The 56270-nt window shown below is 64.6% G+C and carries 50 protein-coding genes (2 of these 50 running past the window's edge); 24 read left to right on the top strand and 26 right to left on the bottom strand.

The window, feature by feature from the left end; genetic code table 11:
• Positions 1–565 carry the 3' portion of a methionine synthase gene (locus tag O3300_RS17445; RefSeq protein WP_305053656.1) on the top strand. Its footprint begins 464 nt before the window's first position, so the window shows 565 of its 1029 coding nt (coding positions 465–1029); its start codon lies off the left edge, out of view; its stop codon occupies positions 563–565.
• A gap of 112 nt (positions 566–677) precedes the next feature.
• Here the strand turns inward: O3300_RS17445 and O3300_RS17440 are convergent, their stop codons facing one another.
• Positions 678–2357, bottom strand: a complete 1680-nt coding sequence (locus tag O3300_RS17440; RefSeq protein ID WP_305053655.1) for a methyl-accepting chemotaxis protein — start codon at positions 2355–2357, stop codon at positions 678–680.
• Between the two features lie 268 nt (positions 2358–2625).
• Here O3300_RS17440 and O3300_RS17435 point away from each other — a divergent pair, with 268 nt between their 5' ends.
• Positions 2626–5055: a DUF3772 domain-containing protein gene (locus O3300_RS17435; protein ID WP_305053654.1), complete on the top strand. Its 2430-nt coding sequence runs from the start codon at positions 2626–2628 to the stop codon at positions 5053–5055.
• On the opposite strand, the gene O3300_RS17430 is transcribed toward O3300_RS17435, so the two are convergent.
• Positions 5052–5540, bottom strand: a complete 489-nt coding sequence (locus tag O3300_RS17430; protein WP_305053653.1) for a DUF2938 domain-containing protein — start codon at positions 5538–5540, stop codon at positions 5052–5054. The two genes, O3300_RS17435 and O3300_RS17430, sit on opposite strands and share 4 nt — an antisense overlap.
• Before the next feature lie 59 nt (positions 5541–5599).
• On the opposite strand from O3300_RS17430, the gene O3300_RS17425 reads away from it, so the two are divergent.
• The 4 genes from O3300_RS17425 to O3300_RS17410 all read left to right on the top strand — a co-directional run bounded on the left by O3300_RS17425 (position 5600) and on the right by O3300_RS17410 (position 9619).
• On the top strand, positions 5600–6244 hold the full coding sequence (locus O3300_RS17425) for a metalloregulator ArsR/SmtB family transcription factor (protein ID WP_305053652.1): 645 nt from the start codon (positions 5600–5602) through the stop codon (positions 6242–6244).
• Positions 6244–6756 (top strand): ClbS/DfsB family four-helix bundle protein, encoded by a 513-nt coding sequence (locus O3300_RS17420; protein WP_099665974.1) that lies wholly within the window; start codon positions 6244–6246, stop codon positions 6754–6756. Before O3300_RS17425 ends, O3300_RS17420 begins: the two co-directional genes overlap by 1 nt.
• Before the next feature lie 95 nt (positions 6757–6851).
• Positions 6852–8567, top strand: coding sequence for an NAD+ synthase (locus tag O3300_RS17415; RefSeq protein WP_305053651.1), 1716 nt, complete (start codon positions 6852–6854; stop codon positions 8565–8567).
• Positions 8564–9619: a bifunctional nicotinamide-nucleotide adenylyltransferase/Nudix hydroxylase gene (locus tag O3300_RS17410; protein WP_251349618.1), complete on the top strand. Its 1056-nt coding sequence runs from the start codon at positions 8564–8566 to the stop codon at positions 9617–9619. Before O3300_RS17415 ends, O3300_RS17410 begins: the two co-directional genes overlap by 4 nt.
• A 23-nt stretch (positions 9620–9642) precedes the next feature.
• Here the strand turns inward: O3300_RS17410 and O3300_RS17405 are convergent, their stop codons facing one another.
• Positions 9643–10452: a hypothetical protein gene (locus tag O3300_RS17405; RefSeq protein ID WP_305053650.1), complete on the bottom strand. Its 810-nt coding sequence runs from the start codon at positions 10450–10452 to the stop codon at positions 9643–9645.
• A 139-nt stretch (positions 10453–10591) separates the two neighbouring features.
• Positions 10592–11494 (bottom strand): LysR family transcriptional regulator, encoded by a 903-nt coding sequence (locus tag O3300_RS17400; RefSeq protein ID WP_289906027.1) that lies wholly within the window; start codon positions 11492–11494, stop codon positions 10592–10594.
• Positions 11495–11621: 127 nt separating this feature from the next.
• On the opposite strand from O3300_RS17400, the gene O3300_RS17395 reads away from it, so the two are divergent.
• The gene (locus O3300_RS17395) at positions 11622–13043 is read left to right on the top strand and encodes an MFS transporter (protein WP_305053649.1); all 1422 of its coding nucleotides are present in this window, start codon (positions 11622–11624) and stop codon (positions 13041–13043) included.
• Positions 13040–13438: a DUF4440 domain-containing protein gene (locus O3300_RS17390; RefSeq protein WP_305053648.1), complete on the top strand. Its 399-nt coding sequence runs from the start codon at positions 13040–13042 to the stop codon at positions 13436–13438. The genes O3300_RS17395 and O3300_RS17390 overlap by 4 nt, the downstream gene beginning before the upstream one ends.
• Position 13439: 1 nt before the next feature.
• Here the strand turns inward: O3300_RS17390 and O3300_RS17385 are convergent, their stop codons facing one another.
• Genes O3300_RS17385 through O3300_RS17365 form a run of 5 tightly spaced genes read right to left on the bottom strand, consistent with a single transcriptional unit; the run spans position 13440 to position 20181 of the window.
• Entirely contained in the window at positions 13440–14015 is a 576-nt protein-coding gene (locus tag O3300_RS17385; RefSeq protein WP_251349627.1) for a DUF1349 domain-containing protein, read from the bottom strand.
• A 25-nt stretch (positions 14016–14040) separates the two neighbouring features.
• The gene (locus tag O3300_RS17380) at positions 14041–15429 is read right to left on the bottom strand and encodes an efflux transporter outer membrane subunit (protein WP_305053647.1); all 1389 of its coding nucleotides are present in this window, start codon (positions 15427–15429) and stop codon (positions 14041–14043) included.
• A complete protein-coding gene (locus tag O3300_RS17375; protein ID WP_305053646.1) occupies positions 15426–18524 on the bottom strand; it encodes a MexW/MexI family multidrug efflux RND transporter permease subunit in 3099 nt (1032 codons plus the stop codon). The genes O3300_RS17380 and O3300_RS17375 overlap by 4 nt, the downstream gene beginning before the upstream one ends.
• A gap of 15 nt (positions 18525–18539) precedes the next feature.
• Positions 18540–19640 (bottom strand): efflux RND transporter periplasmic adaptor subunit, encoded by a 1101-nt coding sequence (locus O3300_RS17370; protein ID WP_305053645.1) that lies wholly within the window; start codon positions 19638–19640, stop codon positions 18540–18542.
• 58 nt (positions 19641–19698) lie between these two features.
• Complete coding sequence (locus O3300_RS17365; protein WP_305053644.1) at positions 19699–20181, bottom strand: DUF2165 family protein; 483 nt, start codon at positions 20179–20181, stop codon at positions 19699–19701.
• A gap of 125 nt (positions 20182–20306) precedes the next feature.
• On the opposite strand from O3300_RS17365, the gene O3300_RS17360 reads away from it, so the two are divergent.
• Positions 20307–20975, top strand: coding sequence for a metalloregulator ArsR/SmtB family transcription factor (locus O3300_RS17360; RefSeq protein WP_305053643.1), 669 nt, complete (start codon positions 20307–20309; stop codon positions 20973–20975).
• Here the strand turns inward: O3300_RS17360 and O3300_RS17355 are convergent.
• The gene (locus O3300_RS17355; RefSeq protein WP_305053642.1) at positions 20972–22249 is read right to left on the bottom strand and encodes an MFS transporter; all 1278 of its coding nucleotides are present in this window, start codon (positions 22247–22249) and stop codon (positions 20972–20974) included. The genes O3300_RS17360 and O3300_RS17355 overlap by 4 nt on opposite strands.
• Positions 22250–22361: 112 nt before the next feature.
• On the opposite strand from O3300_RS17355, the gene O3300_RS17350 reads away from it, so the two are divergent.
• Entirely contained in the window at positions 22362–23261 is a 900-nt protein-coding gene (locus O3300_RS17350; RefSeq protein ID WP_305053641.1) for a LysR substrate-binding domain-containing protein, read from the top strand.
• A gap of 87 nt (positions 23262–23348) precedes the next feature.
• On the opposite strand, the gene O3300_RS17345 is transcribed toward O3300_RS17350, so the two are convergent.
• Positions 23349–23648, bottom strand: coding sequence for a hypothetical protein (locus O3300_RS17345; protein WP_289906039.1), 300 nt, complete (start codon positions 23646–23648; stop codon positions 23349–23351).
• A 166-nt stretch (positions 23649–23814) separates the two neighbouring features.
• Positions 23815–24855 (bottom strand): class I SAM-dependent methyltransferase, encoded by a 1041-nt coding sequence (locus O3300_RS17340; protein ID WP_305053640.1) that lies wholly within the window; start codon positions 24853–24855, stop codon positions 23815–23817.
• A gap of 130 nt (positions 24856–24985) precedes the next feature.
• Here O3300_RS17340 and O3300_RS17335 point away from each other — a divergent pair, with 130 nt between their 5' ends.
• Both O3300_RS17335 and O3300_RS17330 read left to right on the top strand, forming a co-directional pair.
• Positions 24986–25882, top strand: coding sequence for an AraC family transcriptional regulator (locus tag O3300_RS17335; protein ID WP_305053639.1), 897 nt, complete (start codon positions 24986–24988; stop codon positions 25880–25882).
• 55 nt (positions 25883–25937) lie between these two features.
• Complete coding sequence (locus O3300_RS17330; RefSeq protein ID WP_099668299.1) at positions 25938–26348, top strand: VOC family protein; 411 nt, start codon at positions 25938–25940, stop codon at positions 26346–26348.
• Between the two features lie 148 nt (positions 26349–26496).
• Here O3300_RS17330 and O3300_RS17325 read toward each other — a convergent pair whose 3' ends face one another.
• Complete coding sequence (locus O3300_RS17325) at positions 26497–29367, bottom strand: insulinase family protein (protein ID WP_305053638.1); 2871 nt, start codon at positions 29365–29367, stop codon at positions 26497–26499.
• Positions 29368–29650: 283 nt separating this feature from the next.
• Between O3300_RS17325 and O3300_RS17320 the strand changes: the two genes are divergently transcribed.
• The 5 genes from O3300_RS17320 (at position 29651) to O3300_RS17300 (ending at position 34814) form a co-directional block, all read left to right on the top strand.
• A complete protein-coding gene (locus O3300_RS17320) occupies positions 29651–31063 on the top strand; it encodes an ATP-binding protein (protein ID WP_251349647.1) in 1413 nt (470 codons plus the stop codon).
• Positions 31060–31602 (top strand): hypothetical protein, encoded by a 543-nt coding sequence (locus O3300_RS17315; protein ID WP_305053637.1) that lies wholly within the window; start codon positions 31060–31062, stop codon positions 31600–31602. Before O3300_RS17320 ends, O3300_RS17315 begins: the two co-directional genes overlap by 4 nt.
• Positions 31599–32966 carry a sigma 54-interacting transcriptional regulator gene (locus tag O3300_RS17310; RefSeq protein WP_099665994.1) on the top strand — a complete coding sequence of 456 codons (1368 nt, stop codon included), beginning with the start codon at positions 31599–31601 and terminating at the stop codon, positions 32964–32966. The genes O3300_RS17315 and O3300_RS17310 overlap by 4 nt, the downstream gene beginning before the upstream one ends.
• Before the next feature lie 267 nt (positions 32967–33233).
• Entirely contained in the window at positions 33234–33596 is a 363-nt protein-coding gene (locus tag O3300_RS17305) for a BON domain-containing protein (RefSeq protein WP_034752546.1), read from the top strand.
• Between the two features lie 213 nt (positions 33597–33809).
• Positions 33810–34814, top strand: coding sequence for a bile acid:sodium symporter family protein (locus tag O3300_RS17300; RefSeq protein WP_099665995.1), 1005 nt, complete (start codon positions 33810–33812; stop codon positions 34812–34814).
• Here the strand turns inward: O3300_RS17300 and O3300_RS17295 are convergent.
• Complete coding sequence (locus tag O3300_RS17295; protein ID WP_289899731.1) at positions 34811–35593, bottom strand: sterol desaturase family protein; 783 nt, start codon at positions 35591–35593, stop codon at positions 34811–34813. The genes O3300_RS17300 and O3300_RS17295 overlap by 4 nt on opposite strands.
• Positions 35594–35759: 166 nt before the next feature.
• On the opposite strand from O3300_RS17295, the gene modA reads away from it, so the two are divergent.
• From modA to O3300_RS17275, 4 genes are read left to right on the top strand one after another with little or no spacing between them, the layout of a single operon-like run.
• Positions 35760–36518 carry a molybdate ABC transporter substrate-binding protein gene (gene modA, locus O3300_RS17290; RefSeq protein ID WP_099665997.1) on the top strand — a complete coding sequence of 253 codons (759 nt, stop codon included), beginning with the start codon at positions 35760–35762 and terminating at the stop codon, positions 36516–36518.
• A 15-nt stretch (positions 36519–36533) separates the two neighbouring features.
• Positions 36534–37205, top strand: coding sequence for a molybdate ABC transporter permease subunit (modB, locus tag O3300_RS17285; protein ID WP_099665998.1), 672 nt, complete (start codon positions 36534–36536; stop codon positions 37203–37205).
• Positions 37206–37213: 8 nt separating this feature from the next.
• Positions 37214–37924, top strand: a complete 711-nt coding sequence (locus tag O3300_RS17280) for a sulfate/molybdate ABC transporter ATP-binding protein (RefSeq protein WP_289918865.1) — start codon at positions 37214–37216, stop codon at positions 37922–37924.
• 40 nt (positions 37925–37964) lie between these two features.
• Positions 37965–38732 (top strand): TOBE domain-containing protein, encoded by a 768-nt coding sequence (locus O3300_RS17275; protein WP_099665999.1) that lies wholly within the window; start codon positions 37965–37967, stop codon positions 38730–38732.
• A 1-nt stretch (position 38733) separates the two neighbouring features.
• On the opposite strand, the gene O3300_RS17270 is transcribed toward O3300_RS17275, so the two are convergent.
• Complete coding sequence (locus O3300_RS17270; protein WP_305053636.1) at positions 38734–41808, bottom strand: response regulator; 3075 nt, start codon at positions 41806–41808, stop codon at positions 38734–38736.
• Positions 41809–42057: 249 nt separating this feature from the next.
• On the opposite strand from O3300_RS17270, the gene fnr reads away from it, so the two are divergent.
• Positions 42058–42816: a fumarate/nitrate reduction transcriptional regulator Fnr gene (gene fnr / locus O3300_RS17265; RefSeq protein ID WP_034782711.1), complete on the top strand. Its 759-nt coding sequence runs from the start codon at positions 42058–42060 to the stop codon at positions 42814–42816.
• A gap of 124 nt (positions 42817–42940) precedes the next feature.
• Here the strand turns inward: fnr and O3300_RS17260 are convergent, their stop codons facing one another.
• From O3300_RS17260 to O3300_RS17230, 7 genes are all read right to left on the bottom strand, one after another.
• The gene (locus O3300_RS17260; RefSeq protein ID WP_251349655.1) at positions 42941–43465 is read right to left on the bottom strand and encodes a FixH family protein; all 525 of its coding nucleotides are present in this window, start codon (positions 43463–43465) and stop codon (positions 42941–42943) included.
• 102 nt (positions 43466–43567) lie between these two features.
• Entirely contained in the window at positions 43568–44950 is a 1383-nt protein-coding gene (gene ccoG / locus O3300_RS17255) for a cytochrome c oxidase accessory protein CcoG (RefSeq protein ID WP_099666002.1), read from the bottom strand.
• A gap of 2 nt (positions 44951–44952) precedes the next feature.
• Complete coding sequence (gene ccoP, locus O3300_RS17250) at positions 44953–45873, bottom strand: cytochrome-c oxidase, cbb3-type subunit III (RefSeq protein WP_251349656.1); 921 nt, start codon at positions 45871–45873, stop codon at positions 44953–44955.
• Positions 45866–46069, bottom strand: a complete 204-nt coding sequence (locus tag O3300_RS17245) for a cbb3-type cytochrome c oxidase subunit 3 (RefSeq protein WP_251349657.1) — start codon at positions 46067–46069, stop codon at positions 45866–45868. Before O3300_RS17245 ends, ccoP begins: the two co-directional genes overlap by 8 nt.
• 1 nt (position 46070) lies before the next feature.
• The gene (ccoO, locus tag O3300_RS17240) at positions 46071–46685 is read right to left on the bottom strand and encodes a cytochrome-c oxidase, cbb3-type subunit II (protein WP_251349658.1); all 615 of its coding nucleotides are present in this window, start codon (positions 46683–46685) and stop codon (positions 46071–46073) included.
• A 15-nt stretch (positions 46686–46700) separates the two neighbouring features.
• Positions 46701–48128 (bottom strand): cytochrome-c oxidase, cbb3-type subunit I, encoded by a 1428-nt coding sequence (gene ccoN, locus O3300_RS17235; RefSeq protein WP_034782722.1) that lies wholly within the window; start codon positions 48126–48128, stop codon positions 46701–46703.
• A gap of 210 nt (positions 48129–48338) precedes the next feature.
• Positions 48339–48731 (bottom strand): hypothetical protein, encoded by a 393-nt coding sequence (locus O3300_RS17230; RefSeq protein ID WP_305053635.1) that lies wholly within the window; start codon positions 48729–48731, stop codon positions 48339–48341.
• Between the two features lie 248 nt (positions 48732–48979).
• On the opposite strand from O3300_RS17230, the gene O3300_RS17225 reads away from it, so the two are divergent.
• Both O3300_RS17225 and O3300_RS17220 read left to right on the top strand, forming a co-directional pair.
• Positions 48980–50509: a DUF3274 domain-containing protein gene (locus O3300_RS17225; protein ID WP_305053634.1), complete on the top strand. Its 1530-nt coding sequence runs from the start codon at positions 48980–48982 to the stop codon at positions 50507–50509.
• Positions 50509–51981, top strand: a complete 1473-nt coding sequence (locus O3300_RS17220) for a virulence factor (protein WP_305053633.1) — start codon at positions 50509–50511, stop codon at positions 51979–51981. Before O3300_RS17225 ends, O3300_RS17220 begins: the two co-directional genes overlap by 1 nt.
• Here the strand turns inward: O3300_RS17220 and ccoS are convergent.
• The 4 genes in view from ccoS to hemN are tightly spaced (at most 22 nt apart) and all read right to left on the bottom strand, a layout consistent with a single transcriptional unit that may run on beyond the window.
• Positions 51969–52151 (bottom strand): cbb3-type cytochrome oxidase assembly protein CcoS, encoded by a 183-nt coding sequence (gene ccoS, locus O3300_RS17215; RefSeq protein WP_099666004.1) that lies wholly within the window; start codon positions 52149–52151, stop codon positions 51969–51971. The two genes, O3300_RS17220 and ccoS, sit on opposite strands and share 13 nt — an antisense overlap.
• On the bottom strand, positions 52151–54589 hold the full coding sequence (locus O3300_RS17210; protein ID WP_305053632.1) for a heavy metal translocating P-type ATPase: 2439 nt from the start codon (positions 54587–54589) through the stop codon (positions 52151–52153). Before O3300_RS17210 ends, ccoS begins: the two co-directional genes overlap by 1 nt.
• Positions 54590–54611: 22 nt before the next feature.
• On the bottom strand, positions 54612–55376 hold the full coding sequence (locus O3300_RS17205; RefSeq protein WP_305053631.1) for a sulfite exporter TauE/SafE family protein: 765 nt from the start codon (positions 55374–55376) through the stop codon (positions 54612–54614).
• Positions 55377–55385: 9 nt separating this feature from the next.
• On the bottom strand, positions 55386–56270 hold the 3' portion of the coding sequence (gene hemN, locus O3300_RS17200; RefSeq protein ID WP_099666007.1) for an oxygen-independent coproporphyrinogen III oxidase. 564 nt of this gene lie beyond the right edge of the window; the window shows 885 of its 1449 coding nt (coding positions 565–1449); the start codon falls outside the window, past its right edge; it ends in the stop codon at positions 55386–55388.

Raw genomic sequence — 56270 nt, 5'->3', positions numbered from 1 at the left:
ATTCGCCAAGATCCTCAATCAGGAAGCCAGGGAATTGGAGGCGGCCGGCGTCGACATCATCCAGTTTGACGAACCGGCATTCAATGTTTTCTTTGATGAGGTCAATGACTGGGGGATTGCCACCCTGGAGCGGGCGATCGAAGGGCTCAAATGCGAAACGGCCGTGCATATTTGCTATGGCTACGGCATCAAGGCCAATACAGACTGGAAAAATACGCTGGGCTCCGAATGGCGTCAATATGAGGAATCGTTCCCCAAGCTGCAGCAATCGAATATCGACATCATCTCGCTGGAATGCCACAACTCGCGTGTGCCCATCGATCTGATTGAACTCATACGCGGCAAAAAAGTGATGGTCGGGGCCATCGACGTGGCAAACAATGCCATTGAAACGCCGGAGGAAGTGGCCGACACCCTGCGCAAGGCGCTGCGGTTTGTCGATGCCGACAAACTCTACCCGAGCACCAACTGCGGCATGGCGCCCTTGTCGCGCCGCGTAGCCAGAGGCAAGCTCAATGCGCTCAGTGCCGGCGCGGAGATCATCCGCAGAGAACTCTCGGCCTAGCCGCACCGTGTCAAACTGGATTGTTGATTGACATGGATCAGGTCACGTAACAGGAAGCAGCCCATGCTGCATGACGCCACAGGCGCCGAGAGGCACCTGTGGCGTTGCTGTCTTAGAACTCTTCCCAGTCGGATGACGCCGTTGCTGCCGGTGCAGCTTTTTTGGCGGCCGGCACGCGCAGGGCGACGGCTTGCTGGCGCGGTACGGTTGTCGCGGCGATTGCCGGCTTGCTTGCCGGTGCGCCGGCTTCCAGCTTGAAGGCGCTCACCACCTGCGCCAGGGTAGCCGCCTGCTCCTGCATGGCAGCGGCGGCGGCCGCCGATTCTTCCACCAGGGCCGCGTTTTGCTGGGTGACGTTGTCCATTTCGCTGATGGCCTGGTTGATTTGCTCGATGCCGGCCGTCTGCTCCGCGCTGGCCGAGGTGATTTCTTCCATGATGTCGGTGACGCGGCGCACGCTGTCGACCAGGTCGCTCATGGTGTCGCCCGCTTGGTGCACGAGCTCGCTGCCGGCCGCCACGGTCTGGGTCGAGTCGTCGATCAGGGTCTTGATTTCCTTGGCCGCGGCGGCCGAGCGGTGCGCCAGGCTGCGCACTTCCGTCGCCACGACGGCAAAGCCGCGGCCCTGTTCGCCCGCGCGCGCCGCTTCCACGGCCGCGTTCAAGGCCAGAATGTTGGTCTGGAAGGCGATGCCATCGATGACGCCGATGATGTCGGCAATCTTGCTTGACGAAGCGTCGATTTGCCGCATGGTCGCCACCACTTGCGCGATGACGGCGCCGCCGCGCTGCGCCACGCCGGAGGCCGTATCGGCCAGCACATGCGCCTGGCGCGCATTGTCGGCATTCTGCTTGACGGTCGAGGTCAGTTCTTCCATGGAAGAGGCGGTCTCTTCCAGCGAGCTGGCTTGCTGCTCCGTGCGCGCAGACAGGTCCAGGCTGCCCGCTGCCACTTCGGACGAGGCCGAGGCGATCGTTTCCGTGCCGGCGCGCACCGTGCCCACCGTTTGCGCCAGGTTGTCGTTCATGCGCTTGAGCGCCTGCAACAGTTGCCCCATTTCATCGCTCGATTGCACGGTGATCTGGCTGCGCAAATCGCCTGCGGCCACCGTGTTGGCCACCTGCAGCGCCGTGGTGACGGGGCCGGTGATCGAGCGCGTGATGCCATACGCCAACGCCGCCGCGATGGCCAGCGCCGCCAGCGACATGCCGATCAGCAAGGTACGCGTGTTGGCATAGGTGGCATTCGCGTTGTCGTCCGCCGTGTTGGCCAGGGTATTTTGCAAGCTGATCTGTTCAGCAATCAATTGTTTGTAGACGAGCAATACGGGGCGAAGCTGGCCGTACAGGTAGGCGCTGCTGTCGTCCGGCGTGCCGCTACGGATCAGTTCAAGCAAGGCTTCCTGCCCCTGCGCATAGCGCGTGTTGGCGTCGTTCATCTTGGCCAGCAAGGCGCGTTCGCGGTCGGAATCGAGCATGCGGGCGAGCTTGCCGAGATTGCTGGCCGCCGCCTGGCGCGCGGCCAGGATGGCGTCCGTTTGCTTGCGCTGGTCGGCCGGATCGGCGCTGAGCATCATATTGCGCAGCGCGATGGCGATGTCGTTGATGTTGGCCGACACGCTGTTGGCGAGCTCGATCTTCGGCATGCTGTCATGCACGATATGGCCGGTGCCCTGGTTGATCTTGCCCAGCATGGCGATGCCCAGGCAAGAGATGATGATCAGCATGGCGCCGATGGCGCCAAAGCCTGTGGCGAGGCGTGTGCCGATGGTCAGGTTGGATAAAAACTTCATGGCTGTCTCAATACGGAGGGAATGGTGAAAAGGTCGGCGGCGTGCAGATGGGTGCCGCGCCGCCAAGCGGACGACGATCCTAGACCTTTTTGAATGATATTTCCATAGGGCAATATGCCTAGTCGCGCCTGGAGGCACACGCCAGTTCCGCTGATCCTGCGGCTTGCCGGTGTTTTCAGCTATATTGGCAGGCACCCGCCGGGCGGCACGCCATGACCGGCGCTGCTGCCAATCCGGCAGTTTTTCTCATTTTCAGGCATAGGTCCGCATGACTTCTTTCCGTCTCCGTTTCTTCCCTTTCCTGCTGGCATTGTTGCTGGCGTGCTCGCTATCCGTGCCGCCCGCCTGGTCGCAGCCCGTCGATGACGCCGCCACTGCCGACCAGCGCCTCGACGGCTTGCGCAAGCAGATTACCGGCATCCAGAAGGCGCTCGATGGCGAGGCCGATCTGGATGACGCGACCCTGTCGCAGATGCGCGCCGATGCGCTGGCGGCCAGCACCGAAGCGGACAAGGTGGCCGACGCGCTCGCGCCGACATTGTCGAGCGTGCAGGCGCGGCTGGCCGAGCTGGGCAAGCCGGCGGCGGGGGTAAAAGATGCGCCCGACGTGGCGGCGCAGCGCAGCCAGCTGGACCGCACCAGCAGCGCGCTCGATGCGCAGGTGAAACTGGCGCGCTTGCTGGCCGTGGAAGCGGCGCAGGCGTCGGAGCAAGTGTCGACGGTGCGCCGCGCGCAGTTGCAGGCGCGCCTGGGCGAGCGCACGGCGTCGATTTTGGCTGGTTCTTTCTGGAAACAGCTGCATGCGGAATTGCCGCAGAACTTGCAGCGCCTGCGGGCGCTGGAGCTGGAGTTGGCGAACGCGGCCAGCGCCACGCCGTGGTCGGCCTGGGGCGGCTTGCTGGCCGCCATCGTGGCCGTGATCGGCGCCAGCGTCTGGGCTTCGCGCTACTTGCTGGTGGTGACGGCCACGCGCGTGCCGCATGGCCGCCTGCGCCGCTCCTTGCATGCGCTGGCCGTGCTGGTGCTGGCGCTGGCCACGCCGGGACTGGTGGCGGAATTGCTGGCCATGGGCTTGCGCTGGGAAGGCGGCCTGTCGGACAAAACCTCGACTTTTCTCAGCAGCTTGATCGGCATCATCTGTTTTGCCGGTTTTACGGCGGGACTGGGCCACGCGCTGCTGTCGCCACGGCGCGTGTCGTGGCGTTTGCTGCCCCTGCCCGACGCGCTGGCGCACCGCATGCGCAATTTTCCATCGATGTTTTCCTTCATCGTCGTGCTCGTGTGGGCGACGGAACGGGTCACCATCGTCATCAATGCGGGCCTGTCGACGGCCGTGGCCGTCAACTGCATCGTCGCCCTGGTGATGAGCACGACCATCGCCTACGGCTTGATGCGCGCCGAGCGCTGCTGGCGCCAGTTGCGCGAGGCCGATCCCGCCACCCTGGTCACGCCGCTGTGGCTGCGCTGCGTCACGGTGCTGTTGTGGTTGGCGCTGGCGTCCAGCGTCATCAGCTTGCTGGTCGGCTATGTGGCGTTCGGCAGCTTTGTCGCCAAGCAAATCGCCTGGGTCATCGTGGTGCTGTGCAGCACCTATCTGCTGACGGTGCTGGTCGACGATATCTGCATGCTGCTGGCTTCCACCCCGCCGCCGCCGGATGTGGCCAACCCTGTGCTGGCCACGCCCAAGGCGCGCGACCAGGCGGCCGTGTTGCTGTCGGGCATAGGCCGTGCCATCGTCGTGCTGCTGGCCCTGATGCTGCTGCTGGCGCCGTTCGGCGAAGGGCCGGGCGAGCTGTTCCAGCGGGTCGGCAAGCTGCAGGATGGCCTGGCCATCGGCGAGGTGGCGATCCGCCCTGCCGCGCTGATCCAGGCCCTGCTGGTGCTGCTCGCCGGTTTTGTTGCGCTGGGCTTGTTCAAGCGCTGGCTGCAAAACAGTTATTTGCCGACCACCAACCTTGATTCCGGCATGCAAGTGTCGTTCATCACGCTGTTTGGCTACATCGGCGGCGTGCTGGCCGTGGCGCTGGCCCTGTCGGCCGCCGGCATCGGCCTGGAACGCATCGCGTGGGTGGCGTCGGCCTTGTCGGTGGGTATCGGTTTTGGCTTGCAGGCGGTGGTGCAGAACTTCGTCTCCGGCCTGATTTTATTGGCCGAACGTCCGGTGAAAGTGGGCGACTGGGTGTCACTCGGCGGTGTGGAGGGCGACATTCGCCGCATCAACGTGCGCGCCACGGAAATTCAACTGAGCGACCGCTCGACGGTGATCGTGCCGAACTCGGAATTCATCACCAAGACGGTGCGCAACGTCACCCTGGCCAATCCGCTGGGCCTGGTGCAAGTCAAGCTGCCGTTGCCGCTGGGCACGGATGCGCAAGCGGCGCGCGCGCTGATCCTGTCCACCTTTGTCGACAATCCCGACGTGCTCGACACGCCGGCGCCCAGCGTACAGCTCGACGGCATCGACAATGGCTTGTTGCTGTTCAACGCCACCGGCTATGCCTCGTCGCCGCGTTTGACCTCGGGCATCCGCAGCGCGCTGCTGTTTGAACTGCTCAAGCGCCTGGACGCGGCGCATATCGCGATCGCCAAGCCCAGCACGATGGTGCTGAGCACGGTGCCGGCCCAGCCCGAGGCACCGGCCATGTCGGCGGTGGCAGCCGCGCCGGCGCCCGCGCCCGTGCCGCCGCTGACGTCCTAGCGGACCGTCGACCACAGCAGCGCCGCCAGGTACAGGCCGATGCCGAACGCCGTGTGGGCCATCAGGCTGCGCAGGCGGGTGGCCGTCGGATGCGGCGTCTTGCTGGCGGCCAGGCCGGCGCCCATGCCCGGCTGCAAGATGCAAAACGGCGCGGCCACGCTCACGAGGCCCGCCAGCAGGGCCGGCGCGAACGTCGGCCCTTGCACCCACTTGTCACCCACCAGCGCCAGCAGCACGGCCGCAAACAGCACGCCGATCGCATAGTGAGCCGTCCAGCCCAGGATGGCTTCATCGCGCACGGGCGCCGCCTGGGCGATGTTGGCGTGGGTGAAGGTGCCGCGCGGCAGATGGCCCAGCCAGCGCCCCACCATCGCAAAGTTCAGCGAGGGAATGCACCAGAAGCGCTTTAACGCCACTGCCCACACATCCATCACCGCCGTCGCGCCCGCGCCGATCGCCAGCGCATCGAGCCAGAGTATTTGCATTGCTGTTCCTAACATTCAATTTATTGCTTGAATGTTATAAGGGTGCTAGCATCGTGTCAATGAAAAATGCCGATATCGAACTTCTCACCGGTTCCGCCGGGTTTGCCCATATTTTAGGCAGCGCGCCGCGCCTGCGCCTGCTCGAGCAGATCGTGCAGGGCGAGTATGCGGTGGAGCAATTGGTGGAGTTGACGGGCCTGTCCGTGGCGAATACCTCCCAGCATTTGCAGCAGTTGCGGCGCGCCGGTTTCGTGCTGGCGCGGCGCGACGGCAAGCGCGTGCTGTACCGGCTGGGCAGCGGCCCCATCGTGCAACTGCTGGCCGCGCTGGACGTGTATGCGCAGCACCAGCGCAGCGAATTGCAGGCGCTGGGCCGGGGCGACCACGTGGAAGCGATCACGGGCGACGAGTTGCTGGAACGCATGCGCGAAGCCAGCATCACCGTGCTCGACGTGCGGCCGGCGCAGGAATTCGCCGCCGGCCACTTGCCCGGCGCGGTCAATATTCCCTTTGATGACTTGCAGCGCCGCCTGGGCGAATTACCCGAGAATGCAGAAATCGCCGCGTATTGCCGCGGCCCGTATTGCGTGCTGTCCGTGCAGGCCGTGGCGGCCCTGCGCCAGCACGGCTTGCATGCGCGCCGTCTCGGCAGCGGCTACGACGATTGGCAGGCGGCCGGCTTGCCGGTCGTGAAGGCGGCCTGATGGCGATCCCCGACAGCAAGCAGGCACTGATAGCCGCCATCGACAGCACGTATGCGAAGTTGATGCAGGAGCTGGCGCGCGTGCCGTCCACGCTGGCGCGGGAACCCGTGCTGGAAGGCCAAGTGGCGGGCACGCGCATGAGCGTGTGCGACTTGCTCGCCTACCTGGTCGGCTGGAACGAGCTGGTCTTGCACTGGCACGCGCAGCTGCGCGACGGCAAACGCATCGAGGACATCGCCTTTCCCGCCGAAGGTTTCACGTGGAACGCTCTGGGAAAACTGGCGCAGCGCTTCTATGCCGACTATGCTGACTTGAATATGGACGACTTGCTGCAGCGCCTGGCGCAGGCGAAAGATCAGTTGCTGGCGCTGATTGAAAGCCATGACGATGCGCAATTGTATGGCCAGCCCTGGTACACGCATTACACGATGGGACGCATGATCCAGTTCAATACGGCGTCGCCGTATGCGAATGCGCGCACGCGCCTGCGGGCCTGGCTCAAGACCTTGTAGCACCCTGATCGGCAGGCTTGCACGATTGCATCAGTACGCTCAGAAAATTTTTCAGGCAGGATAGGGTTTTCAAGCGTAACCAATGAAGGATCGCCATGCTGACCATCGCCCTCGCCCAGATGAATCCCACCGTGGGCGACTTCGACGCCAATTGTGCCGCCATCATCGCGCGCATGGGCCGCGCCAGCAGCGATGGCGCCGACTTGCTCGTGTGTCCCGAGTTGTCGCTGTGCGCGTATTACCCGGGCGACCTGTTCGAGGACGCCGCCTTCCTGCGCGACATGCAGCAGGCGCTGGATCAGCTGCTGCAAGCGTCCACGCGCTGGCCTGCGCTGGTCACCGTCATCGGCACGGCGCGGCCGAATCCCGGCGTCGGCAAGCCCCTGTACAACGCCCTGCTGGCGATGCGCGACGGACGCATCGTGGCCGAATACTACAAGCAGCTGCTGCCGACCTACGGCATCTTCGACGAGGGCCGCCATTTTGAGCCGGGTCCGCCCGGCGCCTGCACCCTCGACATCGCCGGCTGCAAGGTCGGTTTCATGATTTGCGAGGATGGCTGGAACGACGATGGCCGCGCCTACGCCGTCAACCCGTTCGACGCCCTGCACGCGGCGCGGCCCGACCTGGTCGTCAGCATCAACGCCAGCCCGTCCGACATCGGCAAGCGCGCGCAGCGCCATGCCGTGTTCGGCGCCGCCTGCGCGCGCGTGAACTTGCCTTTGCTCTTCGTCAACCAGGTGGGTGGCCAGGATCAACTCGTGTTCGACGGCGCCTCGTTCGCCATGTCCCCCACCCTCGGCGTGCAATTCGAGGCGGCCCGCTTCGTCGAAGATGATGCATTGCTGCGCTTTGCCGACGGCGGTTTTACGCGCACGGACGGCGCGGCGTTTCCCGTGCCCGACCCGGACGGCATCCCGGCCGTGGAATTTGCGCGCCGCCAGATCGTGCTGGGTTTGCGCGACTATGCGCGCCGCTGCCGCTTTACGAAAGTCGTCGTCGGCTGCTCGGGCGGCATCGATTCGGCGCTGACCCTGGCCCTGGCCGTGGAAGCCCTGGGCGCGAACAACGTGGTGGGTATCACGATGCCGTCCGTGTTTTCCAGCGCCGGCTCCGTCACCGATTCCGTCGCCCTGTGCGCCAACCTGGGCATCGTCCTGCACACGCATGCCATCCGCGACATCGTGGCGCAATACGAAGCGGGCTATGCCCAAGCCTTCGATGGCAAGCTGCAGGGGCTGCCGCTGGAAAACCTGCAGGCGCGGGTGCGCGGCACCATCCTGATGGAATACTCGAACGCCTTTGGCGCCCTGCTGCTCACCACCGGCAACAAGAGCGAAATCTCGGTGGGCTACTGCACCCTGTATGGCGACACGAACGGGGGACTGGGATTGATCGGCGACCTGTATAAAACGGAGGTGTTCGCCCTGTCGCGCCACCTCAACGCCAGCGCCGGACGCGAACTGATCCCCGCCGCCGTGCTCGACAAACCCCCGTCGGCGGAACTGGCGCCGGGCCAGCGCGACACCGACAGTTTGCCGCCCTATCCCGTGCTCGATGAAATCTTGAAATGGCATATCGAGGGACGCCGCCTGCCGGCGCAAGAAAGCGCGCAAGCCTTGACCCTGGTCGACCAGCTGCGCGAGACGGACGAGGGGCGCGCACTGGTGACGCGCATCCTCGGCATGGTCGCCCGCAATGAATACAAACGGCGCCAGGCGGCGCCCATCATCCGCGTGCGTTCGCGCGCCTTTGGCAGCGGGCGTCAATTGCCGATCGCCGCCCATTACCCCACCGGAGACGACGCATGAGCTCATCCTATCCTGCCGACGCGGCCATCCTGATCGGCCGCTTCCAGCCTTTTCACAATGGCCATGCGGGCTTGCTGCAAAAGGCGCTGGCCACCGCCGCCAGCGTCGTGGTGGTGCTCGGTTCCGCCTTCCATGCGCGCAGCCCGAAGAACCCGTTTACGTGGCAGGAGCGGGCCGCCATGATCGCCGCCACCCTGCCCGAGGCGCAGCGCGCGCGCGTGCATTACGTGGCCGTGCGCGATTACTACGACGATGGCCTGTGGGCCGATGCCGTGCGGCGCGCCGTGGCGGGCGCCGTGCCCGCGGTGCAGCGCGTCACCCTGGTGGCCTGTTTCAAGGACGCCACGAGTTACTACCTGCACCACTTCCCGCACTGGCAGTTGCTCAACCTGGAGATCGATCCCGGTGCGCCCATCGGCGCGACGGCGATCCGCAACGTGCTGTTCGAGGCGGAGGACGTGGACGTGTCGCTGAGCGCCGTGGCGCAGCTGCTGCCGGCGGCCATCGGCCAGTATCTGAAGGCGTGGACCTTGTTGCCGTGGTACGCGCCGCTGGTGCAGGAATACCGCGCCATCGAAGCGTACAAGGCGCGCTGGCGCACGGCGCCGTATGCGCCCATCTTTTGCACCGTGGATGCGCTGGTGCAGACGGGCGGCCACGTCTTGCTGGTGCGCCGCGGCGGCTATCCGGGCAAGGGCTTGTGGGCGCTGCCGGGCGGCTTCCTAGAGCCGCGCGAACGCCTGCTGCAGGGCGCCCTGCGCGAACTGGCGGAAGAAACCCAGCTGGGCGTGCTGGCGCCCACCCTGGTCGAGGCGCTGGTCGGCGTGGCCGTGTTCGACCATCCGGACCGCAGCCAGCGGGGGCGCACCATCACGCATGCGCATTACTTCGACTTGAAGACGCGCCAGCTGCCGGCCGTGACGGCGGCCGACGATGCGGCGCTGGCGCAGTGGGTGCCGGTGAGCGCCCTGCCGGCCATGGAAGAGCAGTTCTTCGAAGACCACTTCCACATCCTGAACCACTTCCTCAAGCTCACGCACGAGGGGCGCTGACAGAGCCATCCCCTCGCCGCGCGTCAGGACGTGATGCGCTCCCAGCCATGTCTGATGGCCGCCTTGAAGTTGTCCCACGCCGATTGCGGATACGTGTGCTCCCACGTGGAACGCAGCTCCGCTTCCACCTCATCCCACGGGCGGCCCCGGTAGCTGTCGCTGTTCGCCATCGAATGGCCATAGCGGTAGGCGGGATCGTAGTCCTCGAAGCGCGCGCCGGTGGCGACATAGGTGGCGCTCCAGTGGTTGCGGTAGTACTGTTCGTCGTCGTAGCTGGTGCCAGGCAGGTTGTCGGCGCTGGGGTAGCGGCGCGCGTTGGCGCCCGTGCCGGATGACGGCGGCGCCATGCCGCCCGCAAATTGCTGCGATGCCGCCGTCTCGTTCAGGTTGCCGGCCGACGCGCCCTGCTGCATGCTGGCGCCCTGGCGCCGCGCGCCGTCGTCTTGCGGCGCGCCCTGCCAGCCGCCGGTGCGCCAGTGCTCGGCGTGTGCATCGATGTCGAGCGGCGCGTAGCGCTCGACGAGGTCGGTGGCGCGCTGGATATCGGCGTCGCTGGCCCCTTCCAGTGTCAGCACGACATGTCCGCGCCGCACGGCTTCCGCATAGATGTGGCGGTCGGCGTGGCTGCCGAACAGGTCCGTGAAGAAATGTTTGACGCTGTCGAGCAGGCTGTCGCTGTCGTCGCGGCGGATGTTTTCCGTGGCGGAAAAGTCGTCACTGCCCGCATCGTGCAGGCGGATGTTGGCGCCGGGAAAGCCCGCCGTGATCAGGTCGTGCCGGGCGCGCTCGGCCATGTCGCGCACGGCGAAAACTGCTGCCAATGTATGTGCCATGATGGTCTCCAATCGGTGAACAACGTCCTTTCAGTGTAGGCCGTGAAAAGCGAAATGGGCGCTCGTTTGCCCTTTGGAAATCGTTGTATTCAACAAGTATTGACGACGTGACATGGGCGCCGTGGCGCCACGTGAAACCTCAGGCGGGCGTGCCCACGAACGCGCGCAAGAAGTCGATAAACGCGCGCACTTTTTCCGCAATATGCTGGGTGTTCGGATACACGGCATACACGCCCTGTTCCGGGAAGACGACGTCGGGCAGCAGACGGCGCAGGCGTCCCGCGCGCACGTCCCCTTCCACCTGCCATTGCGGCAGCAGGGCCACGCCGCAGCCGCCCAGGGCAAAGCCCAGCAGGGCCGAGGCGGAGTCGGAATGGATGGCGGCATCGTCCTGCGCGACGAAGACGGCGGCACCGTCGGGCGTGTGCACGTCCCAGCGCAGGGGCGTAGCGAGGCGGCTGTGCGCCAGCCAGCGCGCGCGCTGCAGGTCGGGCAAGGTGGCGATGTCCCGGCCGGGCAGGCTGGCCAGGTAGGCGGGCGAGGCGACGGGCCAGATCGCATACGGCTCGATCAGCGCGGCGCGGTAGCTCGAATCGTTGAGGGAACCCATGCGGATGGCCAGGTCGTAGCCGCCCGAGATCAGGTCTTCATGCGAGGACGACGAGGAATGCTGGATCTGCAGCTGCGGATGGGCGGCGGCAAAGGCGATCAGCGCGGGGATCACCGTGCGGCTGCCGTATTCGACGGTGGTGGTCAGGCGCAGGGTGCCGCGCAAGCCCTGGTGCCCCTGGCGCGCCGTCTCGATGGCGCCCTGGGCTTCGCTCAGCACGCGCTGGCAATCCTCGTAAAAGCGCCGTCCCACGTCGGTCAGCGCCAGGCTGCGCGTGCTGCGCGTCAGCAGCGACACGCCCAGCTCCGCTTCCAGCTGTTTCAAATTGAAACTGACGACGGCCTTGCTCTGGCCCAGCACGGCGGCGGCCGCCGTGAGCGAGCCGGCGTCGACGATGGCGATGAAAATACCCAAACGGTCAAGACTGATCATAAATAAATATGAGGATACATGCGGGTTGCGGGAGTTTGTCAAAATTTCTTTGACAGTGTAATCGGGGCTGGCCCGTTACGCAAATGGCGCTGGACGCTTAAGCTGGCCGTTTGCCATTCGGAGCACCATGGACTATCGCAAAAAGGTCGCGGCCATCTATCTGCTGGGTTTTTTCGTCGACCTGATCAACATGTTCATCACCAGCGTCGCCTATCCCGACATCGGCCATGCCCTGCACGCCTCGGTGGCGCAGCTGGCCTGGATCAGCACGGCCTACATCCTCGGCCTGACCATCGTCATCCCGGCCAGCGCCTGGCTGGCTGCCTATTATGGCAGCAAAACCGTGTTCATGGCATCGTTGCTAACTTTTTTATGCGCCAGCATCGGCGCCGGCCTGGCGCCCTCGATCGAGGCGCTGATCGCCTGGCGCTGCGTGCAGGGCCTGGGCGGCGGCTTGCTGATCCCGCTGGGGCAAAGCATGACTTACCAGCTGTATCAACCCGCCGAGCGTCCCGGCCTGTCCTCCGTCATCATGCTGGTGGGCTTGCTGGCGCCCGCCCTGTCGCCCGCCTTGGGCGGCGTCATCGTCGACAGCCTGTCGTGGCGGGCGATTTTTTACTTGAACGTGCCGGTTGCCGCGCTGGCGCTGCTGCTGGCCGCCTGCTGGCTGCGTCCCGACCCGCCGCGCGCGCAAGTGCCCCGCCTCGACACGGGCGGCCTTGTGGCGGGCAGCACAGCCATCCTTTTGCTGTTGCTGGGCTTGACGATGCTGGGCACGCCGGGCGAGCTGCTTGCCGGCGCCGGCGTGCTGGCGCTGGGCACCGCCTGCGCCTGGGTCTACGTGCGCGGCGCGCTGCGCAAATCGACGCCGCTGCTGAACCTGCGCCTGGCCGCCGAACCGCTGCTGCGCATTGCCATGCTGATGTACCTGCTGGTGCCGGGCGTGTTCATGGGCGTGAGCCTGCTGGCCATGCTGTATTTGCAGGGCGTGCTGGGCATGTCGGCGTCGACGGCGGGCGCGCTGATGCTGCCGTGGGCGCTGGCCTCGTTTGCGGCCATCTCGCTCACGGGAAAAAGCTACCGCCGCGTGGGGCCGCAACCCTTGTTCATCGCCGGTGCACTGCTGCAGGCGGCGGGCATGCTGATGCTGCTGCGCGTGGATGCGGCGGGCCAGTTGTTCTGGCTGGCCGGCGCGTATGCCGTGATGGGCTTTGGCGGCGGCTTGTGCAGCAGCACGGCGCAAAGCACGGCGTTCCTGCGCACGCCGGACGGGCAGCTGAGCCAGGCCAGCGCCGTGTGGAATATCAACCGTCAGCTGGGCTTTTGCCTGGGCGTGGCGCTGCTCAGCGTACTGCTGAATGGCTTGCTGGCGGCGCAGGGAATTACGTCGCTGGACGACCCCGCCCAGCACCTGCGCGCGGCGCAGGTTTTTCACTGGTGTTTTGCGCTGGCCGCCAGCGCGTGCGTGCTGCCTTTGGCGCTGTGCGCGCGCATCGATAACCGCGCCGTTCTCGACCTTTTACATCACCATGGAGCAGCAAAAAAATGAAGACAACGAACCCCTGTTTTGACGACGTGTTATCCACGCATGTGCTGATCCGCGAATGGCTCTCCGGCGTAGCCACGGCGCCCGAACATTGCGCCGATTTGCTCGCGCGTTTCTCGCCCGGTTTCACGATGGTGTCACCGGGCGGCAAGCAGCTCGATCATGCCGGCTTGACGGCATTTTTCCAGGGCGCCGGCGGCAGCCGTCCGGGCCTCATCATGCGTATTTCCGACCTGGCATTGATCCAGGACAACGCGGCCGGCGCCACCGTGTTCTACCGTGAGTTCCAGTCGCTGCCGGGGGGAGAAAATACGGAGCGGCTGTCGACCGTCGTGTATGAGAAGACACCGGCTGGAACGCTGCTGTGGCGCCATTTGCACGAGACGTGGACCGCTTGATCTAACTCAAATCGTGCAAGTCTTTTTGCTGCGCCGGGCCGATGGAAAACCGGGAGAACACCACCTCCAGGCCACCCCGTTCCGGCGTGCAGCACATGGGGCCGACGCGGTAGCTGCCGGCCTCGGGAAATGGCGCCAGGCGCAGCAGCGGCCAGCGCTGGCCATCGGTCGAATATTGCACGCGGATCGCGCCTTGCGCCACCGTCACGCGCAGCCAGAAACCGTCCGGCATGGCGGGAGCGCTGCTGACGGCCCAGTCGGATTTGTCCTGCGTCAATACCGTGCTCAATAAGAGCTGGCCGTCGGAAAATTCGACGCCGCACTTGATCCAGTTTTGCTCGTCGATGCGCACCATCATGCCGGCCTGGTCGTACAGCGCCGCGTACTGCGCCGCCACGTGCAACTGCGCCGTGAAATCGCCGTCGATTTGCGTGCCGAAAAAATGGCCGCTGTCGCGGATAAAACCATAGTGAGTCTTGCGCCAGAAATCCGTATTTGCGTCCGTCGTCACGCGCAATTGCGCGCCGTCGGCGGACCAGTTTTCCGGTGGATTGAGCCAGCTGCCTTGCGTGAACATCGCGTGCCTTTCCGAGCTAAAAAGATCACATAGTGTGCCCCCATCCCAGCGCCTTGTACAGGGCAATCGCATCGATGTAGGACGCCGTTTCCGCCAGCAGCGCTTCGCGCCGGATATCGTACAAGGCGCGCTGGTTTTCCAGCACGGCCTGGTAGCTGCCGGCACCGCCCGCATAGCGCGTGCTGGCGATGCCGAGGGCCGCGTTGCCGTGGCGCGCCGATTCCAGCAGCGAGGCCAATCGCGTCTGGTTTTCCGCCAGCTGCGTAACGGCGTTTTCCACCTCTTCCTGCGCCAATAGCATCGTTTGCGCATAGCGCGCCAGCGCGCCTTGCGCTTCGGCCTGCGTACCGCGCAAGCGCGCCTTGACGCTGCCCAGGCGGAAGGCAGGATGGCTGACGGAGGGCGCCAGTTCGAAGGCGCGCGCGCCGCCGTCGAACACGCCGCTGCCGCGCAGGGCAAAGAAGCCCAAAAAGCCGCCCAGGCTCAGGCGCGGATACAGGTCCGCCGTTGCCGCCCCCACGTCTTCGCTGGAAGCGGCCAGCAGGCGCTCGGCGCGCACCACGTCGGGCCGCTGTTTGATCAGCCTGTTCACGTCGCCCAGCGGCAGCTGGCCGGCCAGCGGCGCCTGCTGCCGCGGTGCTGTCGCCAGCGCGACGGCGCCCGGCGCCTGGCCGCTCAGCACATCGAGCCGGTACTGCGCCTGGCGCAAGCCGGCCTGCAACGGCGGCAAGGCCGCCTCGCTGCGCGCCAGGTTGGCCAGCGCGTTGTGGCGCTCTTCCGGCAAGCCGCTGCCGGCGCGGATGCGCGCGTCGATCAGGGCGATGGTATCGCGCCAGTTTTGCACTTGCGCCTGCGTCAGCCCCAGGTTTTGCTGGTAGCCCAGCGCCTCGTAGTAATTGCGCGCCACTTCGGCGGCGATCGTCAGCTGCACTTGCCGCAAATCGGCCTGCGCCGCGTCGGCGCGCGCCTGCGCCGAGCGGCTGACATGGGCCAGGCGGCCGAACAGGTCGATCTCCCATTGCGCATCGAACCCCACGCGCGTGCTGGTGCTGGCGGCGCGACTATCGGGGGTGTCCTGTTGCACCTGGCGTTGCCATCCCGCCTGGCTGGTGACGGCGGGCAGTTCGTCGAGGCGGCGCTCGTCGAAGGTGGCGCGCGCGGCCAGCAGATTCGCTTGCGCCTGCGCGATATCGAGGTTGTGCGTCAACGCGCTGGCGATCAGCCGCGACAGGCGCGCATCGTCGAAAAACGTCCACCAGGCGGCTTCGCTGGCAGCCGTTTGACCTGGCGCAAACTGCGCCTGCTGCGGACTGGCCAGGGCGATGGCGGGCGTGCCCGGCGTGACGTAGGCGGGGCTGACGGCGCAGCCGGCCAGCAGGGGGAAAAGGGAGACGAGATAGCGGTAATTTTTCATGGGGATTCCTTCAGCGCGTGCGACAAATCGCGCGCGCGCGGCGTGGCATGGTCGGCCGTGTGGCGGCGGGCCAGAAAGGTGTACACGGTGGGCAGCACGAACAGGGTAAAGAAGGTGCCGATCAACATGCCCGACACGATCACCACGCCCAGGCCGAAACGGCTGTTGGCGCCGGCGCCGGACGCGAACAGCAGCGGCACCAGGCCCACCACCATGGCCGCCGTCGTCATCAGGATCGGGCGCAAGCGGATTTGCGCCGCCTTGCGGATGGCGCTGAGGCGGTCCAGCCGTTCATGCACCTGCAATTCGTTGGCAAATTCCACCATCAAGATTCCGTGCTTGCTGATCAAGCCGATCAGGGTCACGAGGCCGATCTGCGTGTAGATGTTGACGGTGGCGTAGCCCAGCGCCAGCGGGATCAGCGCGCCGCAAATCGACAGCGGCACCGTGATCAGGATGATCAAAGGGTCCGTCAGGCTTTCATATTGCGCCGCCAGCACCAGGTAAATCACGACGACGGCCGCCAGGAAGGCCAGCAGCAGCGCATTGCCTTCCGTGGCGAATTGGCGCGCGTCCGATTGCCAGTCGTAGCTGAAACCCGGCGGCAGGGTTTTCGCCACGCCGTCGAGGAAGGCGACGGCGTCGCCCAGGGTCACGCCCGGCGCCGGCACGCCCTGGAAGGTGGCCGCATTTTGCTGGTTGAACTGCGTCAGCATGTTCGGCTCGATCTGTTCCGTCACCGAGACGACGGCAGACAGCGGCAGCAGGCTGCCGTCGTCGGCGCGCACGTACTGCTGCGTCAGGGCTTGCGCCGTCAAGCGTTGTTCGCGCGGGCTTTGCGCGATGACGTCGTAGGCGCGGCCATCCATGCCGAAGCGGTTCAGGTAATTTTCGCCCACCAGCACGGCCAGCGATACACCGATGTCCTGCATGCGGATGCCCAGGCTGTTCGCCTTGGAGCGGTCCACTTGCACCTTGACGACGGGGTTGTTGTAATCGAGGTCGCTGTCGACGACGGCAAACAGGCCGCTGTCGCGCGCGCGCTGCTTGACGTCTTCCATCGTGCGGAACAGGGTGGCGTAATCCTGCGCGCTGCGCAGCACCATCTGCACGGGCAAGCCGCCGCTCGATCCGGGCAAGGGCGCCAGCTGGAAGGCGAAGATGCTGGTGCCTTCCACGTCGCCCACGGCGTGCTGCAATTCGGCCTGGATGACGGCCGCGTTGCGCGAGCGTTCGGCCCATGGCGTCAGGTTGATGCCGCCGATGCTCGATGCCGGGCCTTCGCCGCCATTGATGATCCAGCGCGAGTCCGTTTCGGGGATATTTTTGTAGATATCATCGAGCTTATACGAAAAGCGTTCCACGTAATCGAGGTTGGCATGCTGCGGCGCCTTGATCGCCGTCAAGACGCTGGCCTGGTCTTCCGCCGGCGCCAGTTCGCGCTGCGGCAGCAGGTACAAAAACGGCAGACTGACCATCACCAGCGCGGCGAAACCGGCGCTCCACCAGCGGTGGTGCAGCGAGCGGTCCAGCAGGCGCGCGTAGCGGCTGGTGAGGCCTTCGAAGAAATGCTCGGCGGCGCGCGCCATGCGCCCTTCCGCTTGTTTCGGCTGCAGCAGCAGGGAGCTCATCACGGGCGACAAGGTCAGCGCCACCACGCCCGACACCACCACGGCACCGGCCAACGTCAGCGCGAATTCCTTGAACAGCGCGCCAGTCAATCCTCCCATCATGCCGATCGGTGCATACACGGCCGCCAGGGTGATGGTCATGGCGATGACGGGGCCGGCCACTTCGCGCGCGCCCACCAGGGCGGCCGCCACGGGCGTCTTTCCTTCCTCGATATGCCGGTGCACGTTTTCCACCACGACGATGGCGTCGTCGACCACCAGACCCACGGCCAGCACCATCGCCAGCAGGGTCAGTAAATTGATGCTGAAGCCGAAGGCCAGCATCAGCGCCGCCGCGCCCAGCATCGACAGCGGGATCGTCACGACGGGAATCAGCACGGAGCGCAGGGAACCCATGCACAGGTAGATGACGATGACGACGATGAGCAGCGCTTCGAGCAGGGTGTGCGCCACCTCGTCGATGGACGACTGGATGAAGCGCGCCGTCTCGAACGCCAGCTCGACTTTTACGCCCGGCGGCAGGGTTTTCTGGATTTCCGGCAGCAGCTTCTTGATGCCGTCGACGATCACCAGCGGGTTGCCGCCGGGCGTGGGCGACAGGCCCAGATACACGGCCGGCACGCCGTCCATGATGCCGCTCGTTTCCGTGGCGGCCGCGCCCAGTTCCACCGTGCCCACGTCCTTCAGGCGCACGAGGGCCGCGCTGTCTTTTTCATCGCCGCCCTTCTTGACGACCATGTCGCGAAATTGCTCCACGCTGGTCAGGTCCGTGTTGACGCTGATGTTCGCGACGACGAATTGTCCCTTCACTTTGCCGGGCGCCGCCTGGTAGTTATTGCGCCGCACGGCGTCGGCCACGTCGGCCGCCGTCAAGCCGCGCGCGGCCAGTTTCGCCGGGTCGATCCACAAACGCATGGCCAGCTGCTGGCCGCCATACACGTCGACTTTCGCCACGCCGTCGATGGTGGCGAACATGGGCTGCACCACGCGCGCCAGGTAATCCGTCAGCGCGGGCGCGGACACGCTCTCGCTGGCAAAGCCGACGTACGCCACGGCCGAGGAATCGCCGGCCGCGCGCTCGATGACGGGGTCAAAGGCGCCCTCCGGCAATTTATAGCGCACCTGGTTGACCTTGGCCATGACTTCCGTCAACGCTTGCGTGGAATCGCGGTTCAATTCCATGCGCACGGTGACGGTGCTGCTGCCCTGCACCGACGACGACGTCAGGTAATCGATGCCTTCCACCGACGATACGGCTTGCGCGATGGGCTGCGTCACGAAACCCTGCATCAGTTCCGCCGAGGCGCCCGGATAGTTGGTCGTGACGGTGATGGTGGACGATTCGAGCATCGGGTATTGGCGGATCGGCAGCTGCAGGATGGCGATCACGCCCAGCATCAGAATCAATGTGCTGATCACCAGCGCCAGCACGGGGCGGCGCACGAATAAATCGGTAAATTTCATGGTGCTGGCCTTTCCTCAAGAACCGGCCTTGGGCGCGGCGCGTTTCGCCTCGTCCAGGGTATTGGCGACGGCCTGCACGGCCATGCCGTCGGCCAGTTTCAGCTGGCCCGAGGCGACCACGCGCTGCCCTTCGCGCAAGCCGTCGAGGATGGCCACCCTGCCCCCGGCCCGCTCGCCCAGTTTCACGCCCACGCGCTTGACGGTGAGCGGCTGTTTTCCTTCCTGCTGCGCCACAAACACCGTATCGCCATACGCGCTGTAGGTCACGGCCGTTTCCGGCACCGTCAGCTGCTGGCCAGCCTCGCGGGCCACACGCACGTTCGCGTACATGCCCGCCTTGAGGGCGCCGCGGGGATGGCTCAGCGCCGCCTGCACCTGCACCATGCGCGAGCGGGCGACCAGCGGGTCGATGGCGTTGATCTTCGCTGTGAAGATTTCATTCGGATAGGCGTCCACCAGCACTTGCACGGCCTGTCCCGGCGCCAGTGTCGCGCTGCTCTGTTCATCGAGGGCGAAGTTCACCAGCAAGGCCTTCGTGTCGATCAGGCTGGCCACCGTGTCGGCCGCGTTCAGGTACTGGCCCGCGTGTACCTTGCGGATGCCCAGCTGCCCGGCGAACGGTGCGCGGATGGTCTTTTGCGCGATCAGCGCTTCCGTCTGGCGCACGTCGCCCAGGGCCGCGTCGCGCGCGGCCAGCGCCGCATCGAGCTGCTCCTGCGTGGCGGCCTTTTCCCTGACCATCTGCACCGTGCGGGCATGGCTGCTTTCCGCGTTTTTCAGCTGTGCGCGCTGGCGCAGCAGCATTGCCTGTTCCTGGGCGTCATTGAGCTGTACCAGCACGGCGCCGGCCGCCACGCTCTGGCCCGACTCGAAGCGGATCTGCGTGACGCGCCCGCCCGTTTCGGCCGCCACCTGCACCTGGCGCGCCGCTTCCAGTTCGCCCACGCCGGCAAAGAAGCGTTCCTGCGTGCCCAGCACGACGGGGACCAGCGCCACCTTGGTGGCGGGGTGGGCGGCGGCATCGGCCGCATGCGAGTTGGCGCGCGGATACAGCGCGGCGCCCGCGACGGCCAGGGCGATGGCCAGCGTGGAAGCGCCGACGAGTTTCGTATTCATGATGAAGTCCTTTACTGCATTGAAAGGGAAAAAGAAGAAGAGGCGCAGCGGAGGCTGGTCAGGTCCGCTGCGCGTTGAAGAGGAAGAACAAACCCAGGGTCCACAGCAGCAGCACCAGGTGCGTCGTCTGCAAGCTTTCCTGGGCGATCCAGTAACCGAACCACAGGCCGCCCAGGTGCATCAGCAGCAGGAAGGCGGCCATGGCGCACAGGGCCAGGTTCAGCCAGGGCAACGCTTGCGTCAGGGAAGCGCCGAGCAACAGCGCCACGCCCGTCCAGGCGGCGATGGCGGCCAGCAGTTGCAGCGTCAGCACCGTCAACAGGCTCAGGCGGTGCAGGGTCAGCGAGGTGAGCGCGCGGCGCAGCAGCGGCGTCTGGATGGTCGGGTCCTGGCGCAGCGGGTCCATGCGCATGGTGTTGCCGATGGCCCAGACGGCGCCGTGGAAGGCGTGCAGGTTGTTGAGGGCGGCCAGGGTGAGCCAGAGGGCCAGGCCGGTGGCGAGGATGGCGTGAAACAGCCAGATCGAGTGAGACAGTTGCATGGGAAAATCCTGTCAAAAGAGTACCTTGCCGGCATGCGGACGTGGAAACTCCTCGACAGCGGGGAGCTACCGGCCTATTATGCAAGCAATTAGTTGGTTAACTGGCCCCATGATAGTTGAGCGAAATGAATTACACAAGTAAACGTTTGGATAATCAAGAGGCGCCGCAAACGACGGAGCGCATCCTGTATTTCATCAAGACCAAGGGACCCGTCTCCACGGCGACCCTGGCCAAGACGCTGGACATGACGGGCGAGGCGGCGCGCCAGCAAGTGCAAAAGCTGGTGGCGGCGGGATTGATCGAGGGGCGCCAGGAAGCGCAGGCGGGCGCCGGGCGGCCGCGCCAGAACTGGGTCTTGACGGAGGCGGGCAATGCGCGCTTTCCCGACACGCATGCGCAGCTGACGATCAAGCTGATCGGTTCCGTGCGCCAGCTGTTCGGCGAAGCGGGCCTGGATAAACTGATCACCCAGCGCGAAGAGGAAAGCCGCAGCGCGTATGCGCTGGCGTGCTCGGCGCCGGACTTGCCCACGCGCTTGCAGCAGCTGGCGGCCGTGCGCGATGAAGAGGGTTATATGGCGCGCGTGGAAGCGGATGGCAAGGACTGGCTGCTGATCGAAGACCACTGCCCCATCTGCGCCGCCGCGCGCACCTGCCAGGGGTTTTGCCGTTCCGAATTGCAGCTGTTCCAGGAAGTGGTGGGGCCAGGCGCCAGCATCGTGCGCGAGCAGCATTTGCTGACGAACGCGATGCGCTGCATCTACCGCATTTCGCCGCTGCCCGAGTTAAATTAAGCTTTCGGAAACAGGGGCCGCGTGGCCAGCGCCACCAGCCCCGCCAGCCACCACACGACGGGCCAGTTGCTGGCCGCCAGCAAGTGCGGGATGGCGATCGGCGTGAGGAACAGGCCCGCATACACGGCCGTGTTCGCCATGCCCAGGGCCGTGCCTGCGTTGGCGCCGCCCGCTTCCGTCGCCAGCTCCGTGTAGGCCACGCCATGCCAGGCGGACACGGCGATGCCGGCGGCCACCACGGCGGCCATCAGCAGCCAGCCCGGCGCCTGCAGCCAGGCGATGCATCCCAGCACAATGAACGACGCCAGCGCCACCAGGGCCGAGCCGCGCAGATAGGCGGGCCGGTTCGCGTGGCGGTCCGTGTGGCGTCCGCTCCAGATGCGCATCACCATGGCGCCCGCCTGCAGGGCCACCATCACGGCCGTGATGGCGGCCAGTCCCAGGCGGCCATGGTCGTGCAGGAAGACGGTGGCATAGCTGAGCACGGCAAACTGGGGTACGCACAGCAAGCCGATGGCGGCCACCATGCGCCAGACTTTGCGGTTTTTGAGTGGACCTTGCAGCGGCGGAGGCGGCTTGATCCCAAACAGGCCCGTGGACGCGTTTTGCGGGCCCGTGGCGGCCTCGGCGGAGAAATCGGGCTCATGCATCCATCGCCACGTAAAAAACGCCGACAGGCCGCATACGAGGGCCAGGGCGCCAAACACGGGCATGAAGCTGTAACGTGACGCCAGGCTGGGCAGGACGAGGGCGCCGAGGCCGCCGCCGAGCGGTACGGCCGTCTGGCGGATGCTCATGGCGAAACCCCGTTCGCCGGCGCCGAACCAGCGCATCACGGCGCGCCCGCTGGCGCCATTCACGCTGCCGCCCAGCACGCCGACCAGGGCCAGCCCGGCCGCCAGCGCCCATAACGGCGGCACGGCGCCGTCAGCGGGTGTGATCCACAGCAGCAAGGTCAATAGGGCCAGCATGGTGCCCAGCAAGCCCGTCAGCAGCACGGGCCGGTCGCCCCAGCGGTCGGTGGCCATGCCCCATGGCAATTCTGTCAGGGCCACGCCCAGGCCCATGGCGCCCAGCGCCACCCCCAGTTGCGTATTGCTCAGGTGATAGCCGCTGCGCAGCCAGATGGCCGTCGTGGGCATGCCGTTGGCGGCAGCGGAAAAGCTGGCATTGGCCGCCACGCCGACGGCCAGCACCTTCCAGCGGTGGGCATCGCCCAGCGCGGGCGCGGTGGCGGGGACGGGAACAGGAACGGCTGGGCAGCTGGTGGTCATGGCAGGGAGGGGAAAGTGGTTGACCCTGACAGTGTTGCGCAGTACGATCGTTCTGAATATCAGATAATTTACCAGTCACCATCCCATAAAACAGGACGATTGTATTTGCGCCATGAGCTTGCTGAATTTTGACATCGCCTTCTTGCGCAGCTATGTGGCTGGCATCGAGCTGGGCAGCTTTGCCCGCGCGGCGGACAAGGTGGGCCGCTCCACCTCGGCCGTCAGCGCGCAGCTGAAAAAACTCGAGGAGCAGGCGGGCATGCCCCTGTTCCGCAAGGATGGCCGGGGCCTGGCGCTGACACCGGCCGGCGAAGTGCTGCTCGGCTATGCACGCCGCCTGCTGGAACTCAACGACGAGGCGGCCGTCGCCTTGCGCGGCGCGGAACTGGAAGGCTGGATCAGGCTCGGTTTGCAGGAAGATTTCGGCGAAGCCTTGCTGCCCGACGTGCTGGGACGCTTTGCCCGCGCGCATCCGAAAGTGCGCATCGAGGCGCACGTGGCGCGCAACACGGCCCTGATGCAAGGGCTGGCCATGGGCCAGCTGGACCTGGCCCTGCTGTGGGGCGGCGCCTGCATCACCGACGTGGCTGAGTATCCGCAGCCGCAGCGCCAGCATATTGCCGAGCCGGCCATGCGCTGGATCGCCTCGTCCAGCCTGGCCTGGCAGCCTGAATCGGGCGAGCCCTTGCCGCTCATTACCTTCGACCGCGACTGCCTGTTCCAGCGCTGCGCTACGCAGGCGCTGGACCATGCCGGCATCGCCTGGCGCACGGCGTTTACCAGTCCCAGTCTGGCGGGACTGTGGGCGGCGGCGGCCGCCGGGCTGGGCGTGACGGTGCGCACCAGCCTGGGCTTGCCGTCTTCCGTCTGCGCGCTCGACCACGTGGCGGCGGGCTTGCCCGCCCTGCCCCCGCTGTCGCTGGAACTGCTGCGCGCCTCCAGCGTGCCCAGGCCGCCCGTCGAGCGGCTGGCTGGCCTGATCATCGACGCGTTGCGGGACAGCCCCGCTTGATACTGGCGAGCGGAAACGGGCGCCGTGGGACATCGGCATGCATCGGTCCCGGCGCGGGCTGCCGGCGCAGGCTTACCGTGGCTGTTCTCAGTTTGCTCGCCAATGGAAACAGATTCCATCTTGCATGATCTGCAAATCAGCTATGTTCCGCTGCATGCCGCTGTGCGTGTCGAGTACGCAAAAATCGCATGACTGAATTTCCTGTTCCAATCGGTCTGCCTCGACGAAAAGCTGATCGTTGGCGGCTTGTTCCAGATTTTTGAATAAGGTCGCGTATGCGGCAAAGGCTGCCGTGGGAAGAAAAGTCCCGAGAACAAGCGCATTCTCGGACAGGACGACAATTTCTCCGAGGATCGTTCCAGAACGATCAGATAGTGTCAGGCTCATAGGGCGATGGACATTTTGGTGCTATCTCAGATGCGTGATGCGGGGTTTGTCATGGTTCAGCGTTCAGCGCTATCGCTGCGCAGCCAGTATTCAACCACATGGGCGCAGCGCTTGCCATGCGATGCATCAAATGGCGCTTGCGGCAGCGCGCTGCGCGGGGACGGATTCACGCTCCATCCTTGCGCGCAATCAGCACCTGCACGGGCGCCATGGGGAAGTCGCTGGCGCTGTATTGCTCCACTTGCCGCCAGCCCGTGTCGCGCAGCAGCTGCGCCAATTCTCCCTGCTGGGTTACCGTGCGGCCCAGCATGCGCATCGGCAAGTAATACGGCAGCACGCGCGCCGCGTCGCCGGCTGCCGGGGCGATTTCCGCCTGCACGCAAACGAAGACGCCACCGGGTGTCAACGCCGCATGGATCTTGCGCAAGGCTGCCGCCATGTCGGGCACGAAATGCAGCACGGACGAGCACCAGATGAGGTCGTAGCCGCTGCCGATATCGTCGCTGGCCAGGTCGCCGCCCACAGTCTCCAGGCGGTCAGACAGTTGCGCATGGGCGATGTTCGCGGCTGCCACGGCCACCGTTTCCGGCCAGTCGAAGACGCCGCCGTGCAAGCCCGCATGGGCTTGCGCCAGCGCAATGGCAACCCAGCCCGGTCCGCCACCCAGGTCGAGCAGGCGCAGCGGCGTGTGGCCGTCTGCAAACGGGGCGATGCGCTGCATCACGGACAGGGCTGCGCGCATGGTGACGGCGCGTTGTTCCTGGCCAATTTGCTGCTGCGCGGCAATGGCCCAGTTGATGCCACTTGCCGTGCTGTAGGGCGCGGCCTTGCCGCCCTCGCGCACCAGCGTACTCAGCTGGGTGGCGAAATGGCGCAGCGCATGCAGCCGGTACAGCCAGGCGTCGCCGCAAAAGGCCTCGGAGTCGCGGCAGAAATACTGCAAGGTGGCGGCCGTGCAGCGGTAGTGCTGCGCATCAGCATCGGCCGCATCGCGTTCCAGCACCTGCATGCTCCACAGTAATTCCAGCAGCAGCGCCGTGTGCGGTGCGTGCAGCGACAGGGCGTCGGCCAGTTGCGTCGGCGTGTGCGGCGTGGCCAGCAATTCGAAAATGCCCAATTCCAGGGCGGCGGCCAGTCCATCGGCCTGGACGGGCGCGACGGCCAGATCCCAATACGGTTGCAAGGCGTGTTGTGTGGTGAATGGCATGGTGCTTCCTTTCGGTGAGGTGGGCAAGAGCACCTATTTTATGCAACAATGAGAATAATTATCATTTGCATTTGTATGCGGCACGGCGCATTTCGTATGCGCGACGGCGCGCGGGAAAACAGGGGGAGCGATGAGGGAACAGGACAGGGAAGCGGCAGGCTGGACGCGGCGCCAGCTGGACCCCGGGATGGGCGAGTGCCGCGCTGACCAGCGCCAGGTCGACCAGGGTTTGCTGCTCGTGCATTCCGATTACCGTCCGCGCCTTGCGCTCGTCGAGCAATCGAAGCATGACGATGCGGGCGGCATGGTGATCACCATCGGCCTGGAAGGCGTGTCCGGCTACACGACGCGCGATGGCGAACAATTGCGTTTCCGGGCCGGCCATACGACGGTGACGGCGTTTCGGCACGTCAGCGGCGAGCGCCGTTTCGAGGCGAATCAGCGGGCGGCGCAATTGCGCGTGCTGGTCGATGAAGACGCGCTGGCGCGCTACTGGCCGCAAGGCCTGGCGTCACTGCTGCCCCACGGCGGCGCGCGCCAGCTGGCGCATGCGGCCACCACGGCGGCGTCCGCTTTGCAGGCGCGGGCGCTGCTGCGCGCGACGGATCCGCTGGCCGTGCATATCGGCGTGCTCAGTGTCCTGGCGGAACAGTTGCGGGCGCTGCGGCCGGCGCCCGTGCCCGCTTCCATCCCGCGCTGGTCCGAGGCCGAGATGATCAAGCTGGAGCGTGTCCATGCGCTGATGCAGGAACAGATGGCGCAAGACCTGACGCTCGATTACCTGTGCGCGCAAGCGGGCCTGAGCTTGTTCAAGCTCAAGCAGGGATGGCGCTACCGCTACAACGACAGTCCGCAGCGCACCCTGCTGGCGTTGCGCATGCAGCGGGCAAAGTTACTGCTGGAAAATGGTTGCCAGGTGGCGCAGGCGGGCTGGCAAACCGGCTATCGCCATCCGTCCAATTTCAGCGCTGCGTTCAGCCGCTATTTCGGCTACGTGCCGAAGACCGTGGGACGCGCTGGCCCGTAAAAAGCCGGTGTAGAATCGGCGGGCAGCATTTTTCATCTCACTTGAAGGAGACATGATGGCCCGCAAAATATTTGTCAATCTGCCCGTCCAGTCGCTGGAACGCTCCGTGGCGTTTTTCACGGCGCTGGGCTTCAGTTTCAATGCCCATTTCACGGATGAAACGGCAACGTGCATGATCGTCGCCGACGACATTTTCGTGATGCTGTTGACGCACGACAAATTCAAGCAATTTACGCCCAAGCAGCTGTGCGATACCAAGGTGGCGACGGAAGTGCTCGTGTGCCTGTCGGCCGAAAGCCGCGGTGAAGTCGATGCGCTGGTGGCGAAGGCCGTCCAGGCGGGCGGCAGCATCTACAAGGAGCCGATGGATTTCGGCTTCATGTATGGCCACAGTTTCCAGGACCTGGATGGACATCAATGGGAGTTGATGTTCATGGAGCCGAACGCCGTACCTGGAAACGCCTGACCAAACCTACTGCGCGTCGCGCTTTGCGGCCGGCGATGCTCACCGTACCAGATTACGGTTGCGCTTCTCGGCCACAAATCACTGCCGCTCGCTACGGTTTTGTCAGGCGTTGCAACAGCCAAGTCAAAACACTTGTTAAGCCCACGCCTTAGCTGGCCAGCGCCAGCAGATCGACCACGTCCAGGCCCGCCAGGTCTTGCGTCGTGTTGCCCGCAAACGCGGCGCGGCTCTGCTGGCCGTTTTTCAGCCAGGTGCGCGTGACTTCCTTGATCTGGCTCAGGGTGCAGGTCAATACGCCCGTGCGGAATTGCTGGCGCACGGCTTCCGTCGTGCCGCGCTGCTGCATGTTCCACGCCGTCAGCGCTTCCGCGTACGGCGAATGGGGCTTGTCGAGGCCCTTGATGACGCAGATGATGGCTTCTTCCACTTGTTCCTGCGAGAAATCGCCATCGAGGATTTGATCCAGGGTCGTGCCGAAGTCGGCGTACGTGCCGGCCAGGCGCGGATCGCGGTAGGAACTCAAGGTAAACGTGCCGGCGCCGGCCGCATAGCTGGCGCTGCCGCCATACGCGCCGCCTTTTTCGCGCAGGGCCGTATGCAGCACCTGGTTGGTCATCAGTTCGGCGGCGACGGCCAAGGCGGACGCGTCCGGATTGTGCACGCCAGGCACGGCCCAGGAAACGAAGCAATGGTTGATCTGGCTCGTCGCATGCAGGGCCGTGTTGGCCAGCGGCAAGGCTGCCGGCGCTGGCGTTTCAGTCGCTGCGGCGGCATCCGTGCTGGCTGCCGGCAATTCCAGCAAGCGGGCCAGGGTGATGCCATCCTGCTCCAGGCCGGCGCACAGCACGGTTGGCTGCTGGGCGATGATGTGCGCGTGCAGGGTGTCGAGCTCGCGCGCGATTTCCTGCAAGCCCTCGGAAGTCTTGCTCAGCTGCTGCAAACGGCGGTAGAACGGCAAGGCCGCCGGGCCGCCGACGATGTCGTCGAAGCGGCGCGTGGGCGACAGCGGTGCCGCCGCGGCCAGCATGGCGTAGCGGTTGCCCGATTCGGACAGGCTGCTCAATTTGTCTTGCACCAGGCTTTCGATCAGGAAAGCCAGGCGCTCTTCCTCATCGAAGCGGGGCTTGGCGATCCAGGCCGACAGCACGGCGGCGATGGCCGCGTGTTCTTCGCGCAAGCCGCTGGCCGAGAACGACAATTCCACGCGCATCGCTTGTTGCGGGCGGGGAATGGCTTCCAGGCCGATGTGGAACGATGGCACCATGCTCTGGCGCCAGGCGCTGGCGTCGTCGAACGACATGTCGCCCACGCCCAGTTCCGGCGCCAGGTCCGTGTACAGGCGCAGCCAGGGCCACGACGCTTCCGGCAAGCCCGACACGTCGTACAGCACGTTGGCATAGCTGATGCCGTTCGAGGCAATGCTGAACGCCACGGCGCCGTCGACGGCCGGGGGAATCGGCAGTGCCGGGCGCGGCAGCGCGCTGACGTCGCCGGGGCGGATGCGCGGCAAGACTTCGGAATTCGACGGCAGCTGCTGATGCGCTTCCAGCGCGGCGGACTCGGCGATGATGTGCTCGCGCTCGGCATCCGTCAGCTTCGCCTGCAAGGCCGCCAGCCTAGCGTCTTCCAGGGCGGCGCGGTCCGTGAAGTAGGCGCTGTCGGGCACCACGTGGGTGGTCAGACGGGTTGGATTGGCGATCAGCTCGCGCACCAGCTGCTTGAAGAATTCCGGGTCTTCGATCTGCTGTTCCAGGGTTTCCAGGATGTCCGCATTGTCGAAGGCATCCATGACGTTGCCGTCGTACATGGCCAGCGGCAAGGCGTGCAGCAGGCGGCCCAGGCCGTAAGGCATGCGGCCGCTGCTGATTTCGCGCTGGCTGTATTTGATATCGCGCAAGGCCGCGTGCAGCACGGCGGCGGGAATGCCCTCTTGCGCCGTCTCTTCCAGGGCCGTCCAGATGCGCTGGTGCGCGTCGGCGATCTGTTCCTGCGTCAAACCTTCCATGCCGATGTGGAATACCATCTGGCGGATGCCCGCATCGCGGCCATTCATGTCCGATGGGCGGCCATAGCCGGCCGATTCCATGGCGCGCATGACGGGCGCCGACGATTCGCCCAGCAAGCCGTGCGACAGCAAATGCGCGTGGTAGTAGGCGATGGGGTCGCTCGACTCGCCCATCAGCCAGGCGAATTGCAGGCCGAATTCATCGTCGCGCGCTTCCTGCGATGGAATTTTCACCACGTTTTCCTGCGGCGCCGTCCACGCGGGCGCCAGTTGCGGCAGGCGGCGCGGGCTGAAGCCGCTGAGCTTGGACAGCACGCGTTCGGCCACCTGCTCTTGCACGGCCGACGCTTCGATATTGCCGGCGGTCATGATCACGGCTTGCGAAGGGTGATAGTGGCTGGCGTGGAATTCTTTCAGCATCTCATGCGTCAGTTCGGGGATCACCAGCGGATCGCCGCCCGATTCCACTTCATACGTCGTGCCCTTGAGCAAGGCGCTGGCGATGCCGCTGTCGAGCGCGCGCATGGGGCTGTTGAAGGCGCCCTTCATTTCGTTGAAGACGATGCCCTGGTACACCAGCTTGTCGCCTTCGAACGCATGGCGCCAGCCTTCCTGGCGGAAATTCAGGTAATCGAGATTCGGGAAGAAGGCCGCGTCCAGGTAGACGTCGAGCAAGTTGAAGAAATCCTTGCGGTCGGTGCTGGCGAACGGGTACACGGTGCGGTCCGGGTAGGTCATCGCATTCATGAAGGTGGCCGTCGAGCGGCGCAGCATCGAAAAGAAGGGGTCGCGCACCGGGTAGCGGGCCGAGCCGCACAAGGCCAGGTGCTCGAGGATGTGGGCGCGCCCGTCGCTCACTTCCGGCACAGTGGGAAAGGCCACCAGGAACACCATCTCAGCCTGCTCGGTATGCATGTGGATATGGCGCATGCCCGTTGCTGGCTCGACATATTGCTCGATGGTTGCCTGCAAGACTGGAATGAAGTTGCTGCTGACTTTTTCAAATGTGCTCATGCGGTATGGGATCTCTGCGGTAGGTGATTCGGAGTGTCGGTGGGGCTGCATCACATGTGGGGGCAAAGTGGCGTAATGCCAGGGCCGGGGCCACTTTGATGCCTGTATGAAGCTTTTCTCTATTGTACTAGGAGTATCTGCGCGCCGCCGCCGTGGCTTGCTTGCCGATCGCAAAAGCAACAACATTGCCAGATCGGCTATTTTTTGACAGGTGGCGCCTCGCGATGAACGCTTAGCGTACCATGCGCCTTTTGCACTCCAGACTGAACCGAAGGCGCCCACCTTGTCCCGACTTTCCTTTCGCCAACTGCTATTTGCCGCCTTCATTTTGACGACGGGCATTTTGACGGCCACCTCCGTGCAAGCCCTGCTGACCCTGGAACACCTGGCGCGGCTGGGGCGCGAGACGGCGGCGCAGGCGATTGCCTTGACGGAACAGTCGCAGCGCCTGTCCGAGCGCACGCTGGCCATGGAGCGCAGCGCGCGCCAATTCCTCGTGCTCGACGATCCCGTCTTCCGCGAGCGCTACGCGGCGGCCCGCGACGAAGCGACGGCGGCGCTGCAAGTGCTGAACCGGGCCACGCCCGAGTTCGCCCCGCAACTGGCCGATGAATGGACGGTGCAGGCACAAGCGGCGTGGGAAGTCTTGCAAGCGGGTAAGCGCCGCAAGCGCGATGGCCACGCCGTCGTGTACCGCGCGTTTGCCCGCATGACGCAGATCAATGACAGCCTGGCGCGCGAAAGCAAGACGGAAATCGGCAGCCGCAACGATGCCCTGCTGGCCGAGCTGGAACGCCAGCGCCGCCTGCTGGGCGTGCTGGTCGGCGGCGCCGTGCTGCTGGCGGCCGTGCTGGCCACCTGCTTCGGCTTTCTGTTGTCGCGCCCGCTGCGCCGCATCGAGACGGCCATCGAGCGCCTGGGCGACAAGCGCTACGACCAGCCCATCGTCGTCGGCGGCCCGGCCGACACGCGCCGCCTGGGCCAGCAGCTCGACTGGCTGCGCCAGCGCCTGGCCGATCTCGATGCCGACAAGGAACGTTTTCTGCGCCACATCTCGCATGAGCTGAAAACCCCGCTGGCGGCCCTGCGCGAAGGCGTGGCCTTGCTGGAAGACGAAGTCGCGGGCAAGCTCAGCGACGGTCAGCGTGAAATCGCCGGCATCCTGCAGCAAAACACGGCGTCCCTGCAAACCCAGATCGAAGACTTGCTGCGCTACAATACCGCCGCTTTTGATGCCCAGCATTTGGCGCGCAGCAAGGTGGACTTGCTGGTCTTGCTGCAAGATGTGGTGGCCGGGCAGCGCCTGCAATGGCTGGCGCGCCGCTTGACGGTCGAGGTGCAGGGCGCGTCGCTGATCGTGCAGGCCGACCGCGACAAGCTGGCCACGGCCCTGGCGAACCTGCTGTCGAATGCCGTGCGCTTCAGCCCGGAAGGCGGCACCGTGCGTTTCACCCTGTCTGGCGAAGGCGGCCGCGTGCGCATCGATTGCACCGACGAGGGCGCCGGCGTGGCGCCCGAAGATGCCGCGCGCATCTTCGAGCCGTTTTATCAGGGCGTGCGCCAGGCGGCCGGCGCGCGCAACGGCAATGGCATCGGCCTGTCCATCGTGCGCGAATATATCGCCGCCCACGATGGCAGCGTCACTCTTTTACCGCGCCCCGCCGGCGCGCATTTTCGGATAGAACTGCCCTTATGATGACGAGAATTTCCCTGGCCGGCATGGCCGCCTGCGCGCTGCTGTTGGGCGCTTGCGCCGCCAAGCCCCCGATCCAGACGCCCGTGCTGGTGCAAACGCCGCCGCGCGTGGTGGTGGTGGCCGATCCCCAGCTGACCGAACTGCTGGCGTATCAGGGCGCCTTGCGCCTGATGACGCCGTCGGAGCTGGTGAAGGCGCAGCTGGACCTGGCGAAAGCCGACCATGCGCCGCACAACACGCTACGCCGCGCCATGCTGCAAGCGGCCTTGCGCGGTCCCGGCGACCTGGCCCGCGCGCAAGCCTTGCTGGAACCGCTGGCCACGGCCACGGGCAAGGACGCGCAACTGCTGGCGCCGCTGGCGCAATTGCTGGGCAGCCAGTATGCGGAACTGCGCCGCCAGGACGAGGGCATCGACAAGCTCAACACGCAGCTGCGCGACGCCCAGCGCCGCATCGACCAGCTCAATGAAAAGCTGGAAGCGCTGAAAAACATCGAGCGCAGCCTGTCCGTGCGCCCCGCCGCGGGAGCGCCGAAATGAGCGAGCACGCCCACATCTTGCTGGTCGACGACGATCCCGACCTGTTGCGCCTGCTGACCATCCGCTTGAAGGCGGGCAACTATCGCGTGACGGCCGTGGGCAGTGCGGAAGCGGCGCTGGCGCGCCTGGCCGTGGAATTGCCCGCCCTGGTTATTACCGACGTGCAATTGCCGGGCCGCGACGGCCTGGCCCTGTTCGATGAAATCCGCCGCCAGCATGCGGCCCTGCCCGTCATTTTGCTCACAGCCCACGGCACCATTCCCGACGCCGTCGACGCGACGGCGCGCGGCGCGTTTGCCTACCTGACGAAACCGTTCGACGGCAAGCTGCTGATGGAAAAAGTGGCGTATGCCATCAACTTGTCCACCGTCATGCCGGCGCCCGCGTCCGGCGACGAGAGCTGGCGTGCCGAGCTGATCAGCCGCAGCGCGCAGATGGCCGAACTGCTGGCCGAAGCCAAGCTGGTGGCGGGTTCCGACGCCAGCATCCTGATCCGCGGTCCCAGCGGCACGGGCAAGGAATTGCTGGCGCGCGCGCTGCACAACGCCAGCCGCCGCGCCAAGGCGCCGTTCATCGCCGTCAACTGCGGCGCCATTCCCGAGCAGCTGCTGGAATCGGAACTGTTCGGCCACGTCAAAGGCTCGTTTACGGGCGCCGTCGGCAACCGCGAAGGCTTGTTCCAGGCGGCCGATGGCGGCACTCTGTTCCTGGATGAGATCGGCGACATGCCGCTGCCGCTGCAGGTGAAACTGCTGCGGGTGCTGCAGGAGCGGGCCGTGCGCCCCGTGGGCGCCGACCAGACGCGTCCGGTGGACGTGCGCTTGTTGTCTGCCACGCACCGCGACCTGGACGTGGCGATGGCCGAGGGGCAATTCCGCGAAGACTTGTATTACCGCCTCAATGTCGTGACCTTGACCCTGCCGCCGCTGGCCGAGCGCCGCGAAGACATCGCCTTGCTGGCGAATCATTTCCTGCAGAAGCTGGCGGCCAAATATGAGAAACCCCTGAACGGCTTTGCGCCCGACGCTTTGACGGCCCTGGTGGCGGCGCCTTGGCCCGGCAATGTGCGCCAGCTGGTCAATGTCGTCGAGCAAGTGTGCGCGCTGGCCACGGCGCCGCTGGTGCCCTTGAGCCTGGTGCAGCGGGCCTTGCGCGTGCCCTCGCTGGAAGCGCTCAGCTACAACGAAGCGAAGCAGCGCTTCGAGCGCGACTACCTGATCCAGCTGTTGCGCCTGACGGATGGCAACGTGGCCGACGCGGCCCGCCTGGCCGACCGCAACCGCACGGAGTTCTACCGTTTATTGCAGAAATACGAGCTGACGCCGGCCCTGTTCCGCGGCGAAGGCGACCCTGTCGCTGAATAGCGACAAAAATAAAGTATTAATAATCAACGACTTATTGTAAAACATTGATATTGTTGCCACAGGCTGTCGCTGGCAGACGACAAAAAGCCCGGATTTTCGGCCCGGAACGCCGCGAAACGGGCAGGAAAAATCGAGTCTAAAGCTAAGTCGTTGATTTTGAAAGGAAATTAAAAGCTGGCACGGTGCTTGCTATATGGGTAGATGTGACGCTTCAAAGTGTTGCTTTATCCAAGTAAGAAGCTTTTAACTTCATTGAGAGGAACTACCATGCAAACATCGAAACTGTTCAATACCCTGGTTGCCGCTATCGTACTGTCGGGCGCCTCGATCACCGCTTCGCATGCCGCTGACTCCGCACCAAAAGCACAAGCTCCTGCTGACACCGTTGTGGCCGCCAACGCCGCCGCTGCCGTCCCTGATGAAACCATCACTTCCTCGGCCAAGGCCGCCCTGAGCGCCGATGCGCAAGCCGCTGCCCTGCCCGTCAAGGTGGCAACCCAGCAAGGTGTGGTCGTCCTGTCGGGCGACGTGCCGAGCGCCGAAGCGGGTGACCGCGTCGTGCAGATCGTCGCTTCCGTGAGCGGCGTGAAAGAAATCAAGAACGAGCTGAAAGTCAAAGCCGCCGGCTAAGCCCTCGCGCTGTACTTTACTCCGGGTTGCCCTGTCTGCGGACAGGGCATTTTTTTTGTCCGCACGGTTTGACCTGGCCAGCCATGCCGATGCCGCCAGGCAAGGAGCCGGGAAATACAAGTAGAATAGCCAGCACTGGCGCCGCTCCCGGCGCTGTTTGTCATCCCCGGCACAGCATTCTGTTGCAAGGCTGCGCCGTTACCAGGCTACCGCATGTCTTCTTTTTCTCCCGCTGCCCTGTTGCGCAATCTGAAACCCGATAACTTCACCATCGCCCTGCTCGTCACCGTGGCGCTGGCCACGTTCCTGCCCTGCACGGGCCAGACGGCCGTGGTCTTCGGCAATATCACCACCGTCGCCATCGGCGCCCTGTTCTTCCTGCACGGCGCCAAGCTGTCGCGCGAAGCCGTGGTGGCCGGCGCCATGCACTGGCGCCTGCACTTGCTGGTGCTGGCCAGCACCTTTGTCCTGTTTCCTCTGCTGGGCCTGGCATTGCGCCCGCTGGCGCTGACCTTCCTCACGCCCGACTTGTACATGGGCATCTTGTTCCTGTGCGCCTTGCCGTCCACCGTGCAGTCCTCCATTGCCATGACCGCCATGGCGCGCGGCAACGTGCCGGCCGCCATCTGCAGCGCTTCGGCCTCGAACTTCATCGGTATTTTCCTCGCTCCCCTCCTGGTGGGCTTGCTGGTGGCCAAGGGCGCGGAAAGCAAGTCCTCGGTGGACGCCGTGCTGTCCATCGTCCTGCAACTGCTGCTGCCCTTCCTGGCCGGCCAGTTCCTGCGCCGCTGGATCGGCCGTTGGGTCGACCGCCACAAGGCCACCCTGAAATACGTCGACCAGGGTTCGATCTTGCTGGTGGTCTATACGGCCTTCAGCGAAGCCGTCAGCGAAGGCCTGTGGCATACGATTTCGGTGGAAACGCTGGTGGCCCTGGGCCTGATCAGCCTGCTGCTGCTGGCACTGGTGCTGGGTATTTCGACCTTTGTCAGCCGCCGCCTGGGTTTCAACAAGGAAGATGAAATCGCCATCGTCTTTTGCGCCTCGAAGAAAAGCCTGGCCAGCGGCGTGCCCATGGCCAAGGTGCTGTTCTCCACGCGTTCGCTGGGCATGGTGATCTTGCCGCTGATGCTGTTCCACCAGATTCAGCTGATGATTTGCGCCGTGATCGCGCAAAAGTATGCGCGGCGCGACGAGGCGGCGGCGGTGCGCGTCTAGGGGATGGACGGGGCCTTGCTGCGCACCGGCCACGTCAGCGCGTCAAGCAAGGTGCCCGGCGCCTTGCCCGTGTCCAGCCCCGTCGGGGGATATTCTCCCGCGCGGGGAATATGGTGGGTGCCGAACAGCCAGTCGAAGACGGGGAACAGCCCCGCGAAATTGCAGTTGAAATGCTCGGCTTGCACCGAGTGATGAACGCGATGGTACTGCGGTGAATTGCACAGCATCCAGTAACGGCCAAAGCCGACCCGGACATTCATGTGCGGGAAAACATGATACAAGCTCAGTATCCCGTACATTCCCAGAATCACCATATTGGTCTTGAATAAGATCCCCGCCAGCAGATAGATACTGAGTGCCTTGATGCCCGCTTCGGCCCAATAGTGCCGCGTCGTTGTGCTGGCATTCATGGCCGTATCGCTGTGATGGAAGGAATGCATGGCCCACATGGCGGGTACGCGGTGTTGCACGCGATGAAAGACGTATTCCAGAAAATCCATGGTCAGGGCATACGCGAGGAAGGCCGGCGCCAGCATCCAGCCTGAAGAGGCTAGATTGATGAGCCCGCCGCCGGCCGCATTGACAAGCTGTACCGTGACGATGGCCGTGAGCGGGGCCAGCATGGCGCCGCTGGCGGCATAGATGAGCATATACGCAAGATTGAAGCGTGACGCCCCCGAAGGCTGTTGCTGCAGGGGATGCCGCCTCTCGATGAGCAATGCCAGAAGAATGACCGCCAGGAGCATCAGGGGGCCAAGCAGTAGCGCTGCGTATCCCATCGTTTACCCCTGGAAAGTAGTGGATAGTTGTCTCTTGTTAAAAATAGTCCGCCCATTCCCGTCTGTCAATGCCATTGGCGTTGCCTTGACCCATGCAATGGCATAACGCTATATATAAGTGTATATTACGCTCCTTGTTCACCGTTCACTTTACAAGGATACGATCATGCGCCTCACCTCCCTCGCCCGCCTGCTTGGCACCGCCCTGCTGGCCACCGCCGCCACCTCCGCCCTTGCCGGTGAAGTGGTGGTGTCGGCCGCGGCCAGCCTGACGAATGCGTTCAAGGATGCGGCGCAGAGCTACGAGGCGCAGTATCCGGGCAGCAAGGTGTCCCTGAACTTCGCCGCCTCGGGCGTGCTGCTGCAACAGATCGTCAAGGGCGCGCCCGTGGACGTGTTTGCCTCGGCGGACCAGGAAACCATGGATGCGGCGCAAAAGCAGGGCTTCGTCCTGCCGGCCGACCGCATGGATTTCGTCGGCAACAGCCTGGTGCTGATCGTGCCGCACGATAGCAAGCTGGGCATCAAGAACTTGAGCGACCTGACGCACAAGAGCGTGACCCGCGTGGCCATCGCCAATCCGGCCAGCGTGCCCGTCGGCCGTTACTCCGAAGGCGCGCTGAAGAAGGCGAAGCTGTGGGACGCCGTGCAGCCCAAGGCCATCGGCACGCAGAACGTGCGCCAGTCGCTCGACTACGTGGCGCGCGGCGAAGTCGATGCGGGCTTTGTCTACGCCACCGACGCGGCCATCATGAAAGACAAGGTGAACGTGGTGCTGGACGTGCCATTGGACGCGCCCGTGCTGTACCCGATCGCCACCATCAAGGACAGCGCCAACCAGGCTGAAGCGAAGCGCTTCGTCAGCTACCTGCAGACGGCGCCGGCGCAAGCCATCCTCGCCAAGTACGGTTTCAAGAAGCCATAAGGTAAACGAACGCGCATGGATATCGCCTGGACCGCGCTGGCCCTGTCGCTCAAGGTAGCGGCGTGGGCCACGGCGCTCAATTTGCTGCTCGGCATCGGTACGGGCTATGTGCTGGCGCGCACGCGTTTTCCCGGGCGCGAGCTGCTCGACGCCCTCATGACCCTGCCGATGGTGATGCCGCCCACCGTGCTCGGCTATTACCTGCTGGTGCTGCTGGGCCGGCGCGGCACGATGGGCATCTGGCTGCAGGACAACTTCGGCATCAATCTCATCTTTACGTGGCAAGGCGCCGTGATCGCCTCCACCGTGGTCGCCTTTCCCCTCGTCTTCAAGCCCGCGCGCGCCGCCTTCGAAGCGGTCGATGGCCAGCTGGAGCAGGCCGCCCGCGTGCTGGGTATCTCGGAAATGGCGATCTTTTTCCGCGTGACCTTGCCGCTGGCCTGGCGCGGCATCCTCGCCGGCGTGCTGCTGGGCTTTGTGCGCGCGCTGGGCGAGTTCGGCGCCACCCTGATGGTGGCCGGCAGCATTCCCGGCAAGACGCAGACCCTGTCGGTGGCCGTGTTTGAAGCCGTGCAGGCGGGCCAGGACGAGGTGGCCAATACGCTGGTCCTGATTATCTCCCTCGTCTGCATCGTGGTGCTGTTGTCGGCGGGCCGCCTGGCGCCCGGACGCATCGCGCACAAATGATGCAGATGATGACGCCTATGCAACTCGACCTCGACCTCCGCGCCACCTTGCGCTCCGGCAAACGCCGCTTCGACCTGCAGGTGCAATGCACTTCCAGCAGCCAGCGCATCGCCATGTATGGCCCGTCCGGCGCCGGCAAGAGCATGACCCTGAAAGCCATTGCCGGCCTCTTCACGCCTGAGGCGGGCCATATCCGCCTGAACGGGCGCACCCTGTTCGATTCCGCCGCCGGCATCAATTTGCCGCCGCAGCAGCGCAATGTCGCCTATCTGTTCCAGGATTACGCGCTGTTCCCGCACCTGACGGTGCGCCAAAACGTGGGCTTTGGCTTGCGCCGCGGCTGGTTCAACCCGCGCGCGCGCGAAAAATTGCAGAAGGTCGAGCATTGGCTCGACGCCTTCCACTTGCAGGAACTGGCGCACCAGTTTCCCGACGAGTTGTCCGGTGGCCAGCGCCAAAGGGTGGCGCTGGCGAGGGCGCTCGTGGCTGAGCCGGCCGCGCTGCTGCTCGACGAGCCGTTTGCCGCCCTCGATCCGGCCCTGCGTGTCAAAATGCGCCTGGAGTTGAGCCAGTGGCAGCAGCGCCTGGACGTGCCCATGATCCTGATCACACATGATCCGGAAGATGCGCGCATTCTGGGTGAACATGTGCTTTACTTGCGTGACGGACAAATTGACAGCATGGAAGAAAATAAGGCATTGGGTGAACGCATTGGATAAATCAGCGGCAGCGGAAATCGGCCTGCAAGGCTCGGTATGGATGACGGTGGGCGGAGAAAACCTGGGCGGCGCCGGCCGGGTGGAATTGCTGGGCGCCATCGCCGAATGCGGCTCCATCACGCAGGCGGCCAAGCTTGTGAAGATGAGCTACAAGGCGGCCTGGGACGCCATCGACGCCATGAACAACCTGGCCGGCGAACCGCTGGTCGAGCGCTTGACGGGCGGCAAGGGCGGCGGCGGCACGCGGCTGACGCCACGGGGGCGCCAGCTGGTCGACAATTTCCGTATCATCGAGCGCGAGCATGCCCGCTACCTGCGCCAGCTGGGCAGCCAGGCGGAAGGCATCGCCGACGATCTTTTACTCATACGGAGAATGGCCATGAAAACCACGGCACGCAATCAATTCCTGGGCAAGGTGACCGAACTGAAACAGGGCGCCGTCAACGATGAAGTCACCCTGGAATTGCCCGGTGGCCAGCACATCGTGGCCATCGTCACGCAGGGCAGCAGCGCGAGCCTGGGCCTGGTGCCGGGCGCGGAAGCGTTTGCGCTGATCAAGGCGTCATCCATCATCCTCGTGACGGACAGCCAGGGCGCGCGTTTTTCCGCGCGCAACCAGCTGGCCGGGGTCGTGACGCGCGTGCAGACGGGCGCCGTCAATACGGAAGTGGTGCTGGACTTGCCGCGCGGCGGCACGATTGCCGCCATCATCACCAACCAGAGCAGCACCGACCTGGGCATCGAACTCGGCAGTAACGTGACGGCGATTTTTAAAGCGTCCAGCGTGATTCTGGGCGTGCCCGCCTGATTTAATCCTGCAGGCGCGACAACCAATCGGCCGCCGCCGCCAGCGCCTGTTCCAGTTCCTGCGCCGTGTGCGCCAGCAGCGCCGGGGCCTCGTCCAGGCGGCCCGCATCGATGGCTTCCTCGGTGGCGAACGCGGCGCGGATCAGGCGTTTCGTGCCTAGGGTGCCGACGGAGCCGCGCACGCTGTGCAGGATGCGTGCCACGTCGCTGTGGCGGCCCGCCTGCAACGCCGTTTCGGCGTCGCGCACGGGCGTCATGCCCTTGTTCAGCGCGTCTTCCACCATGCGCCGCAGCACGCCGCGCCCCTTCGCATCGCGTCCCATCACGCGCATCAGCGGCGCCATGGAAAACACTTCCTCATCGGCGACGCGTGCCGGCTCGGCCGTCTGAACTTGCGGGCGCTTGGGCAGGTGGCGCAGGATGACTTCCATCATCTCTTCCACCACCACGGGCTTGGCGATGAAATCGCTGATGCCGGCCGTCATGCAGCGCTCGCGCTCGGACGCCAGCACGCCGGCCGTCATGGCGATCACGGGCAGGTGCAAGCGCAGTTCCGTGCGGATGATGTGGGTGGCGCTGAAACCGTCCATGACGGGCATCTGCATGTCCATCAGCACGATGTCGTAGCGCAGCGCTTCCGTGCGCAGCCGTTCCACGGCTTGCAAGCCGTCGCCCACCACGTCCAGGGTGGCGCCCATGTGTTCGAGGATGCCGCGCGCCACGGCCTGGTTCAAATGATTGTCTTCCACCAGCAGGAAATGCACGCCGGCCAGTTCCGTGCCCAGCGGCTGGTGCAGCATGCGCTGCTCGCCGCCGTCGTCCTTCGCGATCAGCGCCTGGTGCAGGGCGTCGAACAGGCTCGATCCCGTGATCGGCTTCATCAGCACGACGTCGGCCTCGGCCGCGCTGGAGATTTCTTCCAGGTGGTTGCGGGCGAACGCGTTGACCATCACCACGATGGGCTGGCGCTGGCCGCTGGCCGCCTGGCGGATGGCCTTGGCCGTGGCCAGGCCATCCATGACGGGCATGTGCCAGTCGGCCAGCACCACGTCATACGGTTGCTGCTGCGCCAGGCGTTCGCGGTACAGCTCGATGGCGGCAAAGCCGGAGTCCACTTCGTCGGCCAGCCAGCCCCACGCCTCGATCAGCTTGACGATCAGTTCGCGCGTGGTGCGGTTGTCGTCGGCCACCAGCAGGCGCAGCTGGCCCAGCGCCGGCGTGCGCCGCGTTTCGGCCGGTTGCGCCAGCATTTCGAAGGGCACGCTGAACCAGAAGCGGCTGCCCTTGCCTTCGCTGCTGGCGACGGCGATGTCGCCGCCCATCATGTGGATCAGCTGCTTGCTGATGGCCAGGCCCAGGCCCGTGCCGCCGAAGCGCCGCGTGATGCTCTGGTCGCCCTGGGAAAACGCGGCAAACAGCTGCTGTTGCTGCAGTTCCGTCATGCCGATGCCCGTGTCGCGCACCTCGAAGCGCAGCCAGGCGCGGCCGCTCTCGCTCTCGGCCAGGCTGACGGCCACCACCACTTCGCCGCTCTCCGTGAACTTGATGGCGTTGCCGGCCAGGTTGACGAGGATTTGCTGCAGGCGCTGGGCGTCGCCCACGAGGCGCCGCGGCACGTCGGGCTCGACGGCGATGGCCAGTTCCAGCTCCTTTTCGCCCGCATTCATCGTCATCGTCGTGGCCAGGGTATTCATGACTTCGTCGAGGTCGAATTCGACGGGCGACAATTCCATGCGCCGTGCCTCGATCTTCGAATAGTCGAGCACGTCGTTGAGGATGCCCAGCAGCGACTGGCCCGCCACTCTGACCATGGTCAGATACTTGCGCTGTTCCGTGTCGAGCCTGGTATTGCCTAGCAAATACACCATGCCCAGCACGGCATTGAGGGGCGTGCGGATTTCATGGCTCATGTTGGCCACGAAATCGCTCTTCGCGCGGTTGGCCGCCTCGGCCCGGTCGCGTTCCTGTTCCAGCTCCGCCGCGCGCGATTCGAGCTCCTGCTGCAGGCGGTCGCGTTCGCTCATCAGGCCGTTGAACGCTTCCGTCAGTTCGCCGATCTCGTCGCGCTGCTGCACCGGCACGGGCGTGAAGCGGCTGCCGCTGGTGCGCAGGGCTTGCAGGGTGTCGCGCAGGCGCACCAGCGGCGACAGCAGGCGCACGGTGACCCAGCCCAGAACAAAGGCGGCCAGCAGCGAGGCGAGGATGCTCCACAGCACCAATCGGTACAGCACGCCATCGAACGGTTCGAAGGCATCCTCGACGGGGAGCGAGGCGGCCAGCAGCCAGTTCACGGATTTCAGGCGCTTGAAGCTGTTGACGGCCGTGATGCCGCGGCTGTTGGTGCTGACCATGCTGCCTTCGCCATCTTCCTGCAGCAGCCGGGTCGTCGTCAGGTTGGCGTTCGGCTGGCGCGGTTGCAGCAGCCGGCTGGTATCGGGATGCAGCACGTAGCGCGGCACGGCGCCGCGCGTGAGGATGAAGTAATAGCCGCTCTTGCCGATCTTTTCCGAGCGCAGGCGACCCAGCAGGTTGTCCTTGTACAGGCGCAGCACGCCGATCACCACGCCGGCCACCTGGCCATCGGCGGCCAGCACGGGCGCCACCATCTGCACGATGGGCATGCCGCTCGACTTGCCCAGCATCGGTTCGGTGATCATGGGCTGGCGCGTGCGCAGGACGGTCTGGAAATACTCGCGCTCGGCGACGTTGATGCCGGCGCGCCCCGCTACTTCCGGCATGTCGGCCACGACGGCGCCATGCGCGTCGAGCACCAGCACGTCATCGAACAGCACCAGCATCGAGCGGCGCGAATAGTATTCGCGCAATTGGGCGGGCCGGGCGATCAATTCCGGCGGCTGCTGCCTGGCCGTCAGGGTGACGATCTGCAGCAGCATGCCCAGCTTGTCGTCGAGTTCGGCGGCGGTGCGGGTGATCAGGGACGATTGCTGGCTCAGCAGTACTCGGGTGAAGTCGTCGCGCATGTGCTGCACCTGGATCATGGTGACCAGCGCGATCATGGCGATCGAGGTCAGGCTGGTGGCCAGCGCGACTTTTGCTTTAATGCCGAGAGGCTTCATGATTTCCTTTTCAGTACCGGGCGGCACAGGCGGCAGATAATGCTGTCAGGAATTTTCCTATCAATGCCCCAGCTTGGCAAGCGGTGCCGCGCAAATTGCCCGTCCCGGATGGGCTTTTGACGATGTTGCCATATAATTAAAGGCTGGACGTCGTTTATTCGCCGAATTTACGGTGAAATTGGCATACGGCAACCCTGTATGCGGCTGTATGCAGTAAACTTGTTGTTGCATTTTCTAAAAGGTACCGACATGACTGAAGCGCTACTCACTCCAACCTTGCCCACCGTGAACGTGGAGGCGTTGCGTGCGCGATGCTCGACCTGCAGCATGCATCAATTGTGCCTGCCGATGGGCCTCGATGTGGGCGACATGGACAGGCTGGACCAGATCATCGGCCGCCGCCGCAAGATCGTGCGCGGCGCCTCGCTGTTCCGCATCGGCGACTCGTTCCAGAACCTGTATGCGATCCGCCTGGGGCATTTCAAGACGTACCAGATCAATCCGGGCGGCGAAGAGCAGGTGACGGGCTTCCAGATGGCGGGTGAACTGCTGGGCATGGACGCTATCAGCGCCGACCGCCACCACTGTAATGCGGTGGCGCTGGAAGACAGCGAAGTGTGTGAAATCCCGTTTTCCAGCCTGGAACAATTGCTGGGCAATATGCCGACCCTGCTGCGCCATTTCCACCGCATGATGAGCCAGGAAATCACGCGCGAGCAAAGCGTCATGCTGTTGCTGGGCAATATGCAGGCGACGCAGCGCTTTGCCGCCTTCATCGTCAACCTGGCGTCGCGCTATGAAGCGCGCGGCTATTCGGGCAGCAATTTCCAGCTGCGCATGTCGCGCGAGGAAATCGGCAACTACCTGGGCCTGACCATCGAGAGCGTCAGCCGCCTGCTGTCGAAGTTCAAGAAGGAAGGCTGGCTGCGCGTCTCCAACCGGGAAATTGAAATCCTGCAGCCGGCCAAGCTGAAAGCCATTACGGCCGGCACGGACGTCTGCAAGTAACAGCACCGTCAAAACCTGCTGCGCGTCGCGCTTTGCGGCTTGCGATGCTCGCTGTGCTATAGCACAGCTGCGCTTCTCAACCACAAATCACTGCCGCTCGCTACGGTTTTCCCGGCGCTGTACGTTATAGCTCTTCATCCGCATGCAGCGCGATGCTGCGCTGCAGGGGCCAGGTCCAGATGCCGGACAGGCGCCACTCGCGTTTGTCGTTTTCCACCAGCACTTGCCAGCGGCTGCGCTCGAGCATCGGCAGCGCTACGGAAAAATTGCCGGCTGCGTCGGGCTGCACCAGCACCTTGATATCCTTTTCCGGCAGGGTCGCATGCGCCAGGTGCAGCTGCAAAGGCGCCTGATAGGCCTTGCCGAAGCTGTGCACGGAACCGGTCAGGCGTGCTTGCGCCACGTCATACGACAGGCGCGTATCCATCGCCAGGTCGCTGGCGATCGTGTCGCGCTTCAAATCCTGGTTGATCGCCTTGCCCTGCTTGTAATAATCGCCCACCACCAGCGCATCGGGCTGCGTAAACGCGATATAGCCCATGAAGCTGCCGACGACCACGGACAGGCCGGGGCCGATCATCAGCAGCCATGGCCAGCGATGCTTGTACCACGGTGCAACGGGTGCTTGCAGTTTCAGACTGTCGGACATGATATTTCTCCTGTTTAATCAGCCAGTCCCCGCATGGGGACCGGCCTTCCTGCAACTTCGTGGCGGCGGCGAGGGCACCCGGTCCCCGTCCGCCTTTCCTTGTTAACGTGGCACGATGAATACCGCGCTTTCACGCACATGCAGCGATGGGTCGTCCAGCGATTGCAATTCGATCGCAATCTTGTTCGAGCCCTTCTCTCCCACGCCGTGCGGCACGCGCAGGCGGATGGGCCAACCCAGCGTTTCCGTCGGCTGCAAGGTCACTTCTTCGCGCGTCAGCAAGGTCAGGCCCGGCAAGCCGGAAGCGCTGATTTTGAAATGCTGGCTTTGCTCCGACGTGTTCATGATCTGCAGGCGGTAGACGTTTTCGATCATGCCGTCTTCCACTTCGCGTCCCATGGAACCGCGGTCGCGGATCACGTCCATTTTCAGGGGCGTGCGCAGGGCCAGCGAAGTACACACGGCGATGATGATCAGGGCCAGGATGGAAGTGTAGATCAAGACGCGCGGGCGCATGGCGCGCTGGCGTATCTGCTTCGAATTGAAGTTGTTTTCCATCGCATGGTCGGTACTGTAGCGTACCAGTCCCCGTGGCCGGTCGACCTTGTCCATCACGCTGTTGCAGGCATCGACGCAAGCGGCGCAACCGATGCATTCATACTGCAGGCCGTTACGGATATCGATGCCGGTCGGACACACCTGCACGCACAGGGTACAGTCGATGCAATCGCCCAGCTTGTCGTTGTTGCCGGCCTTCTTGCTCATGGCGCCACGTGGTTCGCCGCGCTTGGCATCGTAGGTGATGATCAGGGTGTCCTGGTCGAACATGGCGCTCTGGAAGCGCGCGTAGGGGCACATGTATTTGCACACCTGCTCGCGCAGCCAGCCCGCGTTGCCGTAGGTTGCCAGACTGTAGAACAAGACCCAGAACCATTCCCAGGGACCGAAGTTCAGCGTGGTCACCGACTGCGCCAGTTCCTTGATCGGCGTGAAGTAGCCGACAAAGGTAAAGCCCGTCCACAGGGCGATGGCGCCCCATACCAGGTGCTTGGCCGTCTTCTTGAACGCCTTGCGCACGGAGGGGCCCTGCTTGTCGAGGGCCATGCGCGCGCTGCGCGTGCCCTCGATGCGGCGTTCGACCCACAGGAAAATTTCCGTGTATACCGTTTGCGGGCAAGAGAACCCGCACCACACCCGCCCGGCAATGGCCGTGACGAGGAACAACAAATACGCACAGATGATCAGCAGGGCCGCCAGATAGATGAAATCCTGGGGCCACAGCACGACGCCGAAAATGTAGAACTTGCGCGTGGTCAAATCGAACAGCAGGGCTTGCCTGCCATTCCAGGTCAACCACGGCAAGCCGTAGAACGCCAGCTGGGTAAGCCATACGCATACCCATCGCCAGGTAGCGTAGCGTCCTTTGGCCTCGCGAGGGTAGATTTGCTCGCGGGCCGCATACATCTTGATGACTTGAGGTTCCATTTTTACTTTGCGGGTGCCTGCGGATTCGACAGGCTCCAGACATACGCCGACAGCACGTGTACCTTGGATTCGCCGAGGAAATCGCTGAAGGCCGGCATGGTGTTGCTGCGTCCCTTGCGTACGGTTTCCATGATGGTGTCGGCGCTGCCGCCGTACAGCCAGGTCTTGTCCGTCAGGTTTGGCGCGCCCAGCATCTGGTTACCCTTGGCATCGGCGCCATGACAGGCCATGCAGGCGCCGAACTTGGCCTTGCCCAGCACGGACTTGACGGGATCCGAGGTCGAGCCGGACAGGCTCAGCACATAATGGGCCACGTTCTCGACATCCTTTTCGGAGCCCAGGGCGGCGCCCATCGGTGGCATTTGCCCATTGCGGCCGTGCATGATGGTGGTCTTGATGATGTCGGGTTCGCCGCCATACAGCCAGTCCTTGTCGGTCAGGTTGGGGAAGCCCTTGTTGCCGCGCGCATCCGAACCGTGGCATTGCGCGCAGTAGGTCAGGAACAGGCGCTGGCCGATGGCTTGCGCCTGCGGATCGGCGGCCACCGTCTTCAAGTCCTGGCTCAGGTACTTGTTGAACAAGGGACCGTAGTCGGCTTCCGCCTTCTTCAGCTCTTCCTCGTACTGGCCCGTCGATTTCCAGCCCAGGCTGCCGGCATAGTTGCCCAGGCCCGGATACAGGAACAGGTACGCCAGGGAGAAGACGATGGTGATGTAGAACAACCACATCCACCAGCGCGGCATCGGCGTATTGAGTTCCTTCAAGTCCTCGTCCCAGACGTGGCCCGTGGTGCCGTCGGCGGGGGCGCCGGCCGGCACTTTCACTTTCGACTGCGAGTACAGCAGCACGCCGCAGCCGATGATGCCCAGCAGGGACAGCACGATGACGTAGATATTCCAGAAGCCGTTGGTAAAGTCAGCCATGGTTATGCTCCTTCGCCAGGGTCGTCTCGGCCTCGGCCGGATAGTCGAGCGCGTCGTCGGCGAACGGCAGGCGTGCCGCCGCGTCGAAGTCGCTGTTGCTGCGGCTGAACGTCCACCACAGGATGCCCACGAACGTCGTAAAGGAAACCACCGTCATGACGCTGCTGGCGCTGTCAAACAGGTTTTCGATTGCCATGCTAATTCCTTGTTTTGATTAATGTACCGAGGCCTTGCAGATAGGCGACCAGGGCGTCTTCTTCCGTCTTGTCCTGCAGCTGCGCGGGGCCGGCGGCGATCTCTGCATCGCTGTACGGCTGGCCCAGGCGTTTCAGGGCGCGCATCTTCGGCATGATGTCGTCAGGCACCAGCTTGGTCTTCGCCAGCCAGGGGTAGGACGGCATGTTCGACTCGGGCACCACGTCGCGCGGGTTGTTCAAGTGCGTGCGGTGCCATTCATCGCTGTAGCGCGCGCCCACGCGGGCCAGGTCGGGTCCCGTGCGCTTGGAACCCCACTGGAATGGACGGTCGTAGACGAATTCGCCGGCGACCGAATAGTGGCCATAGCGTTCCGTTTCCGCGCGCAGCGGACGCACCATCTGCGAGTGGCAGTTGTAGCAGCCTTCGCGCACGTAGATGTCGCGGCCCGCCAGGCGCAGCGGCGAGTACGGCTTCAGGCCGGCGACGGGTTCCGTCGTGCTCTTCTGGAAGAACAGGGGAACGATCTCGACGGCGCCGCCGATGCTGATCACCACCGTGACCAGGGCGATCAGCAGCCAGGGGTTTCTTTCAATCCATGCATGTGAAAATTTCATTTGCTTTCGCTCCTATCAGGCGTGCGCCGCGTTCAGTTCCGGAATGCGGGCGACGGGGAGTTTGCTGCCGCGCAGAGTCATCCAGGTGTTGTAGCCCATGATGCACATACCCGACAGGTACAGCAGGCCACCGGCCACGCGCACCACGTAGTACGGATACGTCGCTTTCACGCTCTCGACAAAGGTGTAGGTCAGGGTGCCGTCCGGATTGACCGCGCGCCACATCAGGCCCTGCATCACGCCGGCGATCCACATTGCCGCGATGTACAGCACGATGCCGATGGTGGCCACCCAGAAGTGCACGTCGACCAGGCGCGTGCTGTGCATCTGCGTGCGGCCCGCCAGGCGCGGCAGCAGGTAGTAGATCGAACCCATGGTGATGAAGCCCACCCAGCCCAGGGCGCCCGCATGCACGTGGGCAACGGTCCAGTCGGTGTAGTGCGACAGCGAGTTGATGGTCTTGATCGACATCATCGGACCTTCGAAGGTGGCGATGCCGTAGAACGACAGCGAAACGATCATGAACTTCAGGATCGGATCGGTACGCAGCTTGTGCCAGGCGCCCGACAGGGTCATGATGCCGTTGATCATGCCGCCCCAGCTTGGTGCCAGGAGGACCAGCGAGAAGACCATGCCGATCGATTGCGTCCAGTCAGGCAATGCCGTGTAGTGCAGGTGATGCGGACCCGCCCACATGTAGGTGAAGATCAGCGCCCAGAAGTGGACGATCGACAAACGGTACGAGTACACGGGGCGCTCGGCCTGTTTCGGAATGAAGTAGTACACCATGCCCAGGTAGCCGGCGGTCAGGATGAAACCCACCGCGTTATGGCCGTACCACCACTGGATCATGGCGTCCTGCACGCCCGCATACGCGGAGTACGACTTGGTGAACGAGGCTGGCATGACGGCGCCATTGACCACGTGCAAAATCGTCACGGCCAGGATGTAGGCGCCGAAGAACCAGTTGGCCACGTAGATGTGCTTGACCTTGCGCTTGATCAAGGTGCCGAAGAAAACGATGGCGTAGGCGATCCAGACGACGGCGATGAGGATGGCGATAGGCCATTCCAGTTCCGCGTATTCCTTGCCGCGTGTCATGCCCAGGGGCAGGGTGACGACGGCGCACAGGATCACCGCTTGCCAGCCCCAGAACGTGAAGGCGGCCAGTTTGTCGGAAAACAGGCGCACCTGGCAGGTGCGTTGTACAACGTAGTACGAAGTAGCGAACAGGCCGCAGATGCCGAAGGCGAAAATCACCGCATTCGTGTGCAGCGGACGCAAGCGACCGTATGTCAGCCATGGTATGTCGAGGTTCAGGGCAGGCCAGGCCAGCTGAGCGGCGATGATAACGCCAACCAGCATGCCGATGATGCCCCATACCACAGTAGCGACCGCGAATTGCTTCACGATCTTGTAGTTATAGTTCAGCGATTGATCCACAAAGACTCTCCCTGGAATTACTATTTATGATGGTGGCCAGAGAGTAAGTGTTTGACCGGGAAAAAACTTTGATGTGGATCAAAATTCCCCGGATGAAATAAGCGTAGCGAACTGGCATCGAAATAAAGTGATATTTCGGTCAAAAAAGCCATGCAAGATCCCTGCAACAGCTGGCTTGACATGGCGTAAAACGTGCGTGGAGGCAATGGCTTAGAGTGGCTTGTCCAGACACGTCCAAAGCCCGCCATGGAAGAGCCGAAATGCCGCGATCCGTTTGATGCCCAGGTGGACCTGGTCGTGGGCAAGGCCGAGGGCACGACCCTGTTCGATCACAGCAAGCTCGCCTGCCTGCTGCAGGCGCCGTCGCCGGGCATCGTCGTCTTCGTGCATGGCGTCAATTCCGATGGCGAGTGGTACGGCGCGGCTGAAGACGGCCTGTGCAAGGGCCTGAACACGCGCATGAAGCGCTGCGACGAGCACATGGCGCATGCCACGGCGCAGGGCGGGCAACTGACGCCGGTGCGCTACCGTAGCGAACTGAGCGATGACGGCTATGTCGATCCCGACTACACGGCCAGCACCTTCGTCGCGCCGCAAGCGCATTTCTCTCCCGTGATCCAGTTCCGCTGGGGCTACAAGGCCAGCGACACCGAATTGCAGAAATATGGCGATTCCGTCTACCTGAACGAACACGCTTACTGGGGCGGCGGCCCGTTCGCCAATGGCTGCTCCTCGCTGCCGGACCTGTGGGGCGAGGGCCTGTCGGACGCCCTCTTCCTGTGGGTACATATCGAGCACCTGAATCCCGTCAACGACCGCATCGTGTATGCCTGCCCGCCGCGCCCTACTTCGTGCTGGCCGCGCTGCGCCTGGCGCACCTGGTGGCGGCCATCCGCCGGCAGCAGGCCGACGCGCCCATCACGCTGGTCTGCCACAGCCAGGGCAATATGGTGGGAATGGCGGCCGCGTTTCTGGGCAATAAGATGGCCAAGGTGCAGGATGCTGCGGGAAAAAGCGGGCGCTGCGTGGCCGATACTTATGTTTTGTGCAACCCACCCTACAGCCTGTTGCGCAGAAACGATACGGAAGGCTGGCTGCAGGGGCAGGTCAGGGATGTCGATGGCAATGTCGGCCGGCAGAGCGGCAAGGCGCGCCGCCAGACCCTGGCAGCGTTCTTCGACATCGTGCGCGGCCAGGCCAAGGAGCCGCCATTGTCCGCCGCGCTGGCGCAGATGGCCGCCAATGTGCGCCATGATTTCACCCTGGAGAAGGACCGGGCCGCCTATGCCTGCGGCCCGCAGCCCACCACGCGCGGCCGCGTCACCCTGTATTGCAACCCGCACGATCAGGTAATTTCCGCCACGCCCATCCAGGGCATCGGCTGGCTAGGTCTGAGCGCCGAGGAGATCAAGGCCACGCGCGGCGACGGCGTTTTCAGCCAGCGGGTGTTTGCACAGGGCTTCCCCGTTGGCCGGCACGGCGATTATGACTATTGGAGCAACCACTATCGCCAGCCCGCGCGGGGCAGCGCCGAATTCTGGCATCCCCCTTCGCCGATCTCCAGATACGATCCGAATAAAGGCGTGCGCGCCAGCACCAGCGCGGCAGGCAAGGCGGCGACCGTGCGCACGGCCGCGGCCACGTCGGCCCTCATGAAGATGCTGAAGACCCCCATCAATGCCGTGCCGCCCGACGACTGGCGCATCCCCGTGACGGCGCCTGCCTTGCCGGAAAGTTTTACACCGCAGGCCATGCGCTTTGGCGTACCCAGCCCACAATTCGACCAGGATATCGATCCGCCCGGCACGCACCGCCATGCCGGCAAGGCGCGCCAGGAAGGCGACCCGTATGTCGATGACAGCGTGGACGGCACGCCGCAGGGCAACCGCGATACCGAGGCGGGTTTGCGCTATGAAGACCATGCCCGCCTGCGCATGAAGGCCCGCCGTGAAAAGCTCGACGGCAATGACGGCAAGGCGATGATGGAAGACGACCTGTCGACCGCCACGCCGGAATATTTGCAATGGCGCAAGCAGGAAATCGCCGCACAGCTGGTAGCCACCTGCGATATGCATGCGACCGACCACTCCACCATCCTGAGCAATCCCCGGCACGCGGAAATGGCGCTGGCGTATGACGTGGCGATTGGGGTGTGCCATATCGGCGAGGAGGCGATGCGAGAGCTCAGGATTGCTGCTGATTGGCGCTTATCGGCGGATATGGATAAGGACGGATTTAGCAAGATATTTCTTGAATATTTTTCTACTGGAAAGTTTATGAAACTGTCTTTGCTGGAATGGGTTCGATGTGATGGCAGCACAGGGCGCATGCCAGCCGAAATTGTGGATGAACGCATGTACAAGCGCTCGGAGACCTCCTGATGCGCAACTTGATTGCTACCTTACCGCGCAGGCTGGGCTGGAGCATGGTCGTATTCGGTCTGGCGTCTGGTATTGCACTCTGGTCGATATTGCAGACCTGGCCAATCGATGTACCTCTTGAAGAAGGATTGCTGATGAAACGACTATTGTTGATGCCGGCAGTGCTGGCGCTTGCCGTCCTTTTTCTGACCTCCGCCTGCGCCACCAAGGCGCCCGTCGCGGCACCGGCTGCCGCCGTCGTCCCTGCTGTGCCCGCGCAGCCGTACATGGCGCAAGTCGTGGGCGTGCAGTGGCTCAATCCCCTGCAGCGGCGCGATTACCCGACGGAATGGCAATTGCTGTGGACGCTGGGGCTGGCCAAGCCGAACAAGGACGATAGCAAAGTGAAAGAGAACCCTGTGCGTTTTGGCAAGGTGCAATCGATCGGCATGATTGCTTATGGTAATAATGGAAAAGAATCATTCGTAGGCTTTCACGAAAAATATGCATACAAAATGATTATGTTGTTTCATGATATTTACTTTTCTAATCAGGAATATTTTTACAACGCCCACTCGCTGACCGACAAATCCACGCGCCGCGAACTGGCGGGCATCCACGTCGAATATGCCTTGCCGGCCGGGCGGCTTGATCCAGACGAGGCGGGAAAATATATCGTTGAAACGATTACCGATGCCTTCAGCATCGGCAACCCCTCCTTCCCCGATTCCTGGACCACGGCCACGCCGCCCGACGTGCGCGTCACCATGGGCGGCGCCAATGCGGGGTTTGCTTCCCTGGTGGCGGGGCTGGCGTATCTGCAGGCGAACCCCGACAAGACGGTGTGGGTGATGAACTGGGACGCGCCCAGCTATCCGCCCAAGGATGAGCAGATCAATGAAAACATGGTCTTGCTGGTGCTGGCCGGCCCGAGCTATAAGACGGACCGCGCGCCGTTGGCGTGGCTGGGCTTTCCCGCCACGCGCAGCGCCGCCGATTTCGCCGCGGGCAAGGGCGCTTCGCCGCGCGCCGTGCAGGCCTGGAGCGGCGCCATCGACGCCGCCGCGCGCAATGCGCAATTGACCGATGACGCCATCGGCTACGTCATCCACGATGCGGGCAGCACCTATCCTGTTTCGTCAGAGCGGATTGGCCCGCTGGCGCAAAGCCTGACGCAGCAATTGCCCGACTTCGATTTCAATCGTCAAACCTTCAACATGCCGGCGCTCCTGGGTGAAACGGGCGCCGGCACGGCGCTGACGAACGTGGCGCTGGCCATCGCCCACGCGAACCACGTAGGCCGGCCCGTCCTGGTGGCGGGCACCAGCGACGCGCAGACATTGACCGCGCTGGTGGTGGCGCCGCCGGCCGTCGTGCGGCCCGTCGACCACGAACAGCCGTGGTTCCGCGCGCGCGGCGGCAATACCGTGTTCTTGCCATGGTGGGGCCGGCGCTTCGATGCGCGGCCGGGCTCGCAAGGCTATTCGCGCTGAGGAGCCGGCGGGGTGGCCGCTTCCGCCGGCGTATCGTCGTCCTGCAGCACGCGCAGGCCAGGTCCGACGAGGTCGTCGAACTGGCCGCTGTCCGAGGCCGTGAAATACACCCACAGGGCGATGAAGACGACCACGACGCTTAAGGGGATGAGGAGGTAGAGAGCTTCCATTAGACTTTCCGCAGGCGCAGGGCGTTGGCGATGACGACGGCCGAGCTGGCAGCCATGCCGACGCCGGACAGCCAGGGGTTGAGGAAACCCAGCGCGGCGGCCGGGATGGCCGTCAGATTGTACAGGGTTGCCCAGCCCAGGTTTTCGCGGATGATGCGCATGCTGCGCGCCGCCGTTTTCGCCGTGTCGAGCACGGAAACCAGTTGGCTCGACAGCAGCACCGTGTCCGCATGCGCCTGCGCCAGCGCGGCGCCGGAACCCATGGCGAAGGACACGTCGGCGCCGCTCAGCACGGCGGCGTCGTTGATGCCGTCGCCCACCATCGCCACCACGGCGCCCGTGGCCTGCAATTGCTGGACGAAATCGAGTTTTTCATCGGGCAGGCATTCGCCGCACGCCGTGTTGATGCCCAGTTCCGTCGCCACGCTTTGCGTCAGCGCTTCCTGGTCGCCGCTGAGCAGCACGACTTGCTTGCCGCGCCGATGGAAATACGCGACGACGTCAGCCGCTTCCGGGCGCAACGCGTCGCTGAGCAGGAAACGCGTCAGCCAGCGCCCCTGCGTGCCCAGGTACAGCGGCGTCATGCCCTGCATGCCGACGGCCGTGTCGCCCAGCGGCGGCCCGGCGAGGGCGGCGACAAAGGCCGCATTGCCCAGGCGGTAGCGCACGCCGTCGACGATGCCCTCGAGGCCCTGGCCTTGTACCTCTTGCAATTGTTCCGCATGCGCGCGCAGCGGCTGTTTTGGCAACTCTTCTGCCGCCGCCAGGATGGCCTGCGCCAGCGGATGGGCGCTGCCCGCTTCCAGCGCGGCGGCCACCTGCAGACAAGCGTCCTCGCCCATGCTGCCCAGGCCCTCGGTTTGCCGCAGCACGGGCCGGCCCAGGGTCAGGGTGCCCGTCTTGTCGAAGACGATGTGGGTGGCGCGGTGCAAGGTTTCCAGCACATGCGGCTGGACGATCAGCACGCCGCGCCGCAGCAGGCTGTCGGTGGCGGCCGCCAGCGCCGTTGGCGTGGCGAGAGACAGCGCGCAAGGGCAAGACACGACCAGCACGGCGATGGCCACGGGCCACGCTTGCGATGGGTCATGCCAGCTCCAGAAGGCGAACACGGCGATGGCAAACAGCAGCAAGCCCAGCACGAACCAGGCGGCGACCTTGTCGGCCCATTGGGCGATCTGCGGCTTGCCGCTGCCGGCCCGCTCGATCAGTTTCAACAGGTCGGACAGGGTGCTTTCGCGCGCCGGTTTGAGCACGCGCAAGATGAGCGCCGCGCTGGCGTTGATCGCCCCGCCCGGCACCCGTTCTCCCGTTTTTCTCCGTTGCGCCGCGCTCTCGCCCGTCAGCAGCGATAAATCGAGCGCGCTCGTGCCTTCGATGATGACGCTGTCGGCGGCGATCGCCTCGCCCGGTTTGACCAGAATCACGTCACCGACGGCCAGGCTGCCGGCCGGCACCAGGGTGGTGGCGCGGTCGTCCGGGAAGCCTGCCATCAGCGACGCGGACGCGGGCAAGGCGTGCTGCAGGCGCTCCAGCGCCGAGGCGGCCTTGCGGCGCGCCTGCAGCTCGAAATAGCGGCTGCACAGCAGCAGGAAGATGAACATCGTGGCCGAGTCGTAATACACCTCGCCGCGGCCCGTGAAGGTCGCCACCACGCTGCCGAAGAAGGCCGCCAGGATGCCCAGCGCCACGGGCACGTCCATGCCCAGGGTGCGCGCGCGCAAACTGGCCCAGGCGCCCTGGAAGAAGGGCATGGCCGAATAGCAGATGGCGGGCAGGGTCAGCAGCAAACTGGCCCAGCGCATCAGGCTGGCCATATTGTCATCCAGCGTGCCATCCTCGGCCAGGTAGGCGGGCGCCACGTACATCATCACCTGCATCATCGACAGGCCGGCGACGAACAGCTGGCGGCCCAGGGTCTTGCTGGCCTTTTGCAGGCGCTCGCCATGGCGCACGGCATCGTAGGGATAGGCCGTGTAGCCGACCTGGCGCACGGCTTGCAGGATGTCGCCCGGTTCGCATTCGGCGCGGCTCCAGCGCACGTACAGGCGCTCCGTGGCGACGTTCAGGCTGGCCGCCTGCACGCCGGGCAAACGCGTCAATTGACGCTCGATCAGCCAGACGCAGGCGGCGCAGCGGATGCCTTCGACGGACAGGGTCGCTTCGCAACTGCTGGCGTCGCGCGCGAATTGCGCGTCGTCATTGCTGTACAGGCGCAGCTCGGGCGGCACCAGGGTGGCATCAAACGCGTTGACGGCATATTCGTCGCGGTCGCGGTAATACGCGCTCTGGCCGATGTCGACGATGGTTTGCGCCACCGCTTCGCAGCCGGGGCAGCACATGGCGCGCGGCACGTCGTCGATGGTGACGAGCCAGCTGGAGCCAACGGGGACGGGCAAGCCGCAATGGAAGCAGGCGGACGGTTTTAACACAGCATTCATGGGTTTGATTTCATGCGTCTTTTCATGGATGGCCCGTGACGCACAGGGCGTCGAGCCAGCCCAGCGACACGCCGTTGGCGGCGCGCAGCAGGCCCAGCACGCCAAAGCCCAGCACCAGCAAGCCGCTGGCGATGCGCACGGGACGGCGCTGCATCTGCGCGCGCAGGCGCGTGCCCAGCAAGCCCATGCCCAGCAGGGTGGGCAGGGTGCCCAGGCCGAAGGCGGCCATGGCGGCCGCGCCGTTCAAGGCCGAGCCTTGCATCATGGCCGTCAGCAGGGCGCTGTAGACCATGCCGCACGGCACCCAGCCCCACAGGCCGCCCACGGCCAGCGCCTTGAACGGCGTATCCATCGGTATCAGCGGCTTCAACAGGGGGCGCACGCGGCGCCAGATCACGTTGCCGGCCGCTTCCAGGTGCGCCAGGCCGCGCCAGGCATCCATCAGGTACAGGCCCAAAGCCACCAGCATCAGGTTGGCCAGCCAGTAGCCGGCCACTTGCAGGGACGCCAGGTGCAGCATGCCGGCGCCCGCCAGGCTGCCGGCCAGGGCGCCGGCCAGCATGTAGCTGACTATGCGCCCACCGTTGTAGGCCAGCACGCGCAGCACGTTCGATTGCACGCTGGTCTGCAATGCGGGGCGCGCCACGGCGATGGCGATCACGGGGCGCACGGGCGCAGCGCCACCGCCCAGCGACAGGGCGCCGACGATGCCGCCGCACATGCCGATGCAGTGCACGCTGCCGGCCAGGCCGACCAGGAACATGGGCACGAGGCTCAGGGCATTCATTGCGCGGCGCTACACCGTTTTCGAGTAGCGCAGCGGCTGCACCGCGTCCGGCGCCGTGTTGGCGCGCGCCAGGGTCAGGTAGCGGTCGAAGACCATGCAGATATTGCGGATCAACAAGCGCCCTTTCGGCGTCACCGTCAGCCAGTCTTCCTCGATGACGAGCAAGCCGTCGCGCGCCAGTTCGCGCAGCTTGTCCAGCTCGGCGGCGAAATAGCTGCGGAATTTGACGGGGTGCGCTTGCTCGATGGTGGCGATCGACAATTCGAAATTGCACATCAGCATCTGGATGATGATACGGCGCAACAAATCGTCCGTATCGAGCTTGATGCCGCGCGCGATCGGCAGCACGCCTTCGTCGAGCTTTTCATAGTACGCGTCGAGCGTCTTTTCATTCTGGCTGTACACGGCGCCGACGGAACTGATGGCCGACACGCCGCAGGCGATCAGGTCCGCCTCCGCGCGCGTCGAATAGCCCTGGAAGTTGCGGTGCAAGCGGCCCTGGCGCTGCGCTACGGCCAGGTCGTCCGTCGGCTTGGCGAAATGGTCCATGCCGATGTACACATAGCCGGCGGCCGTCAGGCGCGCGATGCACAGGCCCAGCATGGCCAGCTTGGTGGCGCTGTCGGGCATGTCCGCGTCGAGGATGCGGCGCTGCGGCTTGAACAGGTGCGGCATGTGCGCATAGTGGTACAGGGCGATGCGGTCGGGGCTGGCGTTGATCACCTTGCGCAGGGTTTCCGTCATGGTGTCCAGGTTCTGTTTCGGCAAGCCGTAGATCAGGTCGATGCTGATCGAGCGGAAACCCGCGTCGCGCGCCGCCTGCATGATGGCCACCGTTTCCGCTTCCGGCTGGATGCGGTTGACGGCTTTTTGCACGTCGGCGTCGAAATCCTG

This window comes from Janthinobacterium sp. SUN206 (assembly GCF_030587305.1).
GTDB classification, from domain to species: Bacteria; Pseudomonadota; Gammaproteobacteria; order Burkholderiales; family Burkholderiaceae_D; genus Janthinobacterium; species Janthinobacterium kumbetense.
The sequence above is the reverse complement of the archived record's forward strand: the minus strand, read 5'-3'. Positions and strand labels throughout refer to the sequence as shown.

What these genes read in the sequence shown, in the direction of transcription:
- O3300_RS17440 (WP_305053655.1), bottom strand. Translation starts at nt 2,357, where the DNA reads ATGAAGTTTTTATCCAACCTGACCATCGGCACACGCCTCGCCACAGGC.
- O3300_RS17435 (WP_305053654.1), top strand. Translation starts at nt 2,626, where the DNA reads ATGACTTCTTTCCGTCTCCGTTTCTTCCCTTTCCTGCTGGCATTGTTG.
- O3300_RS17430 (WP_305053653.1), bottom strand. Translation starts at nt 5,540, where the DNA reads ATGCAAATACTCTGGCTCGATGCGCTGGCGATCGGCGCGGGCGCGACG.
- O3300_RS17425 (WP_305053652.1), top strand. Translation starts at nt 5,600, where the DNA reads ATGAAAAATGCCGATATCGAACTTCTCACCGGTTCCGCCGGGTTTGCC.
- O3300_RS17420 (WP_099665974.1), top strand. Translation starts at nt 6,244, where the DNA reads ATGGCGATCCCCGACAGCAAGCAGGCACTGATAGCCGCCATCGACAGC.
- O3300_RS17415 (WP_305053651.1), top strand. Translation starts at nt 6,852, where the DNA reads ATGCTGACCATCGCCCTCGCCCAGATGAATCCCACCGTGGGCGACTTC.
- O3300_RS17410 (WP_251349618.1), top strand. Translation starts at nt 8,564, where the DNA reads ATGAGCTCATCCTATCCTGCCGACGCGGCCATCCTGATCGGCCGCTTC.
- O3300_RS17405 (WP_305053650.1), bottom strand. Translation starts at nt 10,452, where the DNA reads ATGGCACATACATTGGCAGCAGTTTTCGCCGTGCGCGACATGGCCGAG.
- O3300_RS17400 (WP_289906027.1), bottom strand. Translation starts at nt 11,494, where the DNA reads ATGATCAGTCTTGACCGTTTGGGTATTTTCATCGCCATCGTCGACGCC.
- O3300_RS17395 (WP_305053649.1), top strand. Translation starts at nt 11,622, where the DNA reads ATGGACTATCGCAAAAAGGTCGCGGCCATCTATCTGCTGGGTTTTTTC.
- O3300_RS17390 (WP_305053648.1), top strand. Translation starts at nt 13,040, where the DNA reads ATGAAGACAACGAACCCCTGTTTTGACGACGTGTTATCCACGCATGTG.
- O3300_RS17385 (WP_251349627.1), bottom strand. Translation starts at nt 14,015, where the DNA reads ATGTTCACGCAAGGCAGCTGGCTCAATCCACCGGAAAACTGGTCCGCC.
- O3300_RS17380 (WP_305053647.1), bottom strand. Translation starts at nt 15,429, where the DNA reads ATGAAAAATTACCGCTATCTCGTCTCCCTTTTCCCCCTGCTGGCCGGC.
- O3300_RS17375 (WP_305053646.1), bottom strand. Translation starts at nt 18,524, where the DNA reads ATGAAATTTACCGATTTATTCGTGCGCCGCCCCGTGCTGGCGCTGGTG.
- O3300_RS17370 (WP_305053645.1), bottom strand. Translation starts at nt 19,640, where the DNA reads ATGAATACGAAACTCGTCGGCGCTTCCACGCTGGCCATCGCCCTGGCC.
- O3300_RS17365 (WP_305053644.1), bottom strand. Translation starts at nt 20,181, where the DNA reads ATGCAACTGTCTCACTCGATCTGGCTGTTTCACGCCATCCTCGCCACC.
- O3300_RS17360 (WP_305053643.1), top strand. Translation starts at nt 20,307, where the DNA reads ATGAATTACACAAGTAAACGTTTGGATAATCAAGAGGCGCCGCAAACG.
- O3300_RS17355 (WP_305053642.1), bottom strand. Translation starts at nt 22,249, where the DNA reads ATGACCACCAGCTGCCCAGCCGTTCCTGTTCCCGTCCCCGCCACCGCG.
- O3300_RS17350 (WP_305053641.1), top strand. Translation starts at nt 22,362, where the DNA reads ATGAGCTTGCTGAATTTTGACATCGCCTTCTTGCGCAGCTATGTGGCT.
- O3300_RS17345 (WP_289906039.1), bottom strand. Translation starts at nt 23,648, where the DNA reads ATGAGCCTGACACTATCTGATCGTTCTGGAACGATCCTCGGAGAAATT.
- O3300_RS17340 (WP_305053640.1), bottom strand. Translation starts at nt 24,855, where the DNA reads ATGCCATTCACCACACAACACGCCTTGCAACCGTATTGGGATCTGGCC.
- O3300_RS17335 (WP_305053639.1), top strand. Translation starts at nt 24,986, where the DNA reads ATGAGGGAACAGGACAGGGAAGCGGCAGGCTGGACGCGGCGCCAGCTG.
- O3300_RS17330 (WP_099668299.1), top strand. Translation starts at nt 25,938, where the DNA reads ATGGCCCGCAAAATATTTGTCAATCTGCCCGTCCAGTCGCTGGAACGC.
- O3300_RS17325 (WP_305053638.1), bottom strand. Translation starts at nt 29,367, where the DNA reads ATGAGCACATTTGAAAAAGTCAGCAGCAACTTCATTCCAGTCTTGCAG.
- O3300_RS17315 (WP_305053637.1), top strand. Translation starts at nt 31,060, where the DNA reads ATGATGACGAGAATTTCCCTGGCCGGCATGGCCGCCTGCGCGCTGCTG.
- O3300_RS17310 (WP_099665994.1), top strand. Translation starts at nt 31,599, where the DNA reads ATGAGCGAGCACGCCCACATCTTGCTGGTCGACGACGATCCCGACCTG.
- O3300_RS17305 (WP_034752546.1), top strand. Translation starts at nt 33,234, where the DNA reads ATGCAAACATCGAAACTGTTCAATACCCTGGTTGCCGCTATCGTACTG.
- O3300_RS17300 (WP_099665995.1), top strand. Translation starts at nt 33,810, where the DNA reads ATGTCTTCTTTTTCTCCCGCTGCCCTGTTGCGCAATCTGAAACCCGAT.
- O3300_RS17295 (WP_289899731.1), bottom strand. Translation starts at nt 35,593, where the DNA reads ATGGGATACGCAGCGCTACTGCTTGGCCCCCTGATGCTCCTGGCGGTC.
- modA (WP_099665997.1), top strand. Translation starts at nt 35,760, where the DNA reads ATGCGCCTCACCTCCCTCGCCCGCCTGCTTGGCACCGCCCTGCTGGCC.
- modB (WP_099665998.1), top strand. Translation starts at nt 36,534, where the DNA reads ATGGATATCGCCTGGACCGCGCTGGCCCTGTCGCTCAAGGTAGCGGCG.
- O3300_RS17280 (WP_289918865.1), top strand. Translation starts at nt 37,214, where the DNA reads ATGACGCCTATGCAACTCGACCTCGACCTCCGCGCCACCTTGCGCTCC.
- O3300_RS17275 (WP_099665999.1), top strand. Translation starts at nt 37,965, where the DNA reads ATGACGGTGGGCGGAGAAAACCTGGGCGGCGCCGGCCGGGTGGAATTG.
- O3300_RS17270 (WP_305053636.1), bottom strand. Translation starts at nt 41,808, where the DNA reads ATGAAGCCTCTCGGCATTAAAGCAAAAGTCGCGCTGGCCACCAGCCTG.
- fnr (WP_034782711.1), top strand. Translation starts at nt 42,058, where the DNA reads ATGACTGAAGCGCTACTCACTCCAACCTTGCCCACCGTGAACGTGGAG.
- O3300_RS17260 (WP_251349655.1), bottom strand. Translation starts at nt 43,465, where the DNA reads ATGTCCGACAGTCTGAAACTGCAAGCACCCGTTGCACCGTGGTACAAG.
- ccoG (WP_099666002.1), bottom strand. Translation starts at nt 44,950, where the DNA reads ATGGAACCTCAAGTCATCAAGATGTATGCGGCCCGCGAGCAAATCTAC.
- ccoP (WP_251349656.1), bottom strand. Translation starts at nt 45,873, where the DNA reads ATGGCTGACTTTACCAACGGCTTCTGGAATATCTACGTCATCGTGCTG.
- O3300_RS17245 (WP_251349657.1), bottom strand. Translation starts at nt 46,069, where the DNA reads ATGGCAATCGAAAACCTGTTTGACAGCGCCAGCAGCGTCATGACGGTG.
- ccoO (WP_251349658.1), bottom strand. Translation starts at nt 46,685, where the DNA reads ATGAAATTTTCACATGCATGGATTGAAAGAAACCCCTGGCTGCTGATC.
- O3300_RS17230 (WP_305053635.1), bottom strand. Translation starts at nt 48,731, where the DNA reads ATGCGCTTGCGGCGCGACGAAGGTGCTGGCCGTGTAGTCGGGATCGAC.
- O3300_RS17220 (WP_305053633.1), top strand. Translation starts at nt 50,509, where the DNA reads ATGCGCAACTTGATTGCTACCTTACCGCGCAGGCTGGGCTGGAGCATG.
- ccoS (WP_099666004.1), bottom strand. Translation starts at nt 52,151, where the DNA reads ATGGAAGCTCTCTACCTCCTCATCCCCTTAAGCGTCGTGGTCGTCTTC.
- O3300_RS17210 (WP_305053632.1), bottom strand. Translation starts at nt 54,589, where the DNA reads ATGAATGCTGTGTTAAAACCGTCCGCCTGCTTCCATTGCGGCTTGCCC.
- O3300_RS17205 (WP_305053631.1), bottom strand. Translation starts at nt 55,376, where the DNA reads ATGAATGCCCTGAGCCTCGTGCCCATGTTCCTGGTCGGCCTGGCCGGC.